Here is a 56950-nt window from a genome sequence, read left to right on the forward strand (position 1 = left end):
GGGATGAAGGAGGGTGGGGCGCCGGGCGGGGAAGGCGAGCAGCGGCGGCCTCGGCGAGGGCGACCGGGTCGCGGGGCTGGACGAGCTCGCCGGTGCCGGGGTCGGCGAGGGTGTCGCGCTGTCCGCCGACGGCGGAGGCGACGACGGGCGTTCCGCAGCTCATGGCCTCCAGGGGGACGATCCCGAAGGGCTCGTAGTCGGCGGGGCACAGTACGAGGTCGGCGGCGCGCAGCAGTTCGGGCATCCGCTCCGGCGGCAGTCCGCCGGTGAGCCGGACCCGGTCGGCGACGCCGAGGCGGTCGGCGAGCCGCCACAGCCGCCGTGCCTCGGGGTCGTCGCGCAGATGGGCGGACGGCGGTCCTCCGGCGATGACGAGTTCGGCGTCCGGCAGCAGGGTGAGCGCGGCGATGGAGACGGCGGCCCCCTTGCGCGGCACGAGCCGTCCGATCTGGGCGAGCAGGGCCCGGCGGGCCGGGCGGGGCGCCGCCGGCCCGGCGGGGGTGAACAGCCGCGGGTCGACTCCGCAGGGCACGACGGTGATCCGCTCGGGGTCCAGCCCCATGGCGGCCAGTTCGCCGACCTCGTCGCGGCAGGTGGCCACGATCCGGTCGCAGCCCTCCCCGACCGCGGTCTCCCAGGGGACGCGGTCGACAGGGCTGGTGTCGGCGTCCCTCTGGTGGCGCCGCTTGACGATGCCCAGCGCGTGGTAGGTGTGCGCGAGCGGCAGTCCGAGGGCGCGGGTGGCCTGGAGCGAGGCGACGCCGGACATCCAGAAGTGGGAGTGCACCAGATCGGGTGGCGCGCCCCGCCATTCGTTTTCCAGATAGGCGCCGAACCGCCGCATGTACGGCAGGAGGTCGTCCTTGGGAAGCGGCCGGACGGGGCCCGCGGGGACGTGCCGCACCTCGACGCCCGGGTGCGGGCGGACGGTCACGGGCAGGTGGGGGGCGTCGCGGCGGGTGTAGACGCGGACGCGGTGGCCACGGTCGGCGAGGGCCGCGGCGAGCCGGGCCACATGGACGTTCTGGCCGCCGGCGTCCACCCCGCCGAGCACGGCGAGCGGGCTGGCGTGCTCCGAGACGAGTGCGATGTCCAGGTGCTCGGGCGGTCCGTGGCGCGGAGTCATCGGGTCACCTCCTCCATCAGCCGCTCCCAGTCGTCGAGGAAGCGTTTCAGGCCATAGGCGTCGAGCGCCGCCCGGCGGGCCCGTGCCCCGTCCTCGGCGGCGGCGTCCGGGTCCCGCAGATAGCGGCGGACCGCGCGGGCGAGGACGTCGGGGCGGGTGGAGAGCACCCCGGCCCCGGCCGGCACCGCCTCGACGGCCTCGGTGGCGGCCAGGGCGACGACGGGCAGCCCCACGTGCATGGCTTCCAGGAGGGAGAGGCCGAGCGAGGTCCAGCGCACGGGGTGCAGATACACCCGGCGGCGCGCCATGGCGGTATGCAGCTCGGCCTGGGGGAGGTCGTGGGCGCGGCAGCGGTCGGGGGGCAGGCCGAGATGGTCGGCGAGTCCTTCGGTCGCCATGCCGAAGACGTCCAGCGGGGCGGCGTCGCTGAGGGCGGGCAACAGATCGGTGCCGGTGTGGCGCCCGCGTCGGATCGGTTCGTTGACGACGACGGCGGCGCGGGTCAGCTCCCCGGTGTAGCGGTGGCCGGGGTCGACGATGCCGTGCTCGATGACGGTGGTGGGGGCGCGGCCGCTGTCCCAGAAGAGCCGGTTGAAGTGGGTGACGTGGACGAGGGTGAGGTCGTCGCGGTCGGCGCAGGGGTGGCGGGTGCCGGGGACGTCTCCCTCCGGCGCGTTGTGCTCCAGGTAGACGGCGGGCACGTCGCGCCCGGGGCGGCGGCCGCCGAGCCAGCGCCGCGCCAGCTCGGCCTCGTGGGGCCGCTGGAGGACGATCAGGTCCACGGGGGCGTCCCGCAGCTCCTCCGGGGTGACCTCGGTGACCGTGTCGGGCCAGGTGTAGGTGCGGGCCCGGCCGCGTCCGTCCGGGCCCCGGCCGGGGAGGACGGGGACCAGGTAGCGGTGCGGGCCCTGGACGAAGGCCGTGGTCCAGGAGCCGTGCACATGCCATAGGAGGACGTTCATTCGGGCTCCTTACGGTCGTCGTCGGCTCCGCCCGGCGCCGGCAGCGCGGCCACGGCGGCGAGCACCTCGGCGTCGGTGACGGAGTCCAGGCAGGGGTGGCCCGGCACGGGGCAGACCCGGGCGCGGCTGCCCGCGCACGCCGCGTCCTGGCGGCCCAGCAGCCGGTGCGGCACCCGGTAGGGGGCCCAGCGCTCGGCGGGGACGACGGGCGCGAAGAGGCAGACGACCGGGGTGCCGACCGCGGCGGCCAGATGGGAGGGCCCGGTGTTCCCGGTCACCACCACGTCGGCGCCCGCGAGCACTCCGGCCAGTTCGGGGAAGGAGGTGCGGCCGCCGAGGTCGAGGGCGATGCCGTCGGCGATGTCGGCCGTCAGCTCCTTCTCGGCCGGGCCGCCGGTGACCACCACGCGGTGGCCGGCCTCCTCCAGCGCGGCCACCGCCCGGGCGGCCCGCGCGGGGCTCCAGGCGCGGGCGGGCACGGCGGCGCCGGGGTGGACCACCACATAGGGGTCGGTGCCGGTGAGCGGGGCGGTGTCGGGCAGCGCGGTCAGGGCCAGCCCGCCCTCGTCGCCGGGCGGGAGGGCGAAGCCGGACGCCTCGGCCAGGTCGAGCGCGGCCCGCGCCTCGTGGCGGTGGGGCGCGCGCCGGTGGCGCAGGTCCAGCAGGGTGCCGGGGTAGTGCTCGCTGTCGGCGGCGGCCCAGGGGATTCCGGCCAGCTTCAGCAGCAGTGCGGCGGGCAGCGGGCTCTGGTGATACGAGGAGAGGATCAGCGCGCGGTCGAAGCGGCGGGCGGCCAGGCGGTCCACGAGGGCGTCGATGAGCTCGCGGCGCACCGGCGGAGCCTCGAAGCCCACCCAGGGCGCGTCATGGACCAGCACCTCGTCGACGCCGGGCAGCATCCGGGCGGCGGGCTCGCCGAGCGGGCCGCACAGCATCGCGGTGTACGCCGACCCGGCGGCCACCGCCCGTACGGCGGGCCCGGCCAGCAACACGTCTCCCGCGCTGTCGAGCCGCACGACGAGGGTGCGCGGACCGGTGTGGCGGGCGCTCATGGGGCGTCTCCCGCCCCGACGGGCAGCCCCCGTACGGCCGTCAGGAGATCCGGTGCGGTCCGTGCGGCGTCCGCGATCTCCTCCGGGCGGGTCACCGCGCCGGGGACGAGGACGCCTCGGGCGCCCGCCGCGCGGGCCGCCGCCAGGTCCGCGCCGATGTCGCCGAGGACGACGGCCCTGCGCGGGTCGGTGCCCAGCGCCGCGCACGCGGCGTGGATCAGCCCGGGGGCGGGCTTGCGGCACCCGCAGCGGTCGGCGGGACCGTGGGGGCACACCGCCCAGATGTCGAAGGGTCCCAGCAGCTCCTCGACCCGCCGCATCACGGCCTCGACCACGCCGGGGGTGAGCAGACCGCGGGCGACGCCCGACTGGTTGGTGACCACCCCGACCGGGACGCCCCACTCCCGTACCGCGTCGACCGCGGCCCTGGCGTGCGGCATGAGCCGCACCCGGGCGGGGTCGCCGTTGTAGGGGACGTCCTGGATCAGCGTGCCGTCCCGGTCGAAGAGCACGGCGCCCGGAAGTCCCCGCCGGACGGGTGCGCGGCGGCGGGCGGGACGGTCACCCGCGGTGAACAGCCACGGCGCCCCTTCCGGGGCGAATGGGATCTTCGGTGCAGAAGCGGCGAACACGGACACCGAGTAGCCCAGACGGTCAATCACCAAACGCGACCAAGCGCTACCCATGCCCCAGGCTCCTCGCGCGCCCGGCCGCCGACCGCCCGAACGCGGCGGCCGCGCGGTGCCGCACCAGCCCCGCCAGCCAGTGCGCGGTGGCCACGGGCGGGATGACGGCGCTGGTCACGGCCATCGTGGCGAGCTCGTCCGGGGTGCGCGGCCCGGGGCGGATCCGGGCCAGGGCGAATTCGGCGGTTCCGGCCAGCCACAGCGCCGTGCCCACCGCGGCCGCCCGCCGCCGGCCCGCCAGGGCACCGGTCAGGGCGGCGGCAGCGGCCGCCGCGATGGCCAGATGGCGGGGCAGCCGGCCGCGCGGGGCGCCCGCCCGGTCCCGCCAGCCGCGGCCGTGGACCTTGGCCATCAGCACGTCGTCCGCGTTCCCCGCCTGGGTGCGCACCGACACCCAGCGGTCCGCCGGGCGCACCGGATGGACCGTGGTCCGCGATCCCCGCTCCAGCCGCCACCCGGCGGCCATGACCCGCAGCGCCAGGTCGGCGTCCTCCCGGAAGGCGCGCGGAAACCGCTCGTCGAAGCCGCCCACCGCAGCCAGCGCGGCCCTCCGGTACGCCATGTCGGCGGTGATCCAGCGGGCGGAGGCCAGCCCCGCGGTGTTGCGCTCCCAGTCGGTGGGCCCGCGGTCCTCCGGCAGTGGAACGGTGATCCGCGCCTGGACCCCGCCGGTGCCGGGATCGGCCGCCGCCAGATCGGCGGCGAGGTCGTCCGCCCAGGTGGGGCCGGGGACCACATCGTCGTCGAGGAAGACCGTCCAGGGCTCGGGGGCGGCCCGCCAGCCGATGTTGCGCGCGGCGGCCGGCCCGGCGGCGCAGCCGGGCGCGATCTCCACCAGGGGGGCGAGCTCGGCGGGGATGTCGGCGGGCAGCGGGGTGCAGTCCTCCAGCGGCCGGTCGTCGACGAGGACGACCCGCCGGGGCGCGGGACCCTTGGCGTCGGCGAGCGCCCGCAGGGTCACGGAGAGACTGGGGCGGCCCAGCGTCGGGATGACCACGGCGTACTCGGGCCCTTCGGTCCGCTCTCCGCTGTCCGTCATGCCTGGCTCCTCCCATGGCGGGGATCGGTGCGTGTCATGTGCGATAGGCGGGGGTCGGTGCGTGTCATGTGCGATGGGCACGGGCCGGTGCGGCTCATAGGCGATACGGGCCTCCGCGTCAGGCCCCCTCGGGCGCGGCCGTGTCCGGACGGCCGCCCGCGAAGAAGGCGCCACGGCGGATCACGAACGGCCCGATCGCCAGCAGGTCGACGGGGGCCGAGCCGAAGCACTCCAGGGCGTCACGCGGATCGTCGACCATCGGCCGGCCCGAGGTGTTGAGGCTGGTGTTGACGACCACCGGCAGCCCGGTGCGGCGTTCGAACGCGCTCAGCAGACGGGCCACCAGCGGTTCGTCGGCGGAATCGACGGTCTGGATGCGGGCCGTGCCGTCCACGTGCACCACGGCCGGGATACGGTCCCGCCATTCCGGCGCGACCTCGTGCACGAAGAGCATGTACGGGCTGGGCAGCGGGCCGTCGAAGATCTCGGCCGCGCGCTCGGCGCGCACCATCGGGGCGACCGGCCGGAACTGCTCCCGCCCCTTGACGTCGTTGAGCCGTTCGAGGTTTCCCGAGCGGCCGGGGTGGGCGAGCAGCGAGCGGTGGCCCAGCGCCCGGGGCCCGTACTCGGAGCGCCCCTGGAACCAGGCGACGATCGCGTCGTCCGCGAGCGCCTCGGCCACCGTCTCGGCCACATCGGCCGGGCGCTCGTAGGGCACCGCGGCCGTCTTCAGCCATGCCTCCAGCTCGGCGTCCGACCAGCGGCGCCCGAGGTCGGCCCCGGCCATCGGTTCGGGCCGTTCGCCGCCCTGTGCGCACAGGTGCAGGGCGCCGCCGAGCGCGGTGCCCGCGTCCCCTGCGGCCGGCTGGACCCAGACCCGGTCGAACGGGCCCTCGCGGGCGATACGGGAGTTGGCCACGCAGTTCAGCGCCACTCCCCCGGCCAGGGTCAGCACCCGGTCATGGGTGCGCGCGTGCAGCCAGCGCACCAGGTCCAGCAGGGTCTCCTCCAGACACGCCTGGGCGCTCGCCGCGAGATCGGCGTGCGGCTGCGACCACGCCTCGCCGGGGCGCAGCGGGGGGCACAGCTCGGCCCAGGGCACCCCGGTGGCGTGGAAACCGCCGTCGCCGGTGGCGTACACAAACCGCCGCAGCTCGTCCAGCATCCGCGGAGTGCCGTAGGCGGCGAGGGCCATCACCTTGTACTCGTCGCTGGAGCGCAGGAAGCCCAGGTGTTCGGTGAGTTCCTCGTAGACCAGCCCCAGGGAGTGGGGCAGCTCCTGGCCGTGGAGCGGCTCCAGCCGGTCGCCGACACGGCGCGCCGCGAGATGCGAGGTGGTCTCGCCACGTCCGTCGAGGACGAGGACGGAGCTGGTGTCGGCGCCGGGCGCGGCGAGCGCGCCGGAGGCGGCGTGCGCCATGTGGTGGGGGACGAACCGCACGGCGTCGGAGTCCAGTCCGGGCAGGGCGGTACGCAGGAAGCCGGGGGCCTCGCGGGCGTAGGTGAGCCGCAGGTGGTCCCAGGGGTCGTCCAGGCCCATGGACGCGGCGGGGCGGGCGAGGGCGGGGTCGAAGGAGTAGGCGACGGCGTCCAGGTCCTCGGGGCGCAGCCCCGCCTGCTCCAGGCACCAGGCCGCCGCCTTCTCCGGGAGCTCCCAGGCGGAGAACGGCACCGGCCGTTTGCCGTGTTTGCGCCGGGAGAACCGCTCCTCCTCGGCGGCGGCGACGGTACGGCCGTCGACGACCAGGGCGGCGGCCGGGTCGTGGAAGAGGGCGTTGATGCCGAGGATGCGCATGGGCGTGACCTTTCGGCGGCCCGGGGCCGCGGCGGAAGGGGGCGTGAAGGCGGTTGGGAGAGGGGGTCAGGCGGCCTGGCGGCGGAACCAGTCGATGGTGCGGGCCAGCCCCTCGTCGGCGGGGACGGCCGGTGCCCACTGGAGCTTGCCGCGGGCGAGGGTGATGTCCGGGCAGCGGACGGCGGGATCGTCGGTGGGGCGGCCGATGAACTCGACGGCGGAGCGCGAACCGGCCAGTTCGATGATCTTGTGGGCGAGGTCCAGCATGGTGATCTCGTCCGCGTTGCCGATGTTGACCGGTCCGAGGAGTTCGGATCCGGCCATGGCGAGGATGCCGCGCACGGTGTCGTCGATGTAGGCGAGCGAGCGCGTCTGGCTGCCGTCGCCGGTGACCGTGAGGGGCTCATCGGCCAGCGCCTGCCGGATGAAGGTGGGCACGGCCCGTCCGTCGTGTCCGCGCATTCGCGGCCCGTAGGTGTTGAACAGCCGCACGATGCCGGCATCCGTGCCGTTCGTCCCGGCCTCGGCGCAGGTCAGGGCCTCGCCGAAGCGCTTGGCCTCGTCGTAGACGCTGCGCGGTCCGACCGGGTTGACATTGCCCCAGTAGCGCTCGTTCTGCGGATGCTGCTGCGGGTCGCCGTACGCCTCCGAAGTGGAGGCCAGCACGAAGCGCGCCTGGTGGCAGCGGGCCAGGGCCAGTGCGTTGCGGGTGCCGAGGCTGCCCGTCTCCAGCGTGTGCAGCGGCAGCCGCAGATAGTCGGTCGGGGAGGCGGGGGACGCGAAGTGCAGGACGAGATCGGCGGGCCGCTTCACCTCGAACGGCTCGGTGACATCGGCATGCTGAAGGGTGAAGCCGGGCCGGTCCATCAGATGGGCCACGTTGTCCGGGGTTCCGGTGCAGAAATCGTCCACACAGGTCACGGCCGTGCCCTGGTCGAGAAGCGCCGCGCACAGATGCGAACCGACGAAGCCGGCTCCCCCGGTGACCACGGCGTGCGACCAGGTACGGACGGGGACGACGGAGTCGGATCGCTCCATGGGCCCCTCCCTTCCTTCGCGTTGGGTCCCACCCCAGTACCCGCGACAAAAGGAAGCAATCAGGGCATATCGCCCCCTTACGGGGTCAACCGATGGGGGAGAGGTCTTCGTGCGGCACCGGCGCGGCAGCCCGTTCCGCGGCGGCGGGCCCGACGGGAGCGACGGTGGCGGGCACGCGGCGGGAAGCGGTGCGGCGGGCGTGCACCAGCGCGCCCGCGACGATGACCGCCGCGATGATCAGCCCACCGGTCACCAGGGCGCCGCGCGGCCCCGCCCACTCCATGAGCAGGCCCAGCAGGGGCGGACCGGCCAGGCCCCAGGCGGTCTCCGCGGTGCGCCACACACCGAGCACCCGGCCGCGCATCCCGGGCGGCGGGTCGGTCTGGAGCACCGTGGTGCCGGCCGTGTCGGAGACCGACTCGGCCACCGCCATCGGGGCCACCAGCACCAGCAGCGGGATCAGCCCCGGCGACAGCCCGGCCAGCGCCTGGAGCAGCGCCCCGGCGGCGGCGAGCGCGCCCACCATCCGCACCGACGGCCGCTGCATCCGCCCCGCGAGGACCGCGCCCGCGATCCCGCCCACGGCCAGGACGGTGGCCACGGTCCCGAAGTCCTCGGAGCTCCCCGCCAGCGGGCCGGTGACCAGGACCGCCAGGGTCAGTCCGTAGTTCCGGCCGAAGACGGCGCTCACCGCCGTGATCACGGTGAGGGCGACCAGACGCGGCCGCTTCACGAAGAAGCCCAGCCCGTCGCGGGCACCGGCACCGGAGAACCGGTCCCGGCGCGCGGTGGGCGGGCCCGTGGCGGTGGCCGCGCCCGGGTGGGGGCGCAGGAAGGGGATGACGGCCGCGACACACAGGAACGACAGCCCATTGACGGCGTAGGCGGACGCGGTACCGAGCGTGCCCACCGCGACACCCGCGCAGGCCACGCCGATGAGCCGGCCGGCGCTGCTGACGACGGAGCCCAGGGCGATCGCCGAGGGGACGTCGTCGGGCGGCACCAGATCGTTGCCGAGCAGGGCGCAGGCGGGCGCGTCCACGGTGGCGACGAGACCGGTCACCGCGGCGAGCACCATCAGCGAGACCACGTTGAGCAGGTCGAACGCGACCAGGGCGGCCGTGACGAAGGCGACGAGGCCCAGTACCGCCTGGCTGACGGCCGCCGTGAGCTTGCGCGGCCACGCGTCCACCGCCGCTCCGCCGAGCAGCCCCATGAGCAGCCCGGGGGCGGCCTGCACGGAGAGGGAGAGCCCGGTGGTGGCGGCGGAGCCGGTGATGTGCAGCACCAGCAGGTTCTGCACGGTCAACTGCATCCAGGTGCCGACATTGGACACCAGGTTCGCCGCCGACCACCACCGCATGGCCCCGTGGCGCAGACTGCGCCACGGGGTGCGTGTGCCCCGCTCCGGGGAGCGGGGCCTGGGTATGAGGGGCGGCAGGGAGGTGGTCATGGCGAGGTCAGGCCGGTTTCCGGTTACGGGGCAGAAGCGGAGAGGGCCCGTATCCGGGGCCCGGCTGACACGGGTTGCCGTACGTCAGCGACGACCCATGCTCACAGACGGCTCTCCAGGACGCGGAATCCGCCCGGGGTGGCTTTCCTCACAAACGGGCGTATGCCCTGCTCAGAGCGGAGGTAAGGGACGCTTCCGGGCCCGGCGCACCGCAGTGGCGGGGATCGCCTACGCGGCCGTCGCGCGCCGCACCCCGTAGGCCGCGGCGCCCAGGGCCAGCACCGCCGCGCCGGAGACCACCGAGGAGAGGGGCAGCGCGAAGGCCAGCAGCAGACAGCCGGCCAGGCCGAGCCCCGGCACGATCCGCGGTGGGCGGCCCTCGGCGGGGGTGAGGGTCCAGGCGGCGGCGTTGGCGACGGCGTAGTAGGCCAGCACCCCGAACGAGGAGAACCCGATCGCGCCGCGCAGATCCACCGTCGCCGCCAGGACCGCCACCACCGCGCCCACGGCCAGTTCGGCACGGTGCGGCACCGCGAACCGGGGGTGCACGGCGGCCAGCGCGGGCGGTAGGTGCCGGTCCCGGGCCATGGCCAGGGTGGTCCGGGAGACGCCCAGGATCAGCGCGAGCAGCGACCCCAGCGCGGCCACCGCGGCACCCGCCCGCACCACCGGCGCCAGCCCCGGGAGGCGGGCGGCGCGCACGGCGTCGGCCAGCGGGGCGCCCGCCGCGCCCAGCCCGCCGCTGCCCAGCACGGTCAGCACGGCGACCGCGACCGCCGCGTAGACGGCCAGGGTGATGCCGAGCGCGAGGGGGATGGCGCGGGGGATGGTCCGCGCCGGGTCGCGGACCTCCTCGCCGAGGGTGGCGATACGGGCGTAACCGGCGAAGGCGAAGAACAGCAGGCCGCCCGCGCGCAGCACCCCGCCGAGGGTGGCGTCGCCGCCGATCTCCAGCCGCGCGGTGTCCGCCTCGCCGGAGGTGAGGAGGGCGACGACCACGGCCGCGAGGACCGCGAGCACGACGGCCACGATCGCCCGGGTCAGCCAGGCGGCCTTGTGCACGCCCACGTAGTTGACGGCCGTCAGCGCCACCACGGCCGCCACCGCCACCGCGTGTGCCTGGGCGGGCCAGACGTAGGAGCCGACGGTCAGGGCCATCGCCGCGCAGGAGGCGGTCTTGCCGACCACGAACCCCCAGCCGGCCAGATACCCCCAGAAGTCGCCCAGCCGCTCACGGCCGTAGACATAGGTGCCGCCCGACCGCGGATAGCGGGCGGCCAGCCGCGCGGAGGAGGTGGCGTTGCAGTACGCCACCACTCCGGCGGCCACCAGGCCGAGCAGCAGCCCCGTCCCCGCCTCCCGCGCCGCGGGCCCGAGCGCGCCGAAGATGCCCGCGCCGATCATCGACCCCAGGCCGACCACGACCGCGTCGAAGACCCCGAGGCGCCGCCGCAACTCCCCCGGTTCGGCAGGGGTGTTCGCCGTGTCCCCCATCATTCAGCCCCCGCCCGTGCCGAGGCCGGGCGCGGTCGGCGGCGCGGGTGTGGGCCGGTGACCGGTCCGAGGGCGCGCGGCAGCGGGCGTTGGCGGGAGACGGCGGAGCGCATGTGCTCCAGTATGGTGCCGGGTTTCGGCCACCGGCCGCGCTCCGGTCTTCCCCGCTCGACACCGGGCGGGCCGAGCGGGGTCCGGCCCTCGCCCGCCGCTCTACGATGGGGGCATGCCGGTCAGCGAACCTTCCTCAACTGCGACCCGGTCGCATACGCATCCCAGCGGCGCGGCGCAGTTCGCCACGGCCGCCAATGTCTTCTCGCTGCTGTCCGACCCGACCCGGCTGCATCTGGTGTGGTCCCTCGCCCGGGGCGAGGCCGATGTCAATACCCTCACCGAGGCCAGCGGCGCGGCCCGCCCGGCGGTCAGCCAGCATCTGGCCAAGCTCCGGCTGGCCGGGCTGGTCCAGGTGCGCAAGGAGGGCCGCCGCTCGGTGTACTCCCTCCACGACGGCCATCTGCGCCGACTGGTCACCGAGGCCGTCAACCACGCGGACCACATGGTCACCGGGGCCCCGCCGCACGACTGAGCCCGAGCCGTCCGCGGAGGGCATTCACGCGGCGTGGTGGGCCAGCAGCCGGTGCGGGTCCTCCGCGCCCGGCCCGGGGGCCGGATCGGTGTGCACCAGGGCGGCGGTCAGCCGGGGAACCGCGTGGCGGAGGGCGTGTTCGGCCCCGACCGCCACATCGTGCGCCGCCCGCAGTTCCAGGCCGCCGTCCACCTCGACCGTGACCTCGGCGCGCAGCCGGTGGCCGATCCAGCGCATCCGCAGTTCGGTCACGCCGAGCACTCCGGGAACCTCGCGCAGGGCGGCCTCGCCCGCGTCGATCACCGCCGGATCGACGGAGTCCATCAGCCGCCGGAACACCTCGCGCGCCGCGTCCTTGAGGACGAGCAGGATGGCGGCGGTGATGGCCAGGCCGACGATCGGGTCCGCGGACCGCCAGCCGAGCGCCGCGCCGCCCGCGCCCAGCAGCACCGCCAGGGAGGTGAAGCCGTCGGTGCGGGCGTGCAAACCGTCGGCGACCAGGGCCGCGGAGCCGATCCGGCGCCCGACCCGGATCCGGTGGCGGGCCACCCATTCGTTGCCGATGAAGCCGAGGACCGCCGCGACCGCGACGACGCCCGGATGGGACATGGCGCGCGGGTGCAGCAGCCGCTCCACCGCCTCGTACGCGGCCAGGGCCGCCGAGGCGGCGATGGTCAGGACGATGACGATCCCGGCCAGGTCCTCGGCCCGGCCGTAGCCGTAGGTGAACCGGCGGTTCGCCGCGCGGCGCCCCAGGACGAACGCCACGCCGAGCGGCAGCGCGGTCAGCGCGTCGGCGGCGTTGTGGACGGTGTCGCCCAGCAGCGCCACCGAGCCGGACAGCACGACGACCGCGGCCTGGAGGACCGCGGTGGCGCCGAGGACGGCGAGGGAGAGCCACAGGGCGCGCATGCCCTCGGCCGAGGACTCCAGCGCGGAGTCGACCTTCTGCGCCGACTCGTGGGAGTGCGGTCTCAGCAGATGCGCGAGCCGGTGCCGGCGGTGGTGGTGCCGGTGTCCGTGGTGATGGGACTCCATGCCGCCATTATGTGCATACACGCGCACGCATGCACCCGTTGAGCGGGGGAAGACTTCACCGAACCGCTCCGGACCACGAAAAGCACCGGCCTTGCCAATGTTTTGGCAAGCATTGACAAGGTTGCGCAACGGTGAAGACCATGCCACATGCCGTTCATCCACCCCACCCCGTCCCACCGGTAACGGGCTGCCATGGCCCCCACCCTGACCGACGTCGCCAAGGGCGCGAATGTCGCGCTGTCCACGGCGTCCCGGGCGTTCAGCGACCCCGGCCGGCTCGGCCCCCGGACCCTGCGCAAGGTGCTGACCGTCGCGCAGGAACTGGGGTACGAACCACCCGTGGCGCGCACCACCGAGAGCGCCACCGGAACCCGGGCCGAGACCGCCACCGTCGCGCTCGTCGTCCCCGATATCGCCAACCCCGTCTTCGGCGCCTTCGTCAAGGCCGCACAGGGCGAGTGCCGGCACCGCGGGCACACCGTCGTCCTCGCCGACACCGACCTCGACCCGGACCGTGAGCGCGAGGTCCTCGCACATCTGCGGGAGCGGGCGGACGGCCTGGTCGTGTGCTCTCCCCGGCTGGACGCGGACGATGTGCTCGACATCTGCGGCCGCGCCCCCGCCGTACTGGTCAACCGCGAAACATCCGGCACGGACTGTGTGCTCGCCGACGCCGCCCACGGAATGCGCCAGGCCGTGGAGTACCTCGCCGCCCTCGGACATCGGCGGATCGCCTACGTCCAGGGCATGCGGCGCTCCTGGTCCAACGCCCACCGCGTCGACCTCATCCGCGCCGAGACCGAACGCGCAGGACTGGCACTGGAGTTGCTCGGCTGGCAGTCCGAGACGGTGGCGGGCGGCACCGCCGCCGCCGCGAGCGTCATGGCCTCCGGTGCCTCCGCCGTCATCGCCCACAACGACCTGATGGCGTTCGGCGTACTGACCGGCGCCCGGGCGCTGGGGCTGAGCGTGCCCGGGGACCTCAGCGTCATCGGGTTCGACGACATCCCCTTCGCGGAAGTCTCCCAGCCGTCCCTGACCAGCGTCGCCGTGCCCATGGCCCGCGCCGGGGCGCTCAGCCTCCAGATGCTGGGGCAGGTCCTCGCGGGCGAACGGCAGATCCCGCGCACCCACCGGCTGCCCACACAGCTCATCGTGCGCGACTCCACCGGCCCCACCACCAAGGACCCCTCATGACCACCGACCCCCTGACCGTGGTGGTCGCCGACCCCAACCTCGCCCCGCTGCGCACCGAGTTCGAGGCCGCCCTCCCCCAGGGCACGGTCGTCCACTGGCCCGACCCCCGGCACACCGAGGCGGTCGAAGCCGCCATGGCGGACGCGGACGTCCTCGTCTCCGGCCGGTGCACCGCCACCATGGCCGCGGCCGCCACCCGGCTCCGGCTGGTCCACGCCGCCGGAGCCGGAACGGACAACATCGACATCGCCGCGCTGGCGCCGGGCACCCAGGTGGCGAACACCTTCCACCACGAGAACGCCATCGCCGAATACACCGTGTCCGCCACGATCCTGATGCGCCGTGGCTTTCTGCGCCAGCACACCGCGCTGCGCCGGGAAGCGCACTGGGACTCCCCCGCCCATGACCCGCGGGCCCCCTGGCCGCAGGACCTGACCGCCGCCACCGTCGGATTCGTCGGCTTCGGCCACATCGGGGCCCGCTGCTGGCGGCTGTTCCAGGCGTTCGGCGCCCGGGGCATCGCCGTCACCCGACGCGGGGACCTGGACGCGGCCGGCCACGGACTGCTGTGGGCCGGGGCGGTCAAGGACCTCGACACCCTGCTGGAGAGCTGCGACGCCGTCGTGGTGTCCGTACCGCTCACCAAGGACACCACCGGGCTGATCGGCACGGCCGAGCTGTCCCGGATGCGCCCGGACGCGGTCCTGGTCAACGTCGGCCGTGGCCCCGTCGTGGACGAGGACGCGCTGTACGAGGCGCTGCGCGGCCGCACCATCGGCGGCGCCGCGATCGACGTCTGGTACCGGTACCCGGCCGACGGCCACACCGCCACCCCCGCCAAGCACCCCTTCGACACGCTGGACAACGTGCTGATGACCCCACACTCCTCCGGCCTCACCCGCCAGACCTTCGTCCACCGCACCACCGACATCACCGCCAACATCCGCCGGCTCGCCACGGGCGAACCGCTCCACAACGTGGTGGCGGTGGCCCCGTGACGACGACCGACACCATCACCGACGTCGACGTCCTCGTCACCAGCCCGGGGCGCAACTTCGTCCTCCTCAAAATCACCACCGCGGACGGCGTCACCGGCTGGGGCGACGCCACCCTCAACGGCCGCGAACTCGCCGTCGCCTCCTACCTCCGCGACCACCTCGCACCCCTCCTCATCGGCCGCGACCCGGCCCGCGTCGAGGACACCTGGCAGTACCTCTACCGCGGCGCCTACTGGCGGCGCGGACCGGTGACCATGACCGCCATCGGCGCGGTGGACACCGCACTGTGGGACATCAAGGGCAAGACCACCGGACAGCCCGTCTACCAGCTGCTGGGCGGCGCGGTCCGCGACCGCGTCCTCGCCTACACCCACGCCACCGGCTGGGACCTCCCCCAGCTGCTGGAGTCCATCGAGGTACGGCGGGACCGCGGCTTCCGCGCCGTACGGGCCCAAAGCGGCGTCCCCGGCCTGGACTTGGTCTACGGAGTCAGCAGGAACGGCACCGGATACGAACCGGCCGGCCGGGGCGCCGCCCCCGTCGAGGAGACCTGGGACACCGACGCCTACCTCCGCCACATCCCCCGCATCCTCACCCGGATCCGCGAACACGTGGGCCCCGAGCTGAAACTGCTCCACGACACCCACCACCGGCTCACCCCCGGCGAGGCCGCCCGGCTCGGCCGCGCCCTGGAACCGGCGGACCTCTTCTGGCTGGAGGACGTCACCCCCGCCGAGAACCAGGAGGTGCTGCGGCACATCCGCCGCCACACCACCGTCCCACTGGCCATCGGCGAGGTGTTCAACACCGTCTGGGAGTGCCAGACACTGATCACCGAGCAGCTGATCGACTACATCCGCACCTGTGTCAGCCACGCGGGCGGCATCAGCCACCTGCGGCGCATCGCCACCCTCGCCGACCTCTGGCAGGTGCGGCTCGGACCGCACGGCCCCTCGGACATCTCCCCCGTCGCCCTCGGCGCCTCACTCCACCTCGGCCTGGCCACCCCCAACTTCGCCATCCAGGAGTACATGGGCTACGAACCCCTGGTCCACGAGGTGTTCCGGCACGCCTGGAGCTACGCCGACGGCCACCTCCATCCCGGCGACGCACCCGGCATCGGCGTCGAGATCGACGAGGAACTCGCCGCCCGCCACCCCTACGAACCCGCCTATCTGCCGGTCGCCCGACGGCTCGACGGCTCGATGACGGACTGGTGACACCGATGCCCCACCCCCTCCCCCGCCTCCGCCTCGCCACCACCCCCGCGGCCGCCCGCACCCTCCCCCAACCACCCACCGAAACCGGCATCGTCCACCTGGGCCTCGGCAACTTCCACCGCGCCCACCAGGCCGTCCACACCGCCACCGCCCTGCGCCACACCGACGGCCCCTGGGGCATCCTCGGCGTGGCCAGCCACTCCGCCACCGTGGCACGGGCGATGCGCGACCAGGAGATGGCCTACACCGTCGTGGAGATCTCCCCCGACGACACCCGCGTCACCGTCCCCGCCGTGCACACCGGCGCCCTGGTCGCCACCGAGCAGCCCGACCACCTCCTCGACGCCCTCGCGGCACCCGCCACGGCCGTCATCACCCTGACCGTCACCGAACACGGCTACACCTTCTCCCCGCGCACCGGCGGCCTCGACCTCGACGCCCCCGCCGTCCAGGCCGACCTGCGCGGCGATACACCACCACGGACCACCATCGGCCAGATCGTCCGCGGCCTCCAGCGCCGCATGCGCACCCACGCCCGGCCCGTCACCGTGCTCAGCTGCGACAACCTCGTCGGCAACGGAGCCCAGACCAGACGACTCGTCCACGAGTTCACCCAGGCCCTCCCGGCCGCCGAACGCGACGACCTCACGCCCTGGCTGGCATCCGCCGCAACCTTCCCCAACTCCATGGTCGACCGGATCGTCCCCGCCACCACCGACACCTACCGCCACGCCGTCGCCACCCACCTCGGCGTACGCGACACCGTCCCGGTACCGGCCGAACCCTTCAGCATGTGGGTCATGGAGGACCACTTCGCCGCCGGACGCCCGCGCTGGGAGAACGGCGGAGCGCTCTTCACCGACGACGTCGAACCCTACGAACTGCTCAAGCTGCGCCTGCTCAACGGCACCCACTCGCTCATCGCCTACCTCGGCGCGCTGGACGGACGCGAGACCATCCCGGACGCCACCGCCCGGCCGTTCATCACCGAAGCCGCCCGCGCGGTGCTCCACGACGACTACCTGCCGACCCTCACCGTGCCCGCCGACATCGACCCCGACCACTACATCGGACAGCTCTTCGACCGCTGGGCCAACACCGCCCTGGACCACCGCACCCGGCAGGTCGGCTCCGACGGCTCGGTCAAACTGCGCCAACGAGTCCCCGAACCCGCCCTGTTCCACCTGCGGGCCGGACGCATGCCACACCATCTCGCGCTCACCGTCGCCGCGTACCTGTGCTGCGTGGCACCGCGCCCCGGCTTCTCCCCCGGCCCCCACGCCACCGCGATGGCGGACCCGGCCCGGAAGACGCTCGCCACCATCACCGGACGGAGCGCCACCGCCTCCGGGCCGCCCTTCGTCGAGGCCGTCCTGGACAGCGGGCTGCTCGGCGACGGACTGAGCGACCACCCGGACTTCGCCGCCCGGGTCTCCGAGCTGATCGACCTCATCGTCCGCCACGGCCCCGCCGCCGCGGCAGCCGACGCCGCGGGAACCCTCCGGACCCCCGTCCACCCCTGACCCCGTCCCCGCCCCTCCTCCTCTCCCCACTCCCCCGTCCCCTTGTCGCCTGCCCTCCCCACCACCGCTCCGCTGCGTCGATCCGTTCAAGGAGGCATGGATCATGGACAGCAACCCCACCCCCGCCACGGCGCGCCCCCCGTCGCCGACCACCTCCCCCGACCCTTCCACCCCCGCCCAACCACCCGCCGACCCCCGCGCGGTGCGCCGCGCCGCCCTGGCCGGTCTCATCGGCACCGCGCTCGAGCAGTACGACTTCGTCATCTACGGCACCGCGTCGGCGCTGATCTTCAGCGACCTGTTCTTCCCCAACGCCTCACCGTCCGTGGGCATCCTGGCCAGCTTCAGCACCTACGCCGTGGGCTTCGCCGCCCGCCCGCTCGGCGGGCTCTTCTTCTCCCGCTTCGGCGACCGCCTCGGCCGCAAGTGGGTACTGGTGGCGACCCTGCTCCTGATGGGCGGCTCCACCCTCGCCATCGGACTGCTGCCCACCTACAACGAGGTCGGGCTGCTCGCCCCGATCCTGCTGCTCATCTGCCGTATGGGGCAGGGCTTCGGAGCCGGGGCCGAGCAGTCCGGCGGCGCCACCCTGCTCACCGAGACCGCCGCCCCCGGGCGCCGCGGCAGACTGTCCTCCCTCGTCATGACCGGCGCCGCGCTGGGCACCGCCCTGGGCGCGGTGGCCTGGATCCTCGCCCAACGCCTGCCCGACGACGCCCTGATGAGCTGGGGCTGGCGGCTGATCTTCGGCAGCAGCCTCCTCGTGACCGTGATCGCCCTGGTGCTGCGCCGCAAGCTCAACGAGAGCCCGGTCTTCACCGAGCTCAAGGAGCAGCGGGAACGGCCCGCCTCACCGGTGAAGGAGGTCTTCCAGCACGGCCGGAAGCCCATGCTGCTGGCGCTGTTCATGAACTTCGGCGTCAGCACCCAGTCCTACACGTACCAGGTCTTCATGGCCTCCTACCTGGTGTCCAGCGTCGGCGTCGACAAGGAATTCGTCCCCCAGGTGCTGCTGATCGGGGCCCTGTGCGGCGGTCTCGCGGCCATCTGCTTCGGCACGCTCTCCGACCGCCTCGGGCGGCGCCCGGTCTACTCCACCATCGCCGCCGCGCTGGTGCTCCTGCCGGCCCCGACCTTCATCGCGCTGAACACCGGCTCACACGTGGCGATCACCGTGGCCATCGTCATCGGCTTCATCCTGGCCTGCCACGGCTCGGTCGGCGTCCAGATGAGCTACTTCCCCGAACTGTTCGGCAAGCGCTACCGCTACGCCGGCGTCACGCTGGGCCGGGAGTTCTCCTCGCTGATCGGCGGCGGGGTCGCGCCGCTGATCTGTAGCGCGCTCCTCACCGCGTTCTCCGGCTCCTGGATACCGGTCGCCGTCTATATGTCGCTGGTCACGGCGGTCAGCCTGATCGCCACCCGGATGTCCCCGGAGACCCTCGACCGCGATCTGAACACCGCGGCCGACAGCACAGAGCAGGTGCGCCGGTGAGTTTCTAGCAGGTTCCGCAGGGCAGCGGCGCCGTCTCCCGCGCGTTCTTGATCGCACGGTCAGTCGGCGCCGCTGCCCGCCTGAAGCGTGCTGCTTGGCACACTATTTCAGCCGTCGAGGCGAAGATCACCGTCGACTGGCGGCACGAAGAAACCGGCCACCTCCGCGTCCGTGACCTCGGCGAGAGCCGCCGGGGACCAGCGGGGGCGGCGGTCCTTGTCGATCACCTGGGCGCGGATGCCCTCGATGAGGTCCGGGCGGTACAGGGCCGCGCAGGAGACGCGGTACTCCTGCTCCATGACGCGCTCCAGCGAACCGAGCGCCCGGGCCCCGCGGACGGCGGCCAGCGTGACCTTCAGCGCGGTGGGGGACTTGGCGAGGAGGGTCTCGGCGGTCTCCTTGGCGGCCGGTTCCCCGACGGCCATCAGCCGGTCCACGATCTCCTCGACGGTGTCCGCCGCGTAGCAGTGGTCGATCCACTCCCGCCGGCCGTCCAGGGTCCCGGCCGGGGCCTCGACCGCGTACCGGGGCAGGACGTCCGCCACCGGCTCCGCGGCCAGGTCCCGGGTCAGCGCGGGCAGCTGTTCGGAGGGGACGACATGGTCGGCCAGCCCGCAGCGCAGGGCGTCGGCGGCGCCCACCGACGCCCCCGTGAGCGCCAGGTGCGTGCCCAGTTCGCCCGGTGCGCGGGCCAGCAGATGGGTGCCGCCGACGTCCGGTACGAAGCCGATCGTGGTCTCGGGCATGGCGACCAGGGAGCGCTCGGTGACGATCCGCACACCGCCGTGGGCCGAGACCCCGACACCGCCGCCCATCACGATGCCGTCCATCAGGGCCACATACGGCTTGGGGTAGCGGGCGATCCGGATGTTGAGCGTGTACTCGTCGCGCCAGAACGCCCGCGAGGCCGCGCCGCCGCCCGCGGTCACGTCCTGGTGGATCAGGCGGATGTCGCCGCCCGCGCACAGCCCGCGCTCCCCCGCCCCGTCGATCACCACGGTCTCGACGGCCGGGTCCCGCTCCCAGGCGGTGAGGGCCTCGGCGATCCGGGTCACCATCGGATGGGTGAGGGCGTTGAGGGCGCGGGGCCGGTTGAGGGTGAGATGTCCGGCGCGCCCCTCGACGCGCGTCAGCACGGCGTCGTCGTCGGTCACGCGATCGGTCACGGAGTCGGTCACGAGGTGTTCGTTCCTTCCGGCGTCTGGTGCGTTCGCGGATCAACGGCGATCCGTCACCGCCGATCCATCACCGCCGATCCTCTCAACGGGCCCCCGGCCCGCCGCAGCCGCGCCCCCGCCGGGCCGGGCGGCACACCACCCGCGGCACAAAACCCTCTGGACACCCGCCACCCCGCCGGGGAGGGTTGGCGCAGCCCCCACCCCTGACCCCACGAGGACCCGTCTGATGAGTGCTCATCCGCTGCCCACCAGCACCCCCGCCGCCGAGGGCGTGGACGCGCGGGGCGTCCACGCCTTCCTCGACGCCGTCGAGGGCGCGCCGGACATCGAGCCGCACAGTCTGATGATCCTGCGCCACGGCCGGCTGATCGCCTCCGGCTGGTGGGCGCCGTACACCGCCGAGCGGCCGCATCTGCTCTACTCCCTCAGCAAGAGCTTCACCTCCACGGCGGCGGGGCTGGCCGTCGCCGAGGGGCTGCTGGACCTCGACGCCCCCGTGATCTCGTACTTCCCCGAGTTCGAGGCGGAGATCACCGACCCGGGCAGCCGTGCCATGCTCGTACGCCATGTCGCGTCCATGGCCAGCGGCCACCTCGAGGAGACGATGGAGCGGGCGTTCGGCCTGGACCCGGAGGAGCCCGTGCGCGGCTTCCTGCGGCTGCCGCCGGATCGCGCGCCGGGCACCGTCTTCGCGTACAACCAGCCCGCCACGTACACGCTCGCCGCGATCGTCCAGCGGGTGACCGGGCAGTCGCTGACGGAGTATCTGCGGCCGCGGCTGTTCGATCCGCTGGGCATCGGCGAGGCGGCCTGGCTCCAGGTGCCGGCCGGGCGCGACCTCGGCTTCAGCGGGCTGTTCGCGGCCACCGACGCGATCGCCCGGCTGGGGCTGCTGTATCTGCGGGGCGGTGAGTGGGAGGGCGAGCGGCTGCTTCCGGCCGCCTGGGTCGAGGAGGCGACCCGGCTGTGGATCCCGACCGAGGAGCCCATGGCAGGCGGCTCGGGGCCGGACTGGCGGCGGGGGTACGGGCTCCAGTTCTGGATGTCCCGGCACGGGTACCGGGGCGACGGGGCGTACGGCCAGTTCTGCCTGGTGCTGCCCGAGCACGATGTGGTGATCGCCACAACGGCGGACACCGAGCGGATGCAGGCCGTCCTGGACGCGGTCTGGGAGCATCTGCTGCCCGCGTTCGGCGACGCGCCGCTCACCGGCCGCGAGGACGAGGACGCCGCGCTGGAGCGGCGGCTGTCCCGGCTCGCCCTGCCGCCGCTGGCGGCGAAGCCCGCGCCGCTCTCGGACCCCGGCGCCTGGTCGGGTGCGGAGTTCACCCCCGAAGGCGGCGTCTGCGCGGTCCAGCCGACCCTGACGGGGGTCACCGTGGCCGAGGACGGCTCCGGCGGATGGGCCGTCTCGCTCGCCGAGCGTGCCTCCCGGCTGGACCTGGGGTTCGACGGCGCGGGGTGGCGGACGCACACCGGGCCCCAGGCGCCCGTTCCCACGGCGGTCAGCGGGGGCTGGACGGACCCGGACACACTGACCGTGGACATCGCGTTCCTGGAGACCCCGCACCACCTGCTGGTCACCTGCTCCCTCGCGGACCGCGTCTTCACCGCGCGGTGGCGCACGACGCCGCTGCACCGCGGACCGCTGCACGCCATGCGGGCGCCGGGGCCGCGTTGACTCGTTCCGCCCGTCTGACCAAGGTATGGCTCGGGTCCGGACCTCCGGACCCGTACCACCTGCGGCGGATGGCGGAACGAGGCAGAGATGCGCGAGACCGAGGCGACGGGCGGGAACGAGGACCGGGGCGCCGGGAAGGACGCGCCGGACCGGCGGCCGCGCCCGGCGCCGGGTGCGGCATCGGCGGGCGCGATATGGCTGCTGCGCCCCGAAGGGGGTCTCGACCGGCCGGATCACCCCGTGTTCATGGGGACGCGGCAGGTCGGACGGGAGAGACCCGGCGCCGCCGTGATCGTGGACCTCTCACGGGTCCGGGAGATCACGGCGGTGGGTGTGCGGGGGCTGCTGCGCTGTGCCCGCACCCTGTCCGAGGCCGGTGCCCCGCTGCTCCTCGCCGCGGCCACCGACGACGTGGCGCGGCTGCTGCGGACGGTGCTGGTGGACGGCACGATCCGGATGTACGCCACCGTCGAGGCGGCCGTCGCCGCCTGCGGCGGAGCGGCGGCCGGGCCGGAGACCTCCGCGCCGGACGCCTCCACTCGGAACGCCTCCACTCGGAACGCCTCCGCGCCGGACGCCTCCACTCGGGAGGCCTCCGCACCGCACGGCGGCCGGACGGCGCTGCCGGAGGTGATACGGCTGCGCCGGGAGACCGTCGATCTGCGCGCCAAACTGCGCTCGCACCCACTGATCGCGCAGGCGCAGGGCGTTCTGTGGGAGCGCTATCGGCTGCCCGCGGAGGAGACGGCGTTCACCCTGCTCAAGCGCAGCTCACAGGCGCACAATGTGAGACTGCGGACCCTGGCGGCCGCGCTGCTGCGGGTGGCACGGCCCGCCCCCGGCAGTCCGCTGTGGTTCCCGGAGCGCACCCGCGGGGAGGCCCCCGCGCTGCCGTTCCTGCCGGATGTGCGGCCCGGTGAGGTCCATCGCTCCACGGTGGTGAAGCGGGTGCTGCACCGGGCCATGGAGGTGGTGGGCTCCGACATGGGGGACCTCCAGCTGGCGGACCCCGCCGGGCTGCGGATGGAGCAGCACCACGGCCTGGGCAGTGAGTTCATCGACTTCTTCTCCCATGTCGGCGAGGGCGAGACGGCGTGTGCCACGGCGGCGGCCCGGGCCCGGCCGGTGGTGTCGGACATCACCACCGACCGCGTCTTCTCGGACACCGCCCGCGAGGTCATCCTGGCGACCGGCTCCCGCACCGCGCACAGCATCCCCATGACCGGCGCCTCCCGCCAGGTCGTCGGGGTGTTCTCGGTGCATGTGCCCGAGGTCAGACACAGCCTGACCGACGCGGAGACCGCGATCCTGCTCGACCTGGCCACCCGGGCGGGGACGTGGCTGGAGTGGCACGAGCGCACGGTCGTGCTGGACGCGCTCGAAGACCTGCACCGGCGCGCCCTGGCCGCGGCCCGCCGGGCGGCTCCGCGGCGGCCGTCTCTTGGGCCCCCTCCCGGCGGGTACCCGTCGGAGTCCTGACAGCGCTGCTCGGGGCCCGGCGTCGGGAGGACGACCATGGCTGTACCGGCCGCGACCCGCTCCGGCGGCATCCACGCGCCGCCGTGGCTCGGGATCTACCTCAATGACCATCTGGTGGCCGCCACGGCAGCGGTCGGGCTGGCCCGCCGGATGTATCGCAGACACCGGCGCTCGGCCTACGGCGGCGAGCTGGCGAGGCTCACCGCGGAACTCGTCCAGGACCGCAGGGCGCTGCTGTGGTGCATGGCCTCGCTCGACGTCCACGTCCGCCGCGGCAAGCTCCGCGCGTCACGGGCGGCCGAGCGCACGGCGCGGCTGACGCCGGGCAGCCGTCCGCGGCGGCGCACCGGGGTGAACACGCTGGTGGGGCTGGAGGCGCTGCGGATGGGTGTGGAGGGCAAGGCGCTGCTGTGGCGCTCACTGCTCGCGGTGGCCGTCCATGACACCCGGCTGCGGACGGACCGCCTCGCGGAGCTGCTGGAGCGGGCCGGGCAGCAGCTCACCACCCTGGACTCGCTGCACTCCCGGGCCGCATCGGCGCTGATCTCGGCCGAGGGCCCGCAGTAGGCGGCGGACTGGTTCGCCTGCCCCCGCCCGCTTCGGTCGGGCGCCGGTGGGCACTCGGCCACGATGACCGAACTTCCCGGCGCACCCGAGTCGTACTGGATGGACACCGCCCCACCCGGCACCCCCCACCCGGCCCTCACCGAGGACCTGGAGGTCGATGTCGCCGTAATAGGCGCCGGGGTCGCGGGGCTGAGCACCGCGTGGGAGCTGACCCGCGCGGGGCACCGGGTGGCGGTGCTGGAGGCGGACCGGATCGCGGCGGGCGTCACCGGCCACACCACCGCCAAACTCACGGCGCTGCACTCGCTCATCTACGACCGGCTGCGGCGCACCCGTGGGCCGGAAGGCGCGCGGATGTACGCGCGGTCGCAGTCCGACGCCGTCGAGCGGGCCGCGGCGATCGCGGCCGAGCTCGGCATCGACTGCGATCTGGAACGCGTCCCGGCCTTCACCTACACCGAGGACCCGGGGCGCGCGGACACCATGCGCGCCGAGGCGGACGCCGCGAGCGAGGCGGGGCTGCCCGCCTCGTATGTGACCGAGACCGGGCTGCCCTTCCCGGTCGCGGGCGCGGTCCGGGTCGAGGACGGGGCGCAGTTCCATCCGCGCGCCTACCTCCTCGGGCTCGCCGAGGATCTGCGCGCCCGCGGCGGGCGGATCCATGAGCACACCCGCGCCACCCGCCTGGAGGAGGGCGCCCCCTGCCGGGTCACCACGGAGGGCGGGGCGGTGGTGACGGCCGGGGACGTGGTGATCGCCACCCACTATCCGGTGTTCGACCGGGCGCTGCTGTTCGCCCGGCTGTCGCCGCACCGCGAACTCGTCGTGGCCGGGCCCCTGCCCGCCGACCGGGATCCGCGGGGCGCGTACATCACCCCGGACCAGCGGACCCGGTCGGTGCGTACCGCGCCGTACGGCGACGGGCGACGGCTGCTGATCGTGACCGGGGAGAGCTTCACCCCCGGCACCGGGGACACCTCCGAGCGCTTCGAGCGGCTGGCGGACTGGACCCGGGAGCGCTTCCCCGGCGTGGAGATCACCTACCGCTGGGCCGCGCAGGACAACGACCCGACCGACACCGTGCCGCTGGTCGGCCCCTTCCACCCCGGCGCGCGCCACACCTATGTGGCGACGGGCTTCGCGGGCTGGGGCCTGAGCGGCGGCATCATGGCGGGCCGGCTGCTCACGGCGCTCATCGGCGGCGACCGGCCGGAGTGGGCCGGGCTGTACGACCCCCGGCGGCTGGGGACCGCGCTGCGCGAGGCCCCGGCGCTGCTCGGCCACCAGTTCCACGTCGGGAAGCATTTCGTCGGCGACCGGCTGAGCGCCCCGGGGGCGAGCTCGGTCGACCGGATCGCCCCGGGCACCGGGGCCGTGGTCCGCCTGGACGGGCGGCGCCGCGCCGTCTACCGGGACGAGGACGGCACGACTCACGCCGTCTCGGCCCGCTGCACCCATCTGGGCTGTCTGGTGGCGTTCAACGCCGCCGAGCGAGCCTGGGAGTGCCCCTGCCACGGCTCCCGCTTCGGCACCGACGGCCGGGTGCTCCAGGGCCCGGCCAACCAGCCCCTGGAGCGGCACGACATCTGACCCGCGGCGTCCGATCCGCCGCGGGCTCCGTTGGATGAGACACGTACATGGCCCCCGGCGACGGGGGTACACGCCTGGCGTCAACCCGTCGGCTGAGAAAGGACCACGCCGTGCTGATGGCCCACCCGGTCGTCCTTCAGAACCTCATCGAGCAGTACGAGACGCTGCGGATGCTGCACGCCGAATCCGGCGGCACCGAGGTACGCCAGCGGATGGACGATCTCGCCTACACCCTGTGCGTCTCCACCGGGACGCGGGATGTGGACGCCGCCCTCGTCGCCGCCCGGCACCGCCTGCCCGGCGCACGGGTGGAGGACGACTCGGCCCTCACGGCCGGGGCCGGCGCACCCGGCGCCTGAGCCCGCCGCGCCGCCTACCCGCGAAGCCGCCGCCGGATCAGCCCTCGGCCCCCCGCGCCAGCTCGGAGAGGTCCATGGTCTGGTTCGCCGGCGGCGCCTTCACCGTGACCGGCTCGTTGAGGGCCGAGAAGGTGATGGTCATGTCGAGCGGGCCCTTGTCCCCCTCGCCACGGACGCGGAACCGCTTGGTGTGGCCGTCCGGGTCGATCCACATGTCCATGGACAGCCGGTCGACCCCCATCGCCTCGTACGCCTTGAGGTTCTTCTCGCGGCGCTCGCGGGTCGCCGCGTCCTCGTCCTTCAGGCTCGCGCGCATCTGGCCGAGGCCGATGGTGCCCCGGTAGTGCGTGGTGCGCACCCCGTCGATGGTCTCCTCGCCGACCCGCTTCACGTCGTCGGCACCGGAGAGGAAGGCCGACTCGTCGGCCGGGTTCTTGTCGGCCTGGCGGGAGAGCGAGCCGCCGGCCACCGCACCGGCCGCCTTCTCACCCAGCGCCCCGAGGTCCAGCTTGAGCCAGGTCTTGCCGTCCAGCCCGGCGGCGGCCTCCTTGCCCCCGTCGAGGTACATCGCCCCGTCGAGCATCCGGATCTCCACCGCCGCGTCCGCGCCCTGGCCGACCGCGCGCATCCTCATGCTGACGGCGAGCGGCTTGGTGCTCATCGCCGCCTCGCCCTCGATCCGCCCGTCCTCGGGGGTGCGGCCGCTCATCCGGTAGCGGAACGAGGTGAGCTTCTCGCCCTTCTTTGCGGCCGCGCGCACGGCCGCCGCCGGGGCCATCCGCACCTGCTCCGAGGACTTCTCCCCCGCCTTGCCCTCGGGCTTCCCGTCCGCCCCGGACGATCCGCAGCCGACCGCGCCGCCGCAGAGCAGCACGGCGGCGAGCACGGCACCGGCCGCACGGGCACCCCTGCCATGTCCCCCATGTACGACCATCGCCATGAACCCCACCCCTTGCAGAACTTCTGTTCGTTTCGCCGTGATCCGGGACAGTACCAGCAGAGAGTGACAACCGGCCCCGGACCATCATGCGCGGGCCGCGCACCGTGTGCCGGCCCCTCGGACCGTGGGCATACTTGAAGACGCGACCATTGGTTCACTCTCCGCCAAGGGCGCCACGGTGGAGTCGGCACCTCGCCCACGGCGGAAGACCGGGGCAAGAGCGAGATGACAGCATGACGCGACCGGACACCCCGCGGGACGAGCGGTCCGTCCGGTCGGGCGATCTCCTCGGCGAGGGGGCCACCGCCAAGGCCACGGTCGACGAGCACGGCATCGTCACCCAGTGGAACGAGGCGGCCCGCGGGCTGCTCGGCTACCGCTCCGCCGAGATCGTGGGCAGGCCCGCGGCCGAGCTGCTCCACGACTCCTCGCCCGCCCGCGCCGAGGTGTCGGCCGCGCTGCGCTCCCCCTCCCCGCCCGCCCGGCTGAACGGACGGGTCACCCTGGAGCGCCGCGATGGCTCCACCGTGGAGCTGGGGCTGCTGGCACACCGCCGCACCTCGTCCGCCGGGGCCCCCGAGTGGCTGATCGTCTCCGCCGTACCGCGCGCCGGGGACACGGCCCGGGACGAGGAGCTGATGCGGCGCTCCTTCCTCGAGGGGCCCTGCACGATGGCGGTCTACGACACCGGGCTGCGGTTGCGCTGGGCCAACCACGACCTGGAGCGGGTGATGGGTCTGGCGCAGGAGGAGATGCGGGGGCTGCGGATCCCGGAGATCCTGCCCGGTTCCGAGTCCGAGTCGGCCGAGCGGACGATGCGGCGGGCGCTGGAGACGGGCGAGGGGCAGCGGCTGGAGCTGGCCGCCCCCATGCCCGGCCACCCCCACCCGCTCGCCTGGTCCGCCGTCGTCGCCCCGCTGCTGGACGACGAGGGCCGGACGGCGGCCGTGGTGCTCTCCGCCCACGACACGACCGCCCAGCTGACCGCCCGGCAGCGACTGACACTGCTCAACGAGGCCAGCGTGCGGATCGGCAGCACCCTGGACATCGACCGGACCGCGCAGGAGCTGGCCGATGTGGCCGTCCCCGCGCTCGCCGACTTCGTGACGGTCGATCTGCTGCCCGCGGTGCACGACGGCGGCGAACCGCGCCCCGGTCCGCCGGGCGGCCATGTGCTGCTGCGCCGGGTCGCCTGCCGGTCGGTCTTCGCGGGCTGCCCGGAGGCCGTGCTGGAGCCGGGGCAGGTGGCCGCCTACCCCGAGTTCTCGCCCGCGGCCGAGTGCCTGAAGGCGGAGCGGGCGATGCGGAACCGGGTCACCGACCCCGCCGTCGCCCGGTGGGCCGACGAGGCCCCGGAGCGGGCCGCCATGATCCGCCGGTTCGGGCTCCATTCGACGATGGCCGTTCCGCTGCGGGCCCGCGGCACCACCCTCGGCGTGGCCACCTTCTCCCGGCACCGCCGCCCCGAGCCGTTCGAGCAGGACGATCTGCTGCTCGCCGAGGAGATGACGGCCAGGGCCGCCGTCTGCGTCGACAACGCCCGGCGGTACACCCACGAACGGCACACCGCGCTGGCCCTTCAGCGCAGTCTGCTGCCGCGCACCCTGCCCCCGAGCGCCGCGGTGGAGGTCGCCTCCAGCTATCGGCCGGCCGACTCCCGGTCCGGGGTGGGCGGCGACTGGTTCGACGTCATCCGGCTGTCGGGCGCGCGGGTCGCCCTGGTGGTCGGCGATGTGGTGGGCCATGGCGTCCGGGCGTCGGCGGCGATGGGGCGGCTGCGGACGGCGGTGCGCACCCTCGCCGACGTCGATCTGGCCCCGGATGAACTGCTCACCCATCTGGACGATCTGATCAACCATCTGTCCGACGAGACCGAGAGCGGCACCGGTGGTACGGACTCGGCGGAGACGGCGGGGGTGACCAACGCGCAGATCGGCGCCACCTGTCTGTACGCGGTCTACGACCCGGTCTCCCGCCGCTGCTCGCTGGCCCGGGCCGGGCATCCGCCGCCCGTGCTGGTGACACCCGACGGCACCGCCACCCTCCTCGACCTGCCCGGCGGGCCGCCGCTGGGGCTGGGGAGCCTGCCGTTCGAGACGGTCGAGCTCGAACTGCCGGAGGGCAGCCTGCTGGCCCTCTACACCGACGGTCTGATCGAGTCCCGCGAAAGGGACGTCGACAGGGCGATCGACACCCTGCGCTTCACCCTCGCCCAGCCCGCCGCCTCCCTGGACGGCCTCTGCCAGGCGGTGCTGGCCAAGCTGCTGCCGGGCCATCCCACCGACGACATCGCCCTGCTCCTGGCCCGCACCCGGGGGCTGGACACGGGGCGGGTGGCCACCTGGGAGCTGCCGGACGACCCAGCCGTGGTGGCCCGGGCCCGCCGGGAGGCCGCCGAGCGGCTGGCGGCCTGGGGGTTCGAGGAGTCCGCCTTCACCATGGAGGTGGTGGTCGGCGAGCTGGTCACCAACGCCATCCGGCACGCCACCCCGCCCATCAGGCTGCGGCTGATCCATGACCGGGCGCTGATCTGCGAGGTCTCCGACGGCAGCGCCACCGCACCGCATCTGCGCCGGGCCCGCGCCTTCGACGAGAGCGGCCGCGGACTGCTGCTGGTGGCCCAGCTCACCGAGAGCTGGGGCACCCGGCAGACCGCCACCGGCAAGACCATCTGGGCCGAACTGGCCGCGCCCGCCCTGTAGGGGCACATGGCCCGGAGGGCTCCGCATATCGTCGCCGCCGGCTCTCCCCCGCTTCACGACCGCAGCCCCCGCCGCACCTCTTCACTACAATCGCGGAGCAACGAAGCCCCGCTCAGCAGAGGCTGAAGGCTGCCATCCATGCGTATCCAGCACCCACGCGACGCCAGTCCCCTGGCCGCGCTGAGCCCCACCGAATCGGCCCGCCTGATGGCGGTGATCCGCGAGGCGGCGCTGAGCCGGGGACGGCTTCCGCTGCCCGCCCGCCCGGTGATCGGCGCCTCCTGGGACCGGATGCTGCGCCTGGGGCTCGACCCCGATCACGGCCGCGCGCCACGGCCGCTGGGCCTGGACGAACTGGAGCGGCGGAGGCGGCAGACCCGGCTGGCCGAGGTGCTGCCCACCCTGCGGGACGGGCTGCTGGAGGCGGCGGAGGCGGCCGCGCACATCATGATCATCGCCGATGCGGAGGGCCGGATCCTGTGGATCGACGGCCATCGGGGGGTGCGCCGGCAGGCCGACGGCATCGCGCTCGTGGAGGGTTCGCACTGGGCCGAGGACGTCGCCGGGACCAGCGGAATCGGCACCGCGCTCGCCGTGAAGTCCCCCGTACGGGTGCATTCGGCGGAGCACTTCGTGAGCGCCTTCCACACCTGGAGCTGCGCCGCCGCCCCGGTCCACGACCCGCGCGACGGGCGGCTGCTGGGCGTCATCGACGTCAGCGGCCCCGCCGGAACCGCCCATCCGACGGTGCTCTCCCTGGTCACCGCGACCGCCCGGTGGGCCGAGGGCGAACTGCGCCTCGCCCACAGCCGGGAGCTGGCGGGCCTGCGCGCGGTCGCCGCGCCGCTGCTGGCGCGGATCCACGGCAAGGCGGTGGTGGTCGATCAGCACGGCTGGATCGCCGGGGTCACCGGAGTGACCCCGCGCGAGCACCGGCTATTGCTGCCGAAGGCGCCGTACGACGGGCCGGTGTGGCTGCCCGCGCTCGGCGCGTGTGCGGTGGAGCCGCTGCCCGGCGGCCATCTGCTGCGGGTGCTGGACGGCGACACCCGCGAGGGGGGCGGCCCGGCCGGCTGGGGCGATCTGCTGCTGGACGTGCGCCATCCGCACCGCTGGACCCTGACCTTCTCGGGCCCCTCGGGCACCTGGACCCATGAACTCAGCGCCCGCCAGGCCGAGGTGCTGCTGGTGCTCGCCGCGCACCCGGAGGGGCGCACGGCGGCGCAGCTGGCCCAGGACCTGTTCGGGGACCCGACGCGGACGGTGACCGTAAGGGCCGCGATGTCCCGGCTGCGCGGCCGCGTAGGGGCGGTGCTGGCGCACCGCCCCTACCGCATCGCCGACAGCGTCCATATCGCCGTGGCAAGCCCGGACCACCCCACCGAACTCCTCCCCCACAGCTCGGCCCCAGAAGTCGCCCGGCTACGAGCGGAGCCCTGAGGACTGCCCGGCGACCTCCTCCGGGCGCAGGACCTCGGCCAGGCGGTCGGCGGGCAGCAAGCCCTTCTCCAGGACGAGTTCGGCCACGCCGCGGCCCGTGGCGAGGGCCTCCTTGGCGATGCTGGTGGCCGCGCCGTAGCCGATGTACGGGTTGAGCGCGGTGACCAGGCCGATGGAGTTCTCCACGGAGGTGCGCAGCCGCTCGGTGTTGGCGGTGATGCCCGCGACGCAGCGTTCGGCCAGCACCAGGCAGGCGGCGCGCAGATGGGTGACGCTCTCCGAGAGGGAGTGCAGGATGATCGGCTCGAAGGCGTTGAGCTGGAGCTGCCCCGCCTCGGCGGCCATCGTGATGGCGACGTCGTTGCCGATCACCTCGAAGGCGACCTGGTTGACCACCTCGGGGATCACCGGGTTGACCTTGCCGGGCATGATGCTGGAACCGGCCTGCACCGGGGGCAGGTTGATCTCGTTGAGCCCGGCCCGCGGGCCCGAGGAGAGCAGCCGCAGGTCGTTGCAGCTCTTGGAGAGCTTGACGGCGATGCGCTTGAGGACGCCCGACAGATGGACGAACGCGCCGCAGTCCTGGGTGGCCTCCACCAGGTTGGCGGCGGTGACCAGCGGCAGTCCGGTGATGGCCTCGAGGTGGTGCCGGGCGGCCTCGGCGTAGCCCTTCGGCGCGTTGAGGCCGGTGCCGATGGCGGTCGCGCCGAGGTTGATCTCGTGCACCAGGGTGGCGGCCTCCAGCAGCCGGCTCTGGTCCTCCTCCAGCATCACCGCGTACGCCGAGAACTCCTGGCCCAGCGTCATGGGCACCGCGTCCTGGAGCTGGGTGCGCCCCATCTTCAGGACGTCGCGGAACTCCTCGGCCTTGGCGGCGAACGCCTGGCGCAGCGTCTCCATGGCCGCGTGGAGCTCACGGACGGCGATGATCGTGGAGACGTTGACGGCGGTCGGGTAGACATCGTTCGTGGACTGGCTGAGGTTGACGTCCTCGTTGGGGTGGAGGTGGTCGTAGTCGCCCTTCTCGTGGCCGAGGAGTTCCAGTGCCCGGTTGGCGATCACCTCATTGGCGTTCATGTTGGTCGAGGTCCCGGCGCCGCCCTGGATCACGTCGACGATGAACTGGTCGTGCAGGGCGCCCCGGCGTATCTCCTGGCAGGCGGCCGCGATGGCGTCGGCCTTCCTTGTGGTGAGCAGCCCGAGGTCCTCGTTGGCGCGGGCGGCGGCCTCCTTGACGGCGGCCAGGGCGCTGATCAGATGCGGATAGGCGGAGATGGAGGTGCCGGTGATGGGGAAGTTCTCGCCGGCGCGCAGGGTGTGGATGCCCCAGTAGGCGTCGGCGGGGACGTCGCGGTCGCCGAGCAGATCGTGTTCGCGGCGATGGCCGGTGGCGCTCATGGTGTGCGTTCTTCCTCGGTTCCTGGTGAGGGTGGGTCAGGCGGTGGGCGGGGCCAGGACGTCGGTGGGGCGCACACCGCCGACGGCGGCCCCGCCGCCGTACACCGGCGTGGTGGCGAACTCGGCGAGCACACCGGGGTCGATCCCGCAGTGGGCCAGCGCCGCGGCGGTCACCGGCATCCGTGCGCGGTCCGCACCGTCGGCGATCTTCACGGCGACGGCCCGGCCGTCGGGCAGCGCCGCGATCTGCACGCCCTCGAAGCCGTCCTTGGCGATCAGTCCCGGTACGGCGCGCATCAGCCGGGCCACGTCCCGGTCGGTGCCGGACGCCATCTCCGGGTGGGCGCGCAGGGCGGCCGCGACCCGCCCCTCGGGGGTGTCCATGGAGCCGGAGGCGATCCGGGCGGCGGCCGTCGCGAGCCCGCGCAGGGAGACGGAGAACAGCGGCGCGCCGCAGCCGTCGACCGAGACCCGGGCGATGCCCTGTCCAGTGAGGTCTTCCACGGTCTCGGCGATCAGCCGCTGGAGCGGATGGGCCGGGTCCAGGTAGTCCGCGCGCGGCCAGCCGCGCAGCTGGGCGGTGAGCAGCATCGCGGCGTGCTTGCCGGAGCAGTTCTGGGCGAGCCGGGTGGGCTCGCCGCCGTCGCGCAGCCAGGCGTCGCGCTCGGCGGCGCCGTAGGGCAGGTCAGGGGTGTTGCGGAGGTCGGCCTCGGTGAGTCCGGCCCGGTCGAGGATGCGGCGGGCGCCGTCCAGATGGCGCGGCTGGCCCGAGTGGCTGGCGGCGGTGAGCGACAGCAGCTCCCCGTCCAGCGGCAGCCCGGCCCGCAGCAGGGCGACGGCCTGGACGGGCTTGAGCGCTGAGCGCGGATAGAAGGCCACGTCGATGTCGCCGGCCTGGAAGGCGACCCGGCCGTCGGCGGCCAGGACGACGACCGAGCCGTGGTGGACGCCCTCGATGGCCCCGCCGCGCACCACATGGGCGAGCGGCACATGGCGGGGTTCACGGATGGCGGGGGGCTCGGCCGGGGTGCGGCGGGTCGCGTCGTCGGTCCGTCCGAGGGGGGTGTTCATGGTGGTGCTCTCGTGGTCGAGGGTGTTCACGGGGTGGGATTCCTCCGGGTGGTGGTGGAGGGAGAGGGCGTCCGGGGGTGGTACGGCCGCACGGGAGAAACGATTCCTCAGTATGGGCTCACGAGGGGTCCTTCATCCGGCTGCGGGCCGCGTACCAGCCGATGACCAGCGCCGCCAGGATCGCCGGAAGCGCCATGACGGTCAGTCGGCTGGGGCCGCCGTCCGCCCACATCAGGACGAGGACGGAGGCGAGGAAGCCCAGGGTGACGATCTCGGTGTACGGGGAGCCGGGGAGCCGGTAGCCGGGGCGGCTGATCCGGCCGGCCTGTGCGCGCCGCCAGAACAGCAGATGACAGAGCATGATCATGGCCCAGGTCGAGAGGATGCCGATGGCGGCGAAGTTGAGCACGATCTCGAACGCCTTGTCCGGCACCACATAGTTCAGGCCCACGCCCAGCACACAGAAGAAGGAGGTGAGCAGGATGCCTCCGTAGGGCACATGGGTGCGGCTCATGGCGCCGGTGAACTTGGGCGCGGAGCCGGACATCGCCATCGAGCGCAGGATCCGGCCGGTGGAGTACAGACCCGAGTTGAGGCTGGACATCGCGGCGGTGAGCACGACGAGGTTCATCACCCCGCCGGCCGCCGGGACGCCGATCTTGGACAGCACGGTGACGAACGGGCTCTCGTCGCCCGAGTAGGAGCCGGAGGGCAGCAGCATCGAGAGCAGCACCACGGAGCCGACGTAGAACAGGGCCACGCGCCACATGATGGAGTTGATCGCCTTGGGCATGATCTTCTCGGGGTTCTCGGTCTCGCCCGCGGCCACGCCGACCAGCTCCACGGAGGCGTAGGCGAAGACGACACCCTGGATGACCAGCAGCATCGGCAGCACACCGTGCGGGAAGACGCCGCCGTGGTCGGTGATCAGGCTGGGCCCGGTGCTGCCACCGGCCACCTGCTCACGGGTGACCAGCAGGAAGATGCCGATCGCCATGAAGACGACGAGCGCGCCGACCTTGATGATCGCGAACCAGAACTCCAGCTCACCGAAGATCTTCACCGAGATCAGATTGACCGTGAGCACCACGGCCAGCGCGATCAGGGCGATCGCCCACTGCGGGATCTCGGTGAACATCCCCCAGTAGTGGGTGTACGTCGCCACGGCCGTGATGTCCGCGACCCCGGTGGTGGCCCAGTTCAGGAAGTACATCCAGCCCGCGACGAAGGCGCCCTTCTCGCCGAGGAACTCACGGGCGTAGGAGACGAACGCGCCGGAGGACGGCCGGTGCAGCACCAGCTCGCCCAGGGCGCGCACCACCAGGAAGGCGAAGAGGCCGCAGACCGCGTACGCCAGGGCCAGCGACGGCCCGGCGTCCTTGAGCCGGCCGCCCGCGCCGAGGAAGAGGCCGGTGCCGATGGCGCCGCCGATGGCGATCATGTTGACGTGCCGGGCCTTGAGGGACTTGCTGTAACCGGCGTCGCCCGCGTCCACGTGCGCGGGGCTCCCGGCCTGGTGCTGTTGGCGGTCTTCTTGCCGGAGGGACTGCTCGCTCACGCCTGCTGTCCGCCTTCCGTCGGTGCTGTCGTCCGGTCGTCCGCCGCGGCGGGCCGCACGATGGAGGTCAGGGTGGTCTCCACACGTTCGAGGTGGTGGGACATGGCCTCCACCGCGTCGTGTTCGGACCCGTCGGCGAGCGCCTCGACGATCGCCCGGTGCTCCCGGTTCGACTGCTCGCGGCGGCCGCCGAGTTCGTTGAGAAATGCCGACTGCCGGGCCAGGGCATCGCGGATCTCCTCGATGACCCGCCGGAAGACCGGGTTCTGGGCCGCCTGGGCGACGGCGAGATGGAACAGCGTGTCCATCGCCACCCATGCGGTGGTGTCGGTCTCCCGCTCCATCCGCGCCAGCAGATGGGACAGGTGGTCGAGGTCCTCCGCGGAGCGGCGCAGTGCCGCGTAGCCCGCCACCGGGATCTCGATGTGCCGGCGCACCTCCAGCAGGTCGCTCGCGGCGTAGTCGCCGAAGGTGGGGTCCTCCACCGGACCGCTGGAGATGACGAAGGTGCCCTTGCCGGTGCGTGAGGCGGTCAGCCCCATGGTCTGCAAGGCCCTGAGGGCCTCGCGGAGCACCGGCCGGCTCACCTCCAGGCGACGGCAGAGCTCGGCCTCGGAGGGGAGCTTGTCCCCCACCGCGTAATCGCCGCGCTCGATCGCTTCCCGGAGGTGGGTGAGAACCGCTTCCATCGCGCTGATGCGACGAGGGGAGGCGAATCCGGAGCCGCCTGTCTGGCTGTCTGACAAGTTCACGCGGCGATCCTCGGGCGTACACCGGAGGGTTGTCAAGGGTCGACTTTTCCCACGCCACCGCCTCGCCATCGCCCGTTCCATGTTGATATGAGGTATTCATCCCGAGCGTCGGAGACCCCATGCCCCACCGCCTCGCCACCGCCACCGCGGCCCTGCTCCTGCTGTGCGGCCCGGCCGCCGCGGGCTGCGGCGGCGGTGCGGACGCGGGCAAGGTCGGCGTGGTGCTGCCGCTGCTCACCTCGCCCTTCTGGGAGGCGTACGCCGACGACATCCCGGAGCAGGCCAGGAAGGCGGGCGTACGGGTGCTGCCCACGGTCGACTCCGACGGCGACCCGGGCAAACAGATCACCGATATCGACAATCTGCTGGCCCAGGACATCAAGGGCCTGGTCGTCTCCCCGGTCGACTCCGCCGCCATCGGCCCCGGGCTGAGCGCCGCCCGGCGCGCCCATGTGCCGGTGGTCGCCGTCGATGTGGCCCCCGACCGGGGCAGGGTGGCCATCGTGGTCCGGGCCGACAACCGCGCGTACGGCGTCAAGGCGTGCCACGGCCTCGGCCGCGCCGTGCGGCGGGGCACGGTGGTGCAGATCGAGGGCGATCTGGCCTCGGCCAACGGCCGGGACCGCACGGCCGGCTTCGACCGCTGCATGGCGCGGCACCACCCGGACATCAAGATCCTGGACATCGCGGCCGACTGGCAGGCGGAGAAGGCGGCGGCCGGGCTGGAGGCCCTCTACAGCGCCCACCCCGACATCAAGGGCATCTACCTCCAGGCCGGCGGCGTCTATCTGGCCCCCACCCTGCGCACCCTCCAGCGCCACCGCGCCCTGGTCCCGGTGGGCCGGCGCGGCCATATCGCCATCGTCTCCAACGACGGGACCCCGCAGGAGCTGGACGCGATCCGTAAGGGTCTCATCGACGCCACCGTCTCCCAGCCGGCCGACCTGTACGCCGTCTACGCCATGCGCTACGTCAAGCGGGCCATGGCCGGGGAGCCCGTCAAGGCGGGGCCGACCGGCCACGGCAGCACCATCGTCCGGCTGCCGGGCGGCAATCTGGAGGACCAGCTGCCCGCCCCGCTGGTGACCCGGGCCAATGTCGACGACCGCTCCCTGTGGGGCAACCGGGCATGACCGGGGAGCCACCCCCTCGTGGTCGCACGGTTCACCGCCGGGGAGGCGCAGAAGTCATAGTATTAAGGGAAATGTATCCGCAGATGGGACGGGTGCGATGGCCATCCCCCAGGGAATCGCGCCGACCGAGACGCATGTCCCGTTCGACATGGCGGATGCGGCCTCGGCGCTGATCGACGCCACAGGGACCATCATCGGCTGGACTCCGGCGGCGGAGAGACTTCTCGGCTATCCGGCGGCGGATGCGATGAAGCAGTCGGCCAGGATGCTGCTGGCGGCGCCCGGGGACGCCGCGAAGGCCGAGGCGATCGGCTCGTGGTGCCAGAAGCACGACGGCTGGGGCGGTCTGGGCCGGCTCCGGCACCGGGACGGCAGGCGGATCGAGGTGGGGCTGCGGATCTCCGCCATGCGCGACCCGGACGGCGATGTCTCCTGGCTGGTCTCCGGGATCGATGTGGGCTCCATCCCCACCTGGGCGCTCAGCGGCTCTCTCCTCCAGGCGTTCCTCACCCGGTCGCCGGTCGGGATGGCGGTGCTCAGCCCGGAGCTGCGGTATGTGTGGCTCAACGACACGCTGGAGCGCTACGGCGGGCTGCCCCGTGAGCAGCGGATCGGCCGCCGGATGGCGGAGTGCCTGCCGGGGCTGGACACCGAGGCGCTCGAGGCGCGGATGCGGGAGGTGCTGAAGACCGGCAAGCCGGTGATCGACTACGAGTACCGGGGCTGGACGATGGCCGCGCCCCACCGCGAGCACGCGTACTCGACCTCCTTCTTCCGCCTGGACAACGCCGAGGGCCATCCGGTGGGCGTGTGCTACATGGGCATCGACGTCACCGACCGCTGGCGGGCCCGGGAGCGGCTGGCGCTGCTCAACGAGGCCAGTTCCCACATCGGCAGCACCCTGGACGTCATGCGCACCGCCCAGGAGCTGGCCGACTTCGCGGTGCCGCGGCTCGCCGACTTCGTCACCGTCGATCTGCTGGACTCCGTCCTGCGCGGCGAGGAGCCCCTGGAGACCCCCGGTGAGACCCTGCCGGCCTTCCGCCGGGCCGGTCAGGCGTCGATCCGGGAGGGGTGTCCGGAGTCCATCGCGGAGCTGGGGGACGCGATCACCATCTCCTCCACCTCCCCCTTCGCCTGCTGCTTCTTCTCCGGGGAGGCCCTGCTCGATCCCGTGATGGGCGACTCCATCACCGCCTGGTCCGGGGACGATCCGGCGCGGACGGCGAAGGTCCGCGAGTTCGGGATGCGGTCGCTGATGGTGGCGCCGATCGGGGCGCGCGGCGCCCTGCTGGGAGTGGCCTCGTTCGTACGCTCCCGGCATCCGGACCCGTTCGAGGAGGACGATCTGCTGCTCGCCGAGGAGCTCGTCGCGCGGGCCGCGCTGAACATCGACAACGCCCGCCGCTACAGCCGTGAGCACGCCACCGCGCTGGCCCTCCAGCGCAGTCTGCTGCCGCACGCACTGAGCGGCGGCCAGGCCGTCGAGGTGGCCTCGCGCTATCTGCCCACGGACGCCCGCAACGGGGTCGGCGGCGACTGGTTCGACGTGATCCCGCTGTCCGGTGCCCGGGTGGCGCTGGTGGTCGGCGATGTGGTCGGGCACGGCATCAACGCCGCGGCCACCATGGGGCGGTTGCGCACGGCCGTGCACACGCTCGCCGACATGGACCTGCCGCCCGAGGAGCTGCTGGCCCACCTGGACGACCTGGTCATCCGGCTCACCGAGGAGGAGGCCGGCCAGGAGGGCGTGGCGGCCGCGGTGCTGGGCGCCACCTGTCTGTACGCGATCTACGACCCGGTCACCCGGCGGTGCACGATGGCGCGGGCGGGCCACCCGACCCCCGCGATCGTGGACCCCTCGGGCGAGGTCACCTTCCCCGCGCTGCCCGCCGGTCCCCCGCTGGGCCTGGGGTCGCTGCCGTTCGAGTCGGCGGAGCTGGAGCTGCCCGCCGGAAGCCTGATCGCCCTCTACACCGACGGGCTCATCGAGACCTGTGACCAGGACATCGACGTCGGCCTCAGCCGGCTGAGCAACGCCCTCGGCCAGGCCGTGCTGCCGCTGGAGGAGCTCTGCCGCACGGTGGTCGACACCCTGCTGACCTCCCCGCAGACCGACGATGTGGCCCTGCTGCTGGCCCGTACCCACGGTCTGGGCGCCGGACATGTCGTCTCCTGGGACCTGCCCTCCGATCCGGCCGTCGTCGCCAGCGCCCGCTCGCTGGCGGTGCGCCAGCTCGCCGAGTGGGGTCTTGACGAGCTGATGACGACCACGGAACTGATCGTCAGCGAGCTGGTCACCAACGCCATCCGCCATGGCACCGGCCCCATCCGGCTGCGGCTGATCCGGCACGACGTGCTGATCTGCGAGGTCACCGACACCAGCAACACCTCACCGCGGCTGCGCCACGCCCGCACCACCGACGAGGGCGGCCGGGGGCTGTTCCTGGTCGCCCAGCTGACCCGCCGCTGGGGCACCCGCTACACCGAGGGCGGCAAGCTCATCTGGGCCGAACAAGACCTTCCGGAACGAGACCTTCCGGAACGAGACCTCCCGGAACGGGACCTCCCGGAACACGGCCTCCCGGATTCGGCATGAAGCACGCTCCGGCGGACCCCCGCCCTGTTCATGATCGGCTGACTCCCGCACACTGGCCCTGTGCCAACAGGAGGGGGGCATCCGAGGTGCGGAGGCCGGTCGGCGGCGAGGACCTGTGGGGGCGGCGGCTGGCCTCCCCGTGGTGGCGGGGCGCGATGGCGCTGCTGGCGGGCGCGCTCCCCGCGCTGGCCTTCCCCGCGCCCTCGCTGTGGTGGTGGGCGTATGTGGCCCTGGTGCCCTGGCTGCTGCTGATGCGCTCGGCGCCCACCGGCCGCCGGGCGATGCGGGACGGCTGGCTGGGCGGCGCCGGGTTCCTGCTCGCGGTGCACCACTGGCTGATGCCGAGCCTGCATGTGTTCATCGTGCTCCTGGCGCTGCTGCTGGGGCTGTTGTGGGTGCCCTGGGGGTGGCTGACGCACCGGCTGCTGCACGGCCGCCCGGGCTCCGGGCGGGTGGCGGCGGCGCTGGTGCTGCTGCCGTCCGTCTGGCTGATGGCCGAGCTGGTACGGTCCTGGCAGTATCTCGGCGGGCCCTGGGGGCTGCTGGGCGCGAGCCAGTGGCAGGTGGCGCCCGCGCTGCGGCTGGCCTCGGTGGGCGGGGTCTGGCTGCTCGGGTTTCTGCTGGTCCTGGTGAATGTCGCGGTGACCGTCCTGATCACGGTGGCCCGGGCCCGTGCGGTGGCGCTGGCCGGGCTCGCCGCGTGCGGCGCCGCGGTGGCCGGGACATGGGCCTGGGTGCCGCAGGCCAAGGAGCCCGGGACGGCGCGGATCGCGGTGGTGCAGCCGGGGGTCATCCCGGGGCCGGGGCCGCGCTTGGAGCGCAGCGCGGAGCTGACCCAGCAGCTGGCCGGCCGCGATGTGGACCTGGTGGTGTGGGGCGAGAGCAGCGTGGCCCAGGATCTGACCACCCATCCGGAGCTGCGCGGGCGGCTGGCCGCGCTGTCCCGGACGGCCGGCGCGGATCTGCTGGTCAACGTGGACGCGCGGCGCGGCGATATGCCCGGCATCTACAAGAGCTCGGTGCTGATCGGGCCGAACGGCCCGACGGGACAGCGCTACGACAAGATGCGGCTGGTCCCCTTCGGGGAGTACATCCCGGCCCGGCCGCTGCTCGGCTGGGCCACCTCGGTGGGCAAGGCGGCCGGTGAGGACCGCCACCGGGGCACCGAGCCGGTGGTGATGAAGCTGCCGGATTCCCTGCGGATCGGGCCGCTGGTGTGTTTCGAGTCGGCGTTCCCGGACATGAGCCGGAACCTGGTGCGGGACGGGGCGCAGGTGCTCGTCGTCCAGTCCGCGACCTCGACCTTCCAGCGGAGCTGGGCGCCGGCGCAGCACGCCTCGCTGGCCGCGCTGCGCGCCGCCGAGACCTGGCGGCCGATGGTGCATGCCACGCTGACCGGGGAGAGCGCGGTGTTCGGGCCGCGCGGCGAGCCGGTGGGCCACCGGATGTCCACCGACACCAGCGCGGCCACCGTCTACACGGTGCCGCTGGGGCAGGGCACCAGCCCGTATGTGCGGATCGGCCCCTGGCCGGTGTACGGGGCGATGGCGGCGCTCGGAGTCTTCTGCGCCGTCGAGGGGGGCCGGGCGCTCAGACGGCGGACGGACCGGCCGTCGGACCGGCGGCCAGACCAGTCGGCTCCAGGGCGTCCCTGACCACCCGTTCGCACAGCTCATGGGTGCGCAGCGCGTCCTCGGCGCCGATCCGCCGCCCGGCGCGCACCGCGTCCAGGAAGGCGTCGGTGATCTGCTCGATCCCGCGCTGCCGCGCCACCGGCACCCAGTCGCCCCGGCGGCGCACGCTCGGCTGACCCTTGTGGTCGACCACCTCGGCGAGGTTGAGCACCTGCCGCTTGGTGTCCTGGCCGGAGACCTCCAGGACCTCCTCGGTGGAGCCGCTCATCCGGTTCATCACGCCGAGCGCGGTGAACCCGTCCCCGGACAGCTGGAGCAGCACATGGTGTATCAGCCCGCCGCGGACCCTGGCGCGCACATCGATGTGGTCCACCGGCCCGGGCACGAGGAAGCGCAGCGTGTCCACCACGTGGATGAAGTCGTCCAGGACCAGGGTGCGCGGGTCCTCGGCGAGGCCGACGCGGTTCTTCTGGAGCAGGATCAGATCGCGCGGATGGTCCAGGCACTGGGCGTAGCCGGGCGCGTAACGCCGGTTGAAGCCGACCATCAGGCTCACCCCGCGCTCCTCGGCGAGCCGCACGAGCCGCTCGCTGTCGGCGAGGTGGTACGCGAGCGGCTTGTCGACGTACGTGGGCACCCCGGCCTCGAGCAGCCGGGTGACGAGGTCGGCGTGGGTGTCGGTCGGGGCGTGCACGAAGGCCGCGTCGAGCCCGGCCGCGAGCAGCGAGTCCAAATCGGCGTGGCGCTGGGCTTCCGGGACGCGATGGGTGTCGGCGACCCGCTGGAGGGTGGCCGGGGTGCGGGTGTGGAGATGCGGCTCCAGACCGGGGCGGGCCATCAGCACGGGCAGATACGCCTTCTGCGCGATGTCGCCGAGCCCGACGCAGCCGACCCTCATATGTTCTCCCCGGTCTCTTCCGATCATGCCTTCCACTGTGCCCCCGCAGGATACGTGGGGGTGGGCGGACGCCAGTCGGCGATGCCGTCGAAGGAGCGGAGGGCGAGACCGGGGGCGAGGCGGCCGACGGCGGCGATCGCGGCGTCGCGCAGGGCGACGGCGGGGGCGCTGGTGAGGGTGATCATGCGGGCGGTGCGCGCCGAGCGGCGCACCACGTCCATGGTGCGGGGCAGCCGGTCGCGGGTGTAGGCGGCCAGGGCGGCGGAGGGGTCGGCGACGCCGGGGGCCAGATGGTGGGCGAGGACGACGGCGTCCTCGATGGCCTGGTTGCCGCCCTGCCCCATCGTGGGGGCCATCGCGTGGGCGGCGTCGCCGATGAGGGCGACCCGGCCCCGGTGGTAGGCGGGCAGGGGCTCGGCCATGTACCGGACGTCATGGCGCAGCACGTCCCGGGGCGCGACGGCGGCGAGGATGTCGGGGACGGGCCGGTGCCAGTCGCCGTAGAGCCGCAGCAGTTCGGACCGCTCGTCGTCCGGGGCCCGGCCGCCGGGCGGGGCGACGGCGGCCGCGTAGGCGTAGACCCGGCCGTCCCCCAGCGGCTGGGTGCCCCAGATCCGGCCCCTCCCCCAGGTCTCATGCGGTTCGAACGGCTGGTCGGGGGCGGGGATGACGACACGCCAGGTGGTGAATCCGGCGTAGCGGGGCCCGGGGTGGTCCGGGAAGAGCGTGCGGCGGACGGCCGAGTCGATGCCGTCGGCGCCGATCACCAGGTCCGCCTCGTGGTCGCCGTCCTCGGTGGTCACCCGGGCCGGGCGCCCGGCGGCACCGGGGTCGGCCAGCCGGGCGGCGGCCCCGGTGCGGACCACGCCCTCGGGCAGCCGGGAGACGAGCAGGTCGACGAGGGTGGCCCGGTGGAGGAGGACCAGCGGACCGCCGAAGCGCTCGGCCGTGGCGGCGCTGTCCATCCGGGAGAGCCAGCGGCCGCCGGGGGTGCGCAGTCCGCCGCCGCCCTGCCAGGCGGCGAGCGCGCGCACATCGTCGCCGAGGTCGATGGCGTCCAGGGCGCGCTGGGAGTTCGGGGCGAGGGAGATTCCGGCGCCGACCGGCTCGAGGCGGGCGGCCCGCTCCAGGACGGTGATGGACCAGCCGCGGCGGTGCAGGGCCGCGGCGGCGGCGAGCCCGCCGACTCCGGCACCGATGACGATGACACGGGGCTGCCGCATGACTCCTCCAAACCAACTACAGGTGTAGTACTCACTAACGTTACTACACCCGTAGTACGAGTGGTGGATGGGCTTAGGTTGGCCCCATGACCGCTGATCGAACCGCCGCCTCCGCTTCCGGCGCCGCCCCGTCCGCCTCCGCGTCCGGCGCGTCCCGCGCCGAGCTGATCGCCGACACCGCGCTGGCGCTGCTGGCCGAGCGCGGAATGCGGGGGCTGACGCACCGTGCGGTGGACGAGGCGGCCGGGCTGCCGCTCGGCTCGACCTCCAACCACGCCCGGACCCGCGCCGCCCTGCTGAAGGCGGCGGTCCGGCGGCTGGCCCAGCGGGAGGCGGAGGTGCTGGCGCCCGACGAGATGCCGGGCCCCGCCGGCGCGGCACCGGATGGAACCGATCCGGTCGCGGAACTGGCCGACGCGCTCGCGCTCGCCCTGCACCGCTCGCTCACCACCCAGCGCGATCTGCTGATCGCCCGCTACGAGCTCGCGCTGGAGGCGACCCGCCGCCCCGAGCTGCGGGAGTTCTACGACGCCACGGGGCGCGGCTTCCGGGAACCGCTCGAGGCGATGATGACGGCGCTGGGCTCCACCGAACCCCGGCGGCACGCACGGTCGCTGGTGGCCTGGTGCGAGGGGCTGATGTTCAGCTGCGCCGCGGGCGCCGACCACGACGCCGTACCCGACCGCGCGGCGCTGCGCACCGGCTTCGCGGAACTGCTGCGCGGGATGCTGGACGAATAACGCGTGGCGGCCATGAGGGCGGCGCCGCCATCATGACCGCCATGACGATCACAGAACGCCCCGACCCGCCCCGGACCGCCGATGAACGCACCAGCCTGGAGGGGTGGCTGGACTTCCACCGCGCGACCCTCGCCCTCAAGTGCGAGGGCCTGGACGACAAGCAGCTGCGCGAGGCGTCGGCGCCGCCGTCCGGGCTGACCCTGCTCGGCCTGGTACGGCACATGGCCGAGGTCGAGCGCAGCTGGTTCCTGCGGGTGCTCGCCCAGCAGGACATAGCGCCGATCTGGTACAGCGAGGAGGACCCGGACGGGGAGTTCCACCTCACCGACGAGGACACCTCGGAGGCCGCCTTCGCCATCTGGCGGGAGGAGATCGCCAAGGCCAAGGAGGCCGCCGCGGGCCGCTCCCTGGAAGATGTCGTCACCCGTCGCGGCCGCGGGGACTACAACCTGCGCTGGATCTATCTGCACATGATCGAGGAGTACGCCCGCCACAACGGCCACGCCGACCTCATCCGCGAGCGGATCGACGGCGCCACCGGCGAGTAGTGGCGCCGTGTCAGACGGGGCCGCGGGGCCGACGCCCCGCGGCCCTCATACGGGGATGACCATCGGAGCCCTCCTTGGCTTGACAGCGGCGCACCGCCGAGAACCAGCCACCGCGAGGCCACTCAGAGCACGCGGTCCGGATGTGAACAGAAACCATCCGAGCACGTACGAACTCTCGGCGCAAGGTTTCGCGTCGGCCGCAATCATCTTTCGTTCATCTTCGTGAAGTCGGGAAAGACGGCCGACACCTGGGGAAAATACGAGGTCAGCAGGGATGCCCTGGTCTCCGCAGCCACCCCGGAAGGCGGACTGATCACAAAAAAGTTCGGCCGCACCCCTTGCCAGACCCAGATCGTACGCGTTCGGATTAATTGCGTCGGCGGCGCCCGTGAGACCCGCGTCTCCCCATGAAGCCGCCTGGCCGCATGGCTGGATCCATACCTCTACGCCTGCCCGGACCGTGCGATCGCCGTCTGCCACCTTCCCCCTTCCCCAGGAGCGAGACATGCTCGACCTCACCTCCGTCGACCTGCTCGAGGCGTTCACCCAGGAGCTGAAGCTGTGCAAGCTCAAGCCCGATGAGCACGTCGTCGTCCTGTCCGAGCCCACCAGCCGCGGCGACTACGTGGCGGCGGCCTTCGGCGCGGCCAAGGCCTGCGGCGCGCACGTCATCGCCGCCACGGTCCCCGGCGGCAACCCGTCGCCCTCGGACAGCACCCGCACCGGTGCCGGACCCGGCCTGAGCGCGGTGCTCGGCGACACCGCCGCGCAGGACCTGCTCAAGGCCGCCGACCTCGTCGTGGACCTCACCCGGGAGGGCTTCATCCACGCCCCGCTCCAGCAGGAGATCATGCGGACGGGCACCCGCATCCTCTTCGTGTGCGACGCCCCCGACGTACTCATCCGCAACCTCCCCAAGCCGGAGGACAAGGCGGAGGTACTCAAGGGCGTCAACCTGCTGAAGAGCGCGTCCGTCATGCGGGTGACCTCCGAGGCCGGCACCGACCTGACCGTCGAACTGCCGGGCTCCAAGCCGGAGTTCCAGGTGGGTTTCGCCGACGACCCGGGCCGCTGGGACCACTGGCCGAGCACCATGGTCCTGTGCTGGCCGCGGTTCTCCGAGGGCCGGATCGTGCTCTCCGAGGGCGACATCCTGCTGCCGTTCAAGGAGTACGTGCGTCAGCCGGTCACGCTGGAGATCGCTGGCGGGAACATCGAGAAGGTGTCCGGTGGCGCCGAGGCCCATCTGCTGAACACCTTCTTCGACGACGCGGACGACGCATGGGGGCGCAGCCTGTCCCATATGGGCTGGGGTCTGATGCGCACCGCCGACTGGTTCGCCACCGCCCTGTACGGCAAGGAAGAGCTCATGGGCATGGACGCGCGGGCGTTCGCCGGGAACTTCCTGTGGTCCACCGGGCCCCACCCCGTACTCGAGCGCGAATCGTACGCCCACGTCGACATCGCCATGCGCGGCTGCACCGTCTCCGTCGACGACCAGGACGTCGTCACCGCGGGCCGGCTCGTCGACTTCTGATCCCGCCGCCGCACCCGCATCTGGAGAGAACATGGCATCCACCCAATCCCTCGACGTCGTCATCGTCGGCGGCGGGCTCGGCGGAATGACCGCCGCGCTGTCGCTGCGGCAGCGCGGCCATCACGTGACCGTACTGGAGCAGGCACCGCGGTTCGGCGAGATCGGCGCGGGTATCCAGACGGCGCCCAACGCCAGCCGGGTCCTGCTCGGGCTGGGGCTGCGCAGGCAACTGGAGGCCATCCGCACCGAGCCCCTGGACCAGGTGCGGCGCCGGTGGAAGGACGGCAGCATCATCGGGCTGACCCAGCTCGGTGACCACTGCAAGCAGCGGTACAACGCGCCGTACTGGCACTACCACCGGGCCGATCTGCACGGGGTCCTCACCGATGCCTGCGTCGAGCCGACCGGCCCCGGCCCGGTGGTCGCGCTGCACACCTCGAGCCGGGTCAGCGAACTGGACCGGCGCGACCCCCGCCGCCCCGCGGCCGTGACCGAGGACGGCCGGCGCTTCGAAGCCGATGTGCTGATCGGCGCCGACGGCATCCGGTCCCGGGTCCGCGACCTCATGGGCCTCCCGGACACCCTGCTGTTCTCCGGCGAGATGGCCTTCCGGGCCCTCATCCCCGGCGACCTCATCGCCGCCGACCCGGCCACGCGCTTCTTGATGGACCGCTTCCAGAGCACCATCTGGTACGGCCCCGACCGGCACCTGGTCCACTACATGATCCGCGGCGGCGAGTACCTCAACGTCGTCGGCTGCGTCCCGTGCACGGACGAGGTCGCCGAGAAGTGGACCGGCTCGGCCACCGCGGAAGACCTGGTGAACGCCTACGAGGGCTGGGACGACCGGGCGGCGGCGATGCTGTCCAAGGCCAAGGAGGACGTGCTCTCCTTCGCCCTCTACCACCGCCGGCGCGACCCGGTCTGGATGGACGGCCGGGTGGCCCTCCTGGGCGACGCCTGCCACGCCATGCTGCCCTACCAGGCCCAGGGCGCCTCCCAGGCCATGGAGGACGCCGCCGTACTGGCCGAGGAACTGGGCCGGATAACCGCCGAAGGCGTCGAGGGCGCACTGCGGCGTTATGTGGACCGGCGGGCCAAGCACGCCGGCATGGTCCAGGACGCCTCACTTCAGAACAAGACCTTCTACCACTACCCCGACGGCCCGCAGCAGGAGGCCAGGGACGCCCTGCTGCGGCGCGGCTTCGACGGCGAATCCGACGTCTCCTACCACTGGTTGTGGAGCGGCAGCCCCCTCGAGGACCCGGACCTGGGCGCCTTCGACTACCGCTTCGCCCGCTGACCGGCCCCTCCCTTCCCCTCCCCTCCTCTCTCCCCCTCTCCCCAACCCCCCATCCCCGCTCATCACTTGCCCCTCCGGGCCACTTCCCGCTCATCCACCTCGGTGTCGCCCCGCGCGGGCACATCCCCGAACACCCCGTGGAGCGACAGTGAAAACAGGCGACCAGATCGTCCAGGACCTCCCATGGAGATGGGGGGTCCAGGGCAGGATCTTCATCATCGGCGGCCTCGGCTATCTCTTCGACGCCTATGACATCGCCCTCAACGGCTTTCTGATGCCACTGCTGGGCGACCACTTCCACCTCTCCCTCTCCCAGCGAGGTCTGGTGGCCACCGCCAATCTGGTGGGCATGGCCGTGGGCGCGGTGACCTGGGGCGCGATCGCCGACCGCATCGGACGCAAGAAGTCCTTCAGCGTCACCCTGCTGATCTTCGCGCTGTTCTCGGTGGCCGGTGCCCTGGCCCCGAACTACGCGGTCTTCCTCGCCCTGCGCTTCATCGCGGGTGTCGGACTGGGCGGTTGTGTTCCCGTCGACTACGCCCTGGTGGCGGAGTTCTCCCCGACGAAGTACCGCGGACGCGTACTGACCGCGCTGGACGCCTGGTGGCCGATCGGCGTGACCCTGTGCGGTCTGGTCTCGACGGCCATGCTGTCCCTCGACGGCAACTGGCGGTGGATGCTCAGCGTGATGAGCGTTCCGGCGCTGCTGCTGTTCTGGGTGCGCAGGGGTGTGCCGGAGTCGCCGGTCTACCTCAGCAGGAAGGGCAGGGAGGCCGAGGCGCGGGCCGTCATCGACGATCTGGTCGCCCGCACGGGTGCGCCTGTCGAGCCGTACGCCATACCCGACCCGGTGCACGAGGCCGGGGGGAACGGCCCGCGCGCCGCGCTCGAACAGCTGCGTGCGGTCTGGAGGTTCAGCCCGCGCATCACCTCCGCCGCCTGGCTGCTGTTCGCCACCGTCATGCTGGTGTACTACGCGGCCCTGAGCTGGCTGCCGTCCATCCTCAAGGAGGAGGGCCTCGGCGACACGGCCGCCTTCATGAGCACCACGCTGATGAGCGCGGTCGGCATCGTCGGTGTCCTGACCTCCACGGTGCTGGTGGACGCGGTCGGCCGGAAGTGGCTCATAGGTGTCTCGGCCCCGGTCGCCTCGCTCGCACTGGTGGTGTTCGCACTGGTGATGCGCATGCCGACGGGTTCCGTCGTGGCCATCGGCGTCTTCGGCTTCCTGATGCAGCTGACCATCCCCGCCATGTACGCCTACGTCTCCGAGCTGTACCCGACGACGCTGCGGGCCAGCGGCTTCGGCTGGGCGTCCTCGTTCAGCCGGGTGCTCACCGGCTTCGCCCCGATGCTGTTCGGCTCGGTGATGTGGCCGCTGCTGGGGTTGCCGCTGACGTTCGGGGTACTGGCCGTGGCCGTCCTGGGGGCCGTCGTCTGGACGGCGTTCGCGGCGCCCGAGACAAAGGGCCGCGACCTGGACGAGGACGACCCGGCCGCGGTGCCCGCCCCCGCGTGCCCGGAGCCGGCCGTCGGTCAGCCGGTGCGCTGAAGGACAGCCCGCCCCGACCGCCCGGGTCGGCCTTCGCAAACGACAGGAGAAACATGAAGCCCGCTCCCTTCCAGTACCACCGAGCGCGCGATGTCGAGGGCGCCACGGCACTCCTGGCCGAACTGTCCGACGAGGCCAAGGTCATCGCCGGTGGCCAGAGCCTGGTCGCGATGATGAACTTCCGGCTGGCCCGCCCGGGGCATCTGGTCGACATCGCCGGCCTGCGCGAACTCGACCACCTCGGCGTCGGGGCCGACGGCGCGCTGCACATCGGGGCGCTCACCACCCATCACACGGTGGAGACCGCGCCCGCGGACCGGCTCGGGGCGGGTTTCGAGGTCGTCCGCGATGCCATGCGGTGGATCGGGCATCTGCCGATCCGGACCCGCGGCACCGTGGGCGGCAGCATCGCGCACGCCGACTCGACCGCCGAGTGGTGTCTGCTGGCGGTGCTGCTCGACGCCGAGTTCCTGGCCCACGGCCCGCGCGGGCGGCGGCGCATCCCGGCCGGTGAGTTCTTCTTCGGCTACTACACCACCGCCCTGGAACCCGACGAGATCCTCGTGGAGATCGTCTTCCCCGGCCCCGCGCCGCATGCGGCGCTCACCGAGTTCGCCGAGCGTCGCGGGGACTTCGCCATCGTCTCCGCCGCGGTCGATCTGGCCACCGAGGGCGAGGACGTCCTCGGCGGCCGGGTGGCTCTGGGCGGTGTCGCCGCGATGCCGGTACGGGTGCCCGAGGCGGAGGCCGTGCTGGCGGCCGGCGGCTCGTTCCGGGCCATCGCGGAGGCGGCGGCCGCCGCCGTGGATCCGCCCAGTGACGGACACGGCAGCGGCGACTACCGCAAGCACCTCGTCCGCAATCTGATCGAGCGAGCCTGTGAGGAGGCGATCTCACGATGACGTCCGCCAAGGACGACCGGCTGGTCGGCAGGTCGGTGGCGCGCCGCGAGGACCCCCGGCTGCTGTCCGGGCGCGGCCGTTTCGTCGACGACATCGAGCTGCCCGGCATGTTGCACGCGCAGTTCGTCCGCAGCACGGTCGCCCATGGGACGATCAGCGAGATCGATCTGACCGGGGTGCGTCAGGTCCCGGGGGTCGTCGCCGCGTTCACCGCCGCCGACCTGGAGCTGGGTGATATCACCGCCCGACTCGGCCGCCCGCTCTCGGAGTTCGTGCCGACCGCCATGCCCGTCCTCGCCCGCGACCGGGTGCGCTACGTCGGCGAGCCGGTCGCCGTGGTCGTCGCCCGCGACCCCTACCTCGCCGAGGACGGTCTGGAGGCCGCCAAGGTGACGTACGCGCCCCTGCCGCCCATCACCTGCGAGGAACAGGCCCTGGCCCCCGGCGCTCCGCGGGTGCATGCGGAGGCCGCCGCGAACACCCTGGTCGACGTCGGCCTGTTCGCCACCGAGGGCATCGACGAGATCTTCGACCAGGCTCCCTGCGTGGTCCACGTCGATGTGCGAACCGGCCGGCAGAACGCCCTGCCGCTGGAGACGCGTGGCGCGGTGGCGCAGTGGGACGCCCGGGAGGAGCAGCTCGTCCTGCACACCTGCACCCAGACCCCGCATCAGGTGCGGACCGCGGCCTCCCGCTGTCTGCGGCTGGACGAGCGCGCGGTGCGCGTGATCGTCCCGGACATGGGTGGTGGCTTCGGTCTCAAGTGCGTGGTCGGCCGTGAGGAGATCGCCACCGCGGCGGCCGCGCTGCGGCTCGGCCGGCCCGTCAAGTGGATCGAGGACCGCAAGGACGCCCTGTCCGCCTCGTTCCTCGCCCGGGAACAGCACTACACCGCACGCGCCGCCTTCGACGCCGACGGCCGGATCCTCGGCCTCGACGCGGACGTGGTGTGCGACATGGGCGCCTACTCCTGCTATCCGTTCACCGCCGGTATCGAGCCGCTGATGGCCTCCGCCGAGATGCCCGGCGTCTACAAGGTCCCCGCCTACCGGGTGCGCGGCCGGGCCATCACCACCAACAAGGCGCCGACCGCCCCCTACCGGGGCGTGAGCCGCCCGAGTTACGTCATGGCCATGGAGCGGCTGATGGAACGCGCCGCCCGCGAACTGCGCCTGGACCCGGTGGAGATCAGGCGCCGCAACGTCATCACCGACTTCCCGTACACCGGCGTCAACAACATCACCTACGACCCCGGCTCATATCTGGAATCCCTCGACCTGTGCGAGCGGGTCCTGCGCGAGGCGGGCTGGTACGACCGGCAGGCCACGGCCACGGCCGAGGGGAGGCACATCGGGATCGGCTACAGCTGCTTCAGCGAGCGCACCGGCTACGGCTCCGCCGCCTTCGCCCAGCGCAAGATGGAGGTCGTGCCCGGGTTCGACCTCGCCGAGGTCCGCATGGACACCAGCGGCGCGGTCACCGCCACCACCGGCACCATCAGCCACGGGCAGAGCCATGAGACGACCATGGCGCAGATCGTCGCCGATACGCTCGGGCTCGACATCGCCAAGGTCAAGCTCCACCAGGGCGACACCGACCGCATCACCTACGGCTGGGGCACCTTCGCCAGCCGCTCGATCGCGGTCGGCGGCAGCGCCGTACGTCTGGCGGCGGGCAGGCTCGGCGACAAGCTCCGCGCCATCGCCGCCGCCGAGTGGGGCATCCCCCCGGAGGACACCGAACTGGACCGGGGCCGGGTCCGCCGGCGCGACGACCCGGATGTCGCACTCACCTACGAGCGGCTGGCCGACACCGCCTATCTCAAGTCGCATCTGCTGCCCAAGGACATCGACCCGGGCCTGACCGCCACCGCCGTCTTCGACGTCCACAACGACGGCACCTTCTCCAACGCCACCCACGGGGTGGTGGTGGAACTGCACGAGGGCACCGGGCAGGTGGAGATCCTGGCCTACTTCTGCGTCGAGGACTGCGGTGTCGCCGTCAATCCGCAGGTGGTGGAGGGGCAGTGCCGGGGCGGCATCGCACAGGGCATCTCGGGGGCGCTCTTCGAGCAGATCACCTACGACGCCCAGGGCGAGCCGTCGGCCACCAGCTTCATGGACTACAAGGTGCCCACCGCCCACGAGATCCCGGAGGTGGTGATCCACCATCTTCAGACCCCTTGCGCCTTCACCGCGACGGGAGCCAAGGGCGCCGGGGAGGGCGGCACCATCGGGGCCCCCGCCGCCGTACTCAACGCCGTCAACGACGCGCTGCGGCTCACCGGCGTCGAGCTGGACGACACGCCCATCACACCGGAGACGGTCCACCGTGCCCTGATCCCCCGCACACCGGAGCAGACACCATGAACGACACCACCGGCCTGGGCGACGACGTCCAGCTCATCACGCTCGACGTCAACGGCACGCCCTACGAGGTGATCACGGCACCGCGCCGCACCCTGGTGGATGTGCTCCGCCACGATCTGCGGCTGACCGGCACCCACGTCGGCTGCGAGCACGGGATCTGCGGCGCCTGCACCGTGCTCGTCGACGGGCTCCCGGTCCGGGCCTGTCTGATGTTCGCCGCCCAGGCGGAGGGAGCGCGGATCACCACCGTCGAATCCCTCGCCGACCCCGGCACCGGCGAGCTCAGCGATCTCCAGCGGGCCTTCACCGCCCACCACGGCCTCCAGTGCGGCTTCTGCACCCCCGGCTTCCTGATGCTGGCCCAGGGCTTCCTCGCGGAGCGGCCGGAGGCGACCAAGGAGGACATCCGGGAGGTCGTCGCCGCGAACCTGTGCCGGTGCACCGGCTACCAGACCATCGTCGAGGCGATCGACGCCTGCGCGACCGCCCGGCGCTCCCAGCGGGCCATGGGCGCCGAGGAGGAATCATGCAACTGATCAATACCGTTTCCGTCCCAGCCGAGCCCGACGCGGTGTTCGCGCTGCTCGAAGACGTCCAACGAGTGGCGTCCTGTATGCCAGGCGCCGCCCTCGAAGGCCGTGACGGCGACGCCTGGCGCGGCACCGTCAAGATCAAGGTGGGCCCGATCTCGGCCGCCTACGCCGGCACCGTGCGCTTCCTGGAGGTCGACGCCGAAAAGCGGAGGCTGCGTGTCCACGCCAGCGGCGCCGACACCCACGGCAGCGGCGACGCCGAGGCCGAGGTCTCCCTGGAGGTCGTCCCGGCCGAGGGCGGCGCGCAGCTGAACCTCTCCACCGACCTGGTGATCCGGGGCAAGATCGCCCAGTTCGGCAAGGGGGCCATCGGGGCGGTGTCCGACAGGATCCTCCAGCAGTTCGCCCAGAACCTCGGCAACCTGCTCCTCCAGCGGGACGGCGCGGCGGCGCCCCCCGTCTCCGGCACCGCGCCCGCCGCGTCCGCTCCCGCGGTCGGCGCACCCGCCGAGGCGCCCGGTGAGCTCAACGGAATGGTGCTGATCGCGGGCCCGCTGCTGAAGAAGTACGGCCCGGTCGCGGGCGCCTTCCTGCTCGGGTTCGTGCCCGGCTGGCTGCTGGGGAGGCGCCGATGAGCGGCGGACTGTACGGCGCCACCACCAACCGCACCTACCGGCGGGCCGGCTTCGGTGGAGCGGTGCGGCGCGGCAGCCGTCCGGCGATCGTCGTGGTGGACCTGACCCGGGGTTTCACCGAGGACTCGTATCCCTCGGGTGCCGACCTCTCCGAGGTCGTGGCGGCCACCACACGCCTGATCGAGGCGGCCCGGCCGGTGGAGGTGCCGGTGATCTTCACCGCGATCGCCTACACCGAGGCCGAGGCGTCCGGTGACGCGGTGGCCTGGCTGCGCAAGGCTCCGGGCATGCGCGCACTGGTCGAGGGCAGTGATGCGGTGGCCGTCGACCCGCGGCTGCCCATGCGGCCGGAACACGATCACCTGGTGGTGAAGAAGGGGGCCTCGGCCTTCTTCGGCACGGGGCTCGCCGCCACCCTGACCGGTCTCGGCCGCGACACCGTCGTGGTGTGCGGCGCCACCACCAGCGGCTGTGTGCGGGCCACCGTGGTCGACGCCGTCCAGTCGGGCTTCCCGGTGCTGGTGCCCCGTGCCTGCGTGGGCGACCGGGCCGAGGGGCCCGCGGACGCGGCCCTCTTCGACATCCAGGCCAAGTACGGCGACGTCGTCACCCTCGAGGACGCCGTCGGCTACATCAGCTCCGTTCCCGCCCCAGCGGCTCCTGACGCGGCCCGGCGTTCCCACCGACGAGGAGACAGCACATGACACGGCGTTCGGTCCAGCAGAACGCGCTCGCCGATCTGGCCGATGTGCCGGCCACGAGCCGGTGGGCACGCTCCGGGGAGGTGCGGCTGCACGCCCTGGACTACGGCGGCGACCTGCCGCCGCTGGTCGTCCTGCCCGGTATCACCAGTCCCGCGGTCACCATGGACTTCGTGGCACGCGAACTGACCGATCTGGTCAGGCCGGTGGTGCTGGACGTGCGCGGCCGGGGTCTTTCGGACGAGGGCGACGGCTACGGGCTGGCGGAGTACGCCGAGGACACCGAAGCCCTCATCACCCAGCTCGGCCTCGACCGTCCGCTGCTCCTCGGCCACTCCATGGGCGCGCGGATCGCGGCGGCCGTCGCGGTGCGTGCCAAGGTGCCCCTGCGCGGCACCGTGCTGGCCGATCCGCCGATGAGCGGTCCGGATCGCGGCCCCTACCCCACGACCCTGGAGGTGTTCCTGCGGCAGCTCGCCGAAGCCCGGCGCGGAACGGACGCCGACGAGGTGGCCGCCTCCTGGCCCACCTGGCCCCGGCGGGAGCAGGAACTGCGGGCCCGCTGGCTGTCCAGCTGCGCAGAGGAGGCCATCGTGGCCACGCACCACGGCTTCGAGCACGAGGACTTCTTCGACTGGTGGCCCCGGGTGCCCGGACCGGCCCATCTGCTCCACGGAGCCGACAGCCCCGTCGTGACGGCGGAAGGGGCGCGGGAGGCCGCCGAGCGCAATCCGCCGGCACCGCTGCACACGATCCCCGGCGCCGGTCACATGATCTTCTGGGACGCCCCGGCGATCGCCACCGCGACGCTCCGCGACGCGCTCCGGACCATCCTCTCCCCGGCCGCCTGACCGGTGCCCACCGCCCCGTTTCGGAGGACCAACCCCATGGCAGACCATCACATCGGGCTGATCGTGCCCAGCTCCAACCTGACGATGGAGACCGAGCTTCCCCGGATGCTCGACGCGCGGGCGTCCATCGCGCCCGACGACCGCTTCGTCTTCCACACCAGCCGGATGCGGATGAAGCACGTCACCCCGGACGAACTGCGCGATATGAACGCGCAGACCGAGCGGGCCGCCCTCGAACTGGCCGACGCGCGGCCCGATGTCGTCGCCACCGCCTGCCTGGTCGCCATCATGGCGCAGGGGCCGGGCCACCACTGTGCGGCGGAGGCCGACATCGCCTCCGCGCTGCGGTCCGAGGGCTCCCGGGCGCCCGTGGTCTCCAGCGCCGGCGCGCTGCTCAGCGGCATCGAGGCGCTCGACGCCCGCCGGGTCGCGATCATCACGCCGTATATGAAGGAGCTCACCGCCAAGGTGGTCGACTACACCGAGGACGCCGGGATCGAGGTGGTCGACGCGCTCAGCCTCGAAGTTCCGGACAACCTGGCGGTGGCCCGCCTGGACCCGGCCGATCTACGTGACCACTGGCGCCGCCTGAACCTGGGCAGGGCCGACGCACTGGTGCTGTCGGCCTGTGTGCAGATGCCGTCGCTGGCGTCGATCCAGCCCGTCGAGGACGAGGCGGGGCTGCCCGTGCTGTCGGCGGCCACCTCCACCGCGTTCCGCATCCTGACGGAGCTCGGGCTGCCGCCCGTCGTGCCCGGCGCCGGGAGCCTGCTCGGCGGCCAGGTCTCCGGCCCCTGCGCCGGGAGCGGCGCCGGCGTCCGCCCCGATGTCCCTCGGCGTCAACCGTGCGTGCTTAAGTAGGTTCCATGACTGATCCCACCCCGCCCGCCCCAACCGGGCCGGAGGCCCCCACTGCCCTGACAGCCGCGCCCGGCTATCAGGTCCGCCGTCTCTACCAGGCGTATCTCGCCGCGTGGGCGCGGGAGGTGGACCCAGTCCTCACCGGCCCCCAGTTCGCGGTGTTGCAGACGGTGGAGGCCCACCCCGGCCAGGACCAGCGTTCCATGGCCGCCGCCGTCGCCCTGGACACCTCCACGATGGCGGATGTGGCTCGCCGGCTGGAGAACCGTGGGCTGCTCGCGCGGAAAACAGCGGCCGCCGACGGCCGTCGCAAACTGCTCTACCTGACCGACGCGGGCAAAGAGGCCCTTCAGGACGCGAACCACCGGGCGCGCAGGCTCGACAAGATCCTCCTGGAGTCCTTCGACGAGACGGAACGCGAACGGTTCGTCGTCGAGCTGAAGGCGCTCGCCGACCGCTGGGAGGAGCTGGCGGAGGCGGCATAGCCCGGCCGCTGGGAGGAGCCGACGGAGGCGGCATCGACCGCTGGGAGGAGCCGACGGAGGCGGCATAGCCCGACCGCTGGGAGGAGCCGACGGAGGCCGCGCAGCCGGGCCCTCAGTCCTCGACGGCGCCCTCCAGGACCAGCGTCAGCCGCAGGATGGCCGCCCGCACCCCGTCGCCGTACGGATCGTACGGATCCTCGCCGAGCGCGCCGGCGGCTTCGCGCGCCAGCGCCAGCTGGCCACGGGCCGCCTCCTCCTGGCCCAGCTTCAGGTGGCCCGCGGCCACGTTGAGGTGGAGGGAGGGCAGGAAAGCCCGCGGCGCCAGGGCCCCGGTGAGTCCGTCGGCGGCGGCGAGCGCCCGCAGGTCCCAGATCAGCTCGTCGAGCGGATCGTCCTGGGTGTCGGCGAGATAGTGGGCGAGGGCGCAGCGGTGGAAGGGGGCGCCGTCCCGTTCGATCTCCCGCCACAGCGCGGCGAGGCGATTGCGCGCCTCCTCCCGGTCGCCGCCCCGGTGCAGCATGACCGCCTGCCCGATCCGGGTCAGTACGGCCTCGCCGTCCGGCGTCTGGTGCCGAGCTTCCGCCATCGCCGCCTCCCGTCCTTCGGACGACGCCAGGGCCTGTCGTCAAAGGGAGCGCCCTGCTCGCGGCCGGGCGCCCCTTTGACGACAGACCCTAGCCGTTCGCGCCCGCGCCGTTCGGCGTGTCGTGGCGCGGCGGGGCCTTGAAGAGGGTGTCGTCCGGCGCGCCGTAGCGGCGGGCCAGCTCGGTCACGGCGCGGGCGACGGCCGACCGCAGCTCGGGCGGGCCCAGCACCTCGGCGTCGGTGCCCAGCCGCAGCATGTCGTGGACCGCGACCGGCAGCGACTCCACGGGGAGGACGACACGCCGTCGCCCGTCGTCGTCGGGCGGGCCCGCCGCGGCCACCGCATCCGCGCCCACCGCCCCGAACTGCATCGGGAGCAGCTTCACCCCGCGCTCGGAGAGCAGCAGCTCGGCCTCGCCCTGGAAGCGCATGGACTCCAGCCGG

49 protein-coding genes (1 of these 49 cut by a window edge) are annotated in these 56950 nt (G+C 73.3%); 29 read left to right on the plus strand and 20 right to left on the minus strand.

All coding sequences use genetic code 11. From position 1 onward, the window contains the following. The 9 genes from ABD329_RS20325 to ABD329_RS20365 all read right to left on the minus strand — a co-directional run. The coding region (locus tag ABD329_RS20325) for a glycosyltransferase (RefSeq protein ID WP_344316719.1) at positions 1 to 1126 on the minus strand (1126 nt) is incomplete at its 3' end. Then, on the minus strand, positions 1123 to 2088 hold the full coding sequence (locus ABD329_RS20330; protein ID WP_198280224.1) for a glycosyltransferase: 966 nt from the start codon (positions 2086 to 2088) through the stop codon (positions 1123 to 1125). The genes ABD329_RS20330 and ABD329_RS20325, both read right to left, overlap by 4 nt. Continuing rightward, on the minus strand, positions 2085 to 3140 hold the full coding sequence (locus ABD329_RS20335; protein WP_198280223.1) for a glycosyltransferase family 9 protein: 1056 nt from the start codon (positions 3138 to 3140) through the stop codon (positions 2085 to 2087). The genes ABD329_RS20330 and ABD329_RS20335 overlap by 4 nt, the downstream gene beginning before the upstream one ends. Next, positions 3137 to 3826 (minus strand): D-glycero-alpha-D-manno-heptose-1,7-bisphosphate 7-phosphatase, encoded by a 690-nt coding sequence (locus ABD329_RS20340; RefSeq protein WP_198280222.1) that lies wholly within the window; start codon positions 3824 to 3826, stop codon positions 3137 to 3139. The genes ABD329_RS20335 and ABD329_RS20340 overlap by 4 nt, the downstream gene beginning before the upstream one ends. Beyond that, complete coding sequence (locus tag ABD329_RS20345; protein WP_198280221.1) at positions 3819 to 4865, minus strand: glycosyltransferase family 2 protein; 1047 nt, start codon at positions 4863 to 4865, stop codon at positions 3819 to 3821. Before ABD329_RS20345 ends, ABD329_RS20340 begins: the two co-directional genes overlap by 8 nt. A gap of 118 nt (positions 4866 to 4983) precedes the next feature. Then, positions 4984 to 6660, minus strand: a complete 1677-nt coding sequence (locus ABD329_RS20350) for a carbamoyltransferase family protein (RefSeq protein WP_344316720.1) — start codon at positions 6658 to 6660, stop codon at positions 4984 to 4986. A gap of 66 nt (positions 6661 to 6726) precedes the next feature. Beyond that, positions 6727 to 7698, minus strand: a complete 972-nt coding sequence (locus ABD329_RS20355; protein WP_198280963.1) for an NAD-dependent epimerase/dehydratase family protein — start codon at positions 7696 to 7698, stop codon at positions 6727 to 6729. Between the two features lie 85 nt (positions 7699 to 7783). Then, on the minus strand, positions 7784 to 9151 hold the full coding sequence (locus ABD329_RS20360; RefSeq protein WP_198280964.1) for an MFS transporter: 1368 nt from the start codon (positions 9149 to 9151) through the stop codon (positions 7784 to 7786). A gap of 228 nt (positions 9152 to 9379) precedes the next feature. After that, on the minus strand, positions 9380 to 10645 hold the full coding sequence (locus tag ABD329_RS20365; RefSeq protein WP_344316721.1) for an APC family permease: 1266 nt from the start codon (positions 10643 to 10645) through the stop codon (positions 9380 to 9382). 226 nt (positions 10646 to 10871) lie between these two features. Between ABD329_RS20365 and ABD329_RS20370 the strand changes: the two genes are divergently transcribed. Beyond that, positions 10872 to 11231 (plus strand): ArsR/SmtB family transcription factor, encoded by a 360-nt coding sequence (locus ABD329_RS20370; RefSeq protein WP_164431515.1) that lies wholly within the window; start codon positions 10872 to 10874, stop codon positions 11229 to 11231. Between the two features lie 24 nt (positions 11232 to 11255). Here the strand turns inward: ABD329_RS20370 and ABD329_RS20375 are convergent, their stop codons facing one another. Next, positions 11256 to 12269, minus strand: a complete 1014-nt coding sequence (locus ABD329_RS20375) for a cation diffusion facilitator family transporter (protein WP_198280965.1) — start codon at positions 12267 to 12269, stop codon at positions 11256 to 11258. Positions 12270 to 12461: 192 nt separating this feature from the next. Here ABD329_RS20375 and ABD329_RS20380 point away from each other — a divergent pair, with 192 nt between their 5' ends. The 5 genes from ABD329_RS20380 (at position 12462) to ABD329_RS20400 (ending at position 18702) form a co-directional block, all read left to right on the plus strand. Next, positions 12462 to 13466 carry a LacI family DNA-binding transcriptional regulator gene (locus ABD329_RS20380; protein WP_198281926.1) on the plus strand — a complete coding sequence of 335 codons (1005 nt, stop codon included), beginning with the start codon at positions 12462 to 12464 and terminating at the stop codon, positions 13464 to 13466. Further along, complete coding sequence (locus ABD329_RS20385; RefSeq protein ID WP_198281927.1) at positions 13463 to 14464, plus strand: 2-hydroxyacid dehydrogenase; 1002 nt, start codon at positions 13463 to 13465, stop codon at positions 14462 to 14464. Before ABD329_RS20380 ends, ABD329_RS20385 begins: the two co-directional genes overlap by 4 nt. Then, positions 14461 to 15684 (plus strand): D-mannonate dehydratase ManD, encoded by a 1224-nt coding sequence (gene manD / locus ABD329_RS20390; RefSeq protein WP_309142959.1) that lies wholly within the window; start codon positions 14461 to 14463, stop codon positions 15682 to 15684. The genes ABD329_RS20385 and manD overlap by 4 nt, the downstream gene beginning before the upstream one ends. Before the next feature lie 5 nt (positions 15685 to 15689). Further along, positions 15690 to 17207, plus strand: coding sequence for a mannitol dehydrogenase family protein (locus ABD329_RS20395; RefSeq protein WP_344316722.1), 1518 nt, complete (start codon positions 15690 to 15692; stop codon positions 17205 to 17207). A gap of 103 nt (positions 17208 to 17310) precedes the next feature. Beyond that, entirely contained in the window at positions 17311 to 18702 is a 1392-nt protein-coding gene (locus tag ABD329_RS20400; RefSeq protein ID WP_344316723.1) for an MFS transporter, read from the plus strand. A gap of 107 nt (positions 18703 to 18809) precedes the next feature. Here ABD329_RS20400 and ABD329_RS20405 read toward each other — a convergent pair whose 3' ends face one another. Then, positions 18810 to 19880, minus strand: coding sequence for an enoyl-CoA hydratase/isomerase family protein (locus tag ABD329_RS20405; RefSeq protein ID WP_198282084.1), 1071 nt, complete (start codon positions 19878 to 19880; stop codon positions 18810 to 18812). 226 nt (positions 19881 to 20106) lie between these two features. Here ABD329_RS20405 and ABD329_RS20410 point away from each other — a divergent pair, with 226 nt between their 5' ends. From ABD329_RS20410 to ABD329_RS20430, 5 genes are all read left to right on the plus strand, one after another. Then, positions 20107 to 21561, plus strand: a complete 1455-nt coding sequence (locus ABD329_RS20410; RefSeq protein WP_198277581.1) for a serine hydrolase domain-containing protein — start codon at positions 20107 to 20109, stop codon at positions 21559 to 21561. A gap of 87 nt (positions 21562 to 21648) precedes the next feature. Then, the gene (locus tag ABD329_RS20415; RefSeq protein WP_198277582.1) at positions 21649 to 23040 is read left to right on the plus strand and encodes an ANTAR domain-containing protein; all 1392 of its coding nucleotides are present in this window, start codon (positions 21649 to 21651) and stop codon (positions 23038 to 23040) included. A 36-nt stretch (positions 23041 to 23076) separates the two neighbouring features. Further along, the gene (locus tag ABD329_RS20420) at positions 23077 to 23607 is read left to right on the plus strand and encodes a hypothetical protein (RefSeq protein ID WP_198277583.1); all 531 of its coding nucleotides are present in this window, start codon (positions 23077 to 23079) and stop codon (positions 23605 to 23607) included. Positions 23608 to 23670: 63 nt separating this feature from the next. Beyond that, positions 23671 to 25197: an FAD-dependent oxidoreductase gene (locus ABD329_RS20425; protein ID WP_198277584.1), complete on the plus strand. Its 1527-nt coding sequence runs from the start codon at positions 23671 to 23673 to the stop codon at positions 25195 to 25197. Between the two features lie 110 nt (positions 25198 to 25307). Then, the gene (locus ABD329_RS20430; protein WP_198277585.1) at positions 25308 to 25556 is read left to right on the plus strand and encodes a DUF5133 domain-containing protein; all 249 of its coding nucleotides are present in this window, start codon (positions 25308 to 25310) and stop codon (positions 25554 to 25556) included. Between the two features lie 37 nt (positions 25557 to 25593). On the opposite strand, the gene ABD329_RS20435 is transcribed toward ABD329_RS20430, so the two are convergent. Beyond that, positions 25594 to 26496 carry an SCO4651 family lipoprotein gene (locus ABD329_RS20435; protein ID WP_198277586.1) on the minus strand — a complete coding sequence of 301 codons (903 nt, stop codon included), beginning with the start codon at positions 26494 to 26496 and terminating at the stop codon, positions 25594 to 25596. Positions 26497 to 26729: 233 nt separating this feature from the next. On the opposite strand from ABD329_RS20435, the gene ABD329_RS20440 reads away from it, so the two are divergent. Continuing rightward, a complete protein-coding gene (locus tag ABD329_RS20440; RefSeq protein WP_344316724.1) occupies positions 26730 to 29198 on the plus strand; it encodes a SpoIIE family protein phosphatase in 2469 nt (822 codons plus the stop codon). A gap of 138 nt (positions 29199 to 29336) precedes the next feature. Further along, the gene (locus tag ABD329_RS20445; protein WP_198281461.1) at positions 29337 to 30638 is read left to right on the plus strand and encodes a GAF domain-containing protein; all 1302 of its coding nucleotides are present in this window, start codon (positions 29337 to 29339) and stop codon (positions 30636 to 30638) included. On the opposite strand, the gene aspA is transcribed toward ABD329_RS20445, so the two are convergent. The 4 genes from aspA to ABD329_RS20465 all read right to left on the minus strand — a co-directional run bounded on the left by aspA (position 30621) and on the right by ABD329_RS20465 (position 35354). Next, complete coding sequence (gene aspA / locus ABD329_RS20450; RefSeq protein WP_198281460.1) at positions 30621 to 32036, minus strand: aspartate ammonia-lyase; 1416 nt, start codon at positions 32034 to 32036, stop codon at positions 30621 to 30623. The genes ABD329_RS20445 and aspA overlap by 18 nt on opposite strands. A gap of 36 nt (positions 32037 to 32072) precedes the next feature. Next, complete coding sequence (locus tag ABD329_RS20455; RefSeq protein ID WP_344316739.1) at positions 32073 to 33107, minus strand: asparaginase; 1035 nt, start codon at positions 33105 to 33107, stop codon at positions 32073 to 32075. Positions 33108 to 33225: 118 nt separating this feature from the next. Next, positions 33226 to 34665, minus strand: coding sequence for an amino acid permease (locus ABD329_RS20460; protein ID WP_198280065.1), 1440 nt, complete (start codon positions 34663 to 34665; stop codon positions 33226 to 33228). Next, a complete protein-coding gene (locus ABD329_RS20465) occupies positions 34662 to 35354 on the minus strand; it encodes a FadR/GntR family transcriptional regulator (protein WP_198280069.1) in 693 nt (230 codons plus the stop codon). The genes ABD329_RS20460 and ABD329_RS20465 overlap by 4 nt, the downstream gene beginning before the upstream one ends. Before the next feature lie 182 nt (positions 35355 to 35536). On the opposite strand from ABD329_RS20465, the gene ABD329_RS20470 reads away from it, so the two are divergent. From ABD329_RS20470 to lnt, 3 genes are all read left to right on the plus strand, one after another. Continuing rightward, positions 35537 to 36550, plus strand: a complete 1014-nt coding sequence (locus ABD329_RS20470) for a sugar ABC transporter substrate-binding protein (protein WP_198280066.1) — start codon at positions 35537 to 35539, stop codon at positions 36548 to 36550. A 97-nt stretch (positions 36551 to 36647) separates the two neighbouring features. Further along, positions 36648 to 39149: a SpoIIE family protein phosphatase gene (locus ABD329_RS20475; RefSeq protein ID WP_198280067.1), complete on the plus strand. Its 2502-nt coding sequence runs from the start codon at positions 36648 to 36650 to the stop codon at positions 39147 to 39149. A 155-nt stretch (positions 39150 to 39304) separates the two neighbouring features. Continuing rightward, positions 39305 to 40804 carry an apolipoprotein N-acyltransferase gene (lnt, locus tag ABD329_RS20480; RefSeq protein ID WP_198280070.1) on the plus strand — a complete coding sequence of 500 codons (1500 nt, stop codon included), beginning with the start codon at positions 39305 to 39307 and terminating at the stop codon, positions 40802 to 40804. On the opposite strand, the gene ABD329_RS20485 is transcribed toward lnt, so the two are convergent. Beyond that, a complete protein-coding gene (locus tag ABD329_RS20485) occupies positions 40740 to 41681 on the minus strand; it encodes a Gfo/Idh/MocA family protein (RefSeq protein WP_198280068.1) in 942 nt (313 codons plus the stop codon). The genes lnt and ABD329_RS20485 overlap by 65 nt on opposite strands. A gap of 23 nt (positions 41682 to 41704) precedes the next feature. After that, positions 41705 to 42904: an FAD-dependent monooxygenase gene (locus ABD329_RS20490; RefSeq protein ID WP_344316725.1), complete on the minus strand. Its 1200-nt coding sequence runs from the start codon at positions 42902 to 42904 to the stop codon at positions 41705 to 41707. Between the two features lie 86 nt (positions 42905 to 42990). Here ABD329_RS20490 and ABD329_RS20495 point away from each other — a divergent pair, with 86 nt between their 5' ends. The 13 genes from ABD329_RS20495 (at position 42991) to ABD329_RS20555 (ending at position 55921) form a co-directional block, all read left to right on the plus strand. Further along, positions 42991 to 43644 (plus strand): TetR/AcrR family transcriptional regulator, encoded by a 654-nt coding sequence (locus ABD329_RS20495; RefSeq protein WP_198281436.1) that lies wholly within the window; start codon positions 42991 to 42993, stop codon positions 43642 to 43644. Between the two features lie 41 nt (positions 43645 to 43685). Next, the gene (locus ABD329_RS20500; protein ID WP_198281435.1) at positions 43686 to 44192 is read left to right on the plus strand and encodes a DinB family protein; all 507 of its coding nucleotides are present in this window, start codon (positions 43686 to 43688) and stop codon (positions 44190 to 44192) included. 505 nt (positions 44193 to 44697) lie between these two features. After that, complete coding sequence (locus tag ABD329_RS20505) at positions 44698 to 45729, plus strand: 2,5-dihydroxypyridine 5,6-dioxygenase NicX family protein (protein WP_198281434.1); 1032 nt, start codon at positions 44698 to 44700, stop codon at positions 45727 to 45729. 31 nt (positions 45730 to 45760) lie between these two features. Next, complete coding sequence (locus ABD329_RS20510) at positions 45761 to 47032, plus strand: FAD-dependent oxidoreductase (RefSeq protein WP_344316726.1); 1272 nt, start codon at positions 45761 to 45763, stop codon at positions 47030 to 47032. Between the two features lie 148 nt (positions 47033 to 47180). Further along, a complete protein-coding gene (locus ABD329_RS20515) occupies positions 47181 to 48584 on the plus strand; it encodes an MFS transporter (RefSeq protein ID WP_198280162.1) in 1404 nt (467 codons plus the stop codon). A 53-nt stretch (positions 48585 to 48637) separates the two neighbouring features. Continuing rightward, positions 48638 to 49486: an FAD binding domain-containing protein gene (locus ABD329_RS20520; RefSeq protein WP_344316727.1), complete on the plus strand. Its 849-nt coding sequence runs from the start codon at positions 48638 to 48640 to the stop codon at positions 49484 to 49486. After that, positions 49483 to 51855 carry a xanthine dehydrogenase family protein molybdopterin-binding subunit gene (locus ABD329_RS20525; RefSeq protein WP_198280164.1) on the plus strand — a complete coding sequence of 791 codons (2373 nt, stop codon included), beginning with the start codon at positions 49483 to 49485 and terminating at the stop codon, positions 51853 to 51855. Before ABD329_RS20520 ends, ABD329_RS20525 begins: the two co-directional genes overlap by 4 nt. Continuing rightward, on the plus strand, positions 51852 to 52391 hold the full coding sequence (locus ABD329_RS20530; RefSeq protein ID WP_198280165.1) for a (2Fe-2S)-binding protein: 540 nt from the start codon (positions 51852 to 51854) through the stop codon (positions 52389 to 52391). The genes ABD329_RS20525 and ABD329_RS20530 overlap by 4 nt, the downstream gene beginning before the upstream one ends. After that, positions 52382 to 53023, plus strand: coding sequence for an SRPBCC family protein (locus ABD329_RS20535; protein ID WP_198280166.1), 642 nt, complete (start codon positions 52382 to 52384; stop codon positions 53021 to 53023). Before ABD329_RS20530 ends, ABD329_RS20535 begins: the two co-directional genes overlap by 10 nt. Continuing rightward, complete coding sequence (locus ABD329_RS20540) at positions 53020 to 53727, plus strand: isochorismatase family protein (protein ID WP_198280167.1); 708 nt, start codon at positions 53020 to 53022, stop codon at positions 53725 to 53727. Before ABD329_RS20535 ends, ABD329_RS20540 begins: the two co-directional genes overlap by 4 nt. Next, entirely contained in the window at positions 53724 to 54575 is an 852-nt protein-coding gene (locus ABD329_RS20545; protein WP_198280168.1) for an alpha/beta fold hydrolase, read from the plus strand. Before ABD329_RS20540 ends, ABD329_RS20545 begins: the two co-directional genes overlap by 4 nt. A gap of 36 nt (positions 54576 to 54611) precedes the next feature. After that, a complete protein-coding gene (locus ABD329_RS20550) occupies positions 54612 to 55436 on the plus strand; it encodes a maleate cis-trans isomerase family protein (protein ID WP_281404695.1) in 825 nt (274 codons plus the stop codon). Positions 55437 to 55441: 5 nt separating this feature from the next. Further along, positions 55442 to 55921, plus strand: coding sequence for a MarR family winged helix-turn-helix transcriptional regulator (locus ABD329_RS20555; RefSeq protein WP_344316728.1), 480 nt, complete (start codon positions 55442 to 55444; stop codon positions 55919 to 55921). Positions 55922 to 56033: 112 nt separating this feature from the next. On the opposite strand, the gene ABD329_RS20560 is transcribed toward ABD329_RS20555, so the two are convergent. Together ABD329_RS20560 and ABD329_RS20565 are read right to left on the minus strand one after the other, a co-directional pair. Further along, the gene (locus ABD329_RS20560; RefSeq protein WP_198275677.1) at positions 56034 to 56507 is read right to left on the minus strand and encodes a hypothetical protein; all 474 of its coding nucleotides are present in this window, start codon (positions 56505 to 56507) and stop codon (positions 56034 to 56036) included. An 88-nt stretch (positions 56508 to 56595) separates the two neighbouring features. After that, positions 56596 to 56950 carry the 3' end of a helix-turn-helix transcriptional regulator gene (locus tag ABD329_RS20565; protein ID WP_486388700.1) on the minus strand. The gene runs 677 nt beyond the window's last position, so the window shows 355 of its 1032 coding nt (coding positions 678–1032); its start codon lies off the right edge, out of view; it ends in the stop codon at positions 56596 to 56598.

It is taken from the genome of Streptomyces javensis (assembly GCF_039525925.1).
In the GTDB taxonomy this organism is placed as follows: domain Bacteria; phylum Actinomycetota; class Actinomycetes; order Streptomycetales; family Streptomycetaceae; genus Streptomyces; species Streptomyces asiaticus.

What these genes read in the sequence shown, in the direction of transcription:
- ABD329_RS20350 (WP_344316720.1), bottom strand. Translation starts at nt 6,660, where the DNA reads ATGCGCATCCTCGGCATCAACGCCCTCTTCCACGACCCGGCCGCCGCC.
- ABD329_RS20425 (WP_198277584.1), top strand. Translation starts at nt 23,671, where the DNA reads ATGACCGAACTTCCCGGCGCACCCGAGTCGTACTGGATGGACACCGCC.
- ABD329_RS20365 (WP_344316721.1), bottom strand. Translation starts at nt 10,645, where the DNA reads ATGGGGGACACGGCGAACACCCCTGCCGAACCGGGGGAGTTGCGGCGG.
- ABD329_RS20560 (WP_198275677.1), bottom strand. Translation starts at nt 56,507, where the DNA reads ATGGCGGAAGCTCGGCACCAGACGCCGGACGGCGAGGCCGTACTGACC.
- ABD329_RS20540 (WP_198280167.1), top strand. Translation starts at nt 53,020, where the DNA reads ATGAGCGGCGGACTGTACGGCGCCACCACCAACCGCACCTACCGGCGG.
- ABD329_RS20370 (WP_164431515.1), top strand. Translation starts at nt 10,872, where the DNA reads ATGCCGGTCAGCGAACCTTCCTCAACTGCGACCCGGTCGCATACGCAT.
- ABD329_RS20455 (WP_344316739.1), bottom strand. Translation starts at nt 33,107, where the DNA reads ATGAACACCCCCCTCGGACGGACCGACGACGCGACCCGCCGCACCCCG.
- ABD329_RS20375 (WP_198280965.1), bottom strand. Translation starts at nt 12,269, where the DNA reads ATGGAGTCCCATCACCACGGACACCGGCACCACCACCGCCGGCACCGG.
- ABD329_RS20525 (WP_198280164.1), top strand. Translation starts at nt 49,483, where the DNA reads ATGACGTCCGCCAAGGACGACCGGCTGGTCGGCAGGTCGGTGGCGCGC.
- ABD329_RS20440 (WP_344316724.1), top strand. Translation starts at nt 26,730, where the DNA reads ATGACGCGACCGGACACCCCGCGGGACGAGCGGTCCGTCCGGTCGGGC.
- ABD329_RS20470 (WP_198280066.1), top strand. Translation starts at nt 35,537, where the DNA reads ATGCCCCACCGCCTCGCCACCGCCACCGCGGCCCTGCTCCTGCTGTGC.
- ABD329_RS20545 (WP_198280168.1), top strand. Translation starts at nt 53,724, where the DNA reads ATGACACGGCGTTCGGTCCAGCAGAACGCGCTCGCCGATCTGGCCGAT.
- ABD329_RS20380 (WP_198281926.1), top strand. Translation starts at nt 12,462, where the DNA reads ATGGCCCCCACCCTGACCGACGTCGCCAAGGGCGCGAATGTCGCGCTG.
- ABD329_RS20550 (WP_281404695.1), top strand. Translation starts at nt 54,612, where the DNA reads ATGGCAGACCATCACATCGGGCTGATCGTGCCCAGCTCCAACCTGACG.
- ABD329_RS20490 (WP_344316725.1), bottom strand. Translation starts at nt 42,904, where the DNA reads ATGCGGCAGCCCCGTGTCATCGTCATCGGTGCCGGAGTCGGCGGGCTC.
- ABD329_RS20400 (WP_344316723.1), top strand. Translation starts at nt 17,311, where the DNA reads ATGGACAGCAACCCCACCCCCGCCACGGCGCGCCCCCCGTCGCCGACC.
- ABD329_RS20330 (WP_198280224.1), bottom strand. Translation starts at nt 2,088, where the DNA reads ATGAACGTCCTCCTATGGCATGTGCACGGCTCCTGGACCACGGCCTTC.
- ABD329_RS20505 (WP_198281434.1), top strand. Translation starts at nt 44,698, where the DNA reads ATGCTCGACCTCACCTCCGTCGACCTGCTCGAGGCGTTCACCCAGGAG.
- ABD329_RS20415 (WP_198277582.1), top strand. Translation starts at nt 21,649, where the DNA reads ATGCGCGAGACCGAGGCGACGGGCGGGAACGAGGACCGGGGCGCCGGG.
- ABD329_RS20500 (WP_198281435.1), top strand. Translation starts at nt 43,686, where the DNA reads ATGACGATCACAGAACGCCCCGACCCGCCCCGGACCGCCGATGAACGC.
- aspA (WP_198281460.1), bottom strand. Translation starts at nt 32,036, where the DNA reads ATGAGCGCCACCGGCCATCGCCGCGAACACGATCTGCTCGGCGACCGC.
- ABD329_RS20555 (WP_344316728.1), top strand. Translation starts at nt 55,442, where the DNA reads ATGACTGATCCCACCCCGCCCGCCCCAACCGGGCCGGAGGCCCCCACT.
- ABD329_RS20530 (WP_198280165.1), top strand. Translation starts at nt 51,852, where the DNA reads ATGAACGACACCACCGGCCTGGGCGACGACGTCCAGCTCATCACGCTC.
- ABD329_RS20360 (WP_198280964.1), bottom strand. Translation starts at nt 9,151, where the DNA reads ATGACCACCTCCCTGCCGCCCCTCATACCCAGGCCCCGCTCCCCGGAG.
- ABD329_RS20495 (WP_198281436.1), top strand. Translation starts at nt 42,991, where the DNA reads ATGACCGCTGATCGAACCGCCGCCTCCGCTTCCGGCGCCGCCCCGTCC.
- ABD329_RS20510 (WP_344316726.1), top strand. Translation starts at nt 45,761, where the DNA reads ATGGCATCCACCCAATCCCTCGACGTCGTCATCGTCGGCGGCGGGCTC.
- ABD329_RS20420 (WP_198277583.1), top strand. Translation starts at nt 23,077, where the DNA reads ATGGCTGTACCGGCCGCGACCCGCTCCGGCGGCATCCACGCGCCGCCG.
- ABD329_RS20345 (WP_198280221.1), bottom strand. Translation starts at nt 4,865, where the DNA reads ATGACGGACAGCGGAGAGCGGACCGAAGGGCCCGAGTACGCCGTGGTC.
- ABD329_RS20465 (WP_198280069.1), bottom strand. Translation starts at nt 35,354, where the DNA reads ATGGAAGCGGTTCTCACCCACCTCCGGGAAGCGATCGAGCGCGGCGAT.
- ABD329_RS20520 (WP_344316727.1), top strand. Translation starts at nt 48,638, where the DNA reads ATGAAGCCCGCTCCCTTCCAGTACCACCGAGCGCGCGATGTCGAGGGC.
- ABD329_RS20395 (WP_344316722.1), top strand. Translation starts at nt 15,690, where the DNA reads ATGCCCCACCCCCTCCCCCGCCTCCGCCTCGCCACCACCCCCGCGGCC.
- ABD329_RS20435 (WP_198277586.1), bottom strand. Translation starts at nt 26,496, where the DNA reads ATGGCGATGGTCGTACATGGGGGACATGGCAGGGGTGCCCGTGCGGCC.
- ABD329_RS20335 (WP_198280223.1), bottom strand. Translation starts at nt 3,140, where the DNA reads ATGAGCGCCCGCCACACCGGTCCGCGCACCCTCGTCGTGCGGCTCGAC.
- ABD329_RS20485 (WP_198280068.1), bottom strand. Translation starts at nt 41,681, where the DNA reads ATGAGGGTCGGCTGCGTCGGGCTCGGCGACATCGCGCAGAAGGCGTAT.
- ABD329_RS20475 (WP_198280067.1), top strand. Translation starts at nt 36,648, where the DNA reads ATGGCCATCCCCCAGGGAATCGCGCCGACCGAGACGCATGTCCCGTTC.
- ABD329_RS20340 (WP_198280222.1), bottom strand. Translation starts at nt 3,826, where the DNA reads ATGGGTAGCGCTTGGTCGCGTTTGGTGATTGACCGTCTGGGCTACTCG.
- ABD329_RS20535 (WP_198280166.1), top strand. Translation starts at nt 52,382, where the DNA reads ATGCAACTGATCAATACCGTTTCCGTCCCAGCCGAGCCCGACGCGGTG.
- lnt (WP_198280070.1), top strand. Translation starts at nt 39,305, where the DNA reads ATGGCGCTGCTGGCGGGCGCGCTCCCCGCGCTGGCCTTCCCCGCGCCC.
- ABD329_RS20355 (WP_198280963.1), bottom strand. Translation starts at nt 7,698, where the DNA reads ATGGAGCGATCCGACTCCGTCGTCCCCGTCCGTACCTGGTCGCACGCC.
- ABD329_RS20445 (WP_198281461.1), top strand. Translation starts at nt 29,337, where the DNA reads ATGCGTATCCAGCACCCACGCGACGCCAGTCCCCTGGCCGCGCTGAGC.
- ABD329_RS20410 (WP_198277581.1), top strand. Translation starts at nt 20,107, where the DNA reads ATGAGTGCTCATCCGCTGCCCACCAGCACCCCCGCCGCCGAGGGCGTG.
- ABD329_RS20385 (WP_198281927.1), top strand. Translation starts at nt 13,463, where the DNA reads ATGACCACCGACCCCCTGACCGTGGTGGTCGCCGACCCCAACCTCGCC.